Annotated in this window: 30 protein-coding genes; 3 read left to right on the forward strand and 27 right to left on the reverse strand. The window is 42.0% G+C overall.

Annotated features, from left to right (window positions below):
• Positions 1-288 precede the first annotated feature (288 nt).
• Positions 289-789, forward strand: a complete 501-nt coding sequence (locus ACTNB8_RS12570; RefSeq protein WP_441055203.1) for a QueT transporter family protein — start codon at positions 289-291, stop codon at positions 787-789.
• Positions 790-843: 54 nt separating this feature from the next.
• Here ACTNB8_RS12570 and ACTNB8_RS12575 read toward each other — a convergent pair whose 3' ends face one another.
• From ACTNB8_RS12575 to ACTNB8_RS12645, 15 genes are all read right to left on the reverse strand, one after another.
• Positions 844-1560 carry a SigB/SigF/SigG family RNA polymerase sigma factor gene (locus ACTNB8_RS12575; protein WP_441055205.1) on the reverse strand — a complete coding sequence of 239 codons (717 nt, stop codon included), beginning with the start codon at positions 1558-1560 and terminating at the stop codon, positions 844-846.
• A gap of 10 nt (positions 1561-1570) precedes the next feature.
• The gene (gene spoIIAB, locus ACTNB8_RS12580) at positions 1571-1996 is read right to left on the reverse strand and encodes an anti-sigma F factor (protein WP_441055207.1); all 426 of its coding nucleotides are present in this window, start codon (positions 1994-1996) and stop codon (positions 1571-1573) included.
• Positions 1993-2316 (reverse strand): anti-sigma factor antagonist, encoded by a 324-nt coding sequence (locus tag ACTNB8_RS12585; RefSeq protein WP_441055255.1) that lies wholly within the window; start codon positions 2314-2316, stop codon positions 1993-1995. Before ACTNB8_RS12585 ends, spoIIAB begins: the two co-directional genes overlap by 4 nt.
• A 144-nt stretch (positions 2317-2460) precedes the next feature.
• On the reverse strand, positions 2461-3714 hold the full coding sequence (locus ACTNB8_RS12590; RefSeq protein WP_441055209.1) for a tetratricopeptide repeat protein: 1254 nt from the start codon (positions 3712-3714) through the stop codon (positions 2461-2463).
• Between the two features lie 10 nt (positions 3715-3724).
• Positions 3725-3877 carry a hypothetical protein gene (locus tag ACTNB8_RS12595; RefSeq protein ID WP_005424949.1) on the reverse strand — a complete coding sequence of 51 codons (153 nt, stop codon included), beginning with the start codon at positions 3875-3877 and terminating at the stop codon, positions 3725-3727.
• Positions 3874-5175: a bifunctional folylpolyglutamate synthase/dihydrofolate synthase gene (locus ACTNB8_RS12600; protein ID WP_441055212.1), complete on the reverse strand. Its 1302-nt coding sequence runs from the start codon at positions 5173-5175 to the stop codon at positions 3874-3876. Before ACTNB8_RS12600 ends, ACTNB8_RS12595 begins: the two co-directional genes overlap by 4 nt.
• A gap of 164 nt (positions 5176-5339) precedes the next feature.
• A complete protein-coding gene (locus tag ACTNB8_RS12605) occupies positions 5340-7358 on the reverse strand; it encodes an LTA synthase family protein (RefSeq protein WP_441055214.1) in 2019 nt (672 codons plus the stop codon).
• A 12-nt stretch (positions 7359-7370) separates the two neighbouring features.
• Positions 7371-10025 carry a valine--tRNA ligase gene (locus ACTNB8_RS12610; RefSeq protein WP_441055216.1) on the reverse strand — a complete coding sequence of 885 codons (2655 nt, stop codon included), beginning with the start codon at positions 10023-10025 and terminating at the stop codon, positions 7371-7373.
• A gap of 383 nt (positions 10026-10408) precedes the next feature.
• Positions 10409-14248 carry an FtsX-like permease family protein gene (locus ACTNB8_RS12615; RefSeq protein ID WP_441055218.1) on the reverse strand — a complete coding sequence of 1280 codons (3840 nt, stop codon included), beginning with the start codon at positions 14246-14248 and terminating at the stop codon, positions 10409-10411.
• Complete coding sequence (locus ACTNB8_RS12620; RefSeq protein WP_441055220.1) at positions 14242-14946, reverse strand: ABC transporter ATP-binding protein; 705 nt, start codon at positions 14944-14946, stop codon at positions 14242-14244. The genes ACTNB8_RS12615 and ACTNB8_RS12620 overlap by 7 nt, the downstream gene beginning before the upstream one ends.
• Positions 14947-15140: 194 nt before the next feature.
• A complete protein-coding gene (locus ACTNB8_RS12625; RefSeq protein ID WP_441055222.1) occupies positions 15141-15329 on the reverse strand; it encodes a small, acid-soluble spore protein, alpha/beta type in 189 nt (62 codons plus the stop codon).
• A gap of 86 nt (positions 15330-15415) precedes the next feature.
• Positions 15416-15601, reverse strand: a complete 186-nt coding sequence (locus tag ACTNB8_RS12630) for a PspC domain-containing protein (RefSeq protein WP_296157601.1) — start codon at positions 15599-15601, stop codon at positions 15416-15418.
• Between the two features lie 40 nt (positions 15602-15641).
• Complete coding sequence (locus ACTNB8_RS12635; protein ID WP_441055225.1) at positions 15642-16511, reverse strand: DUF4097 family beta strand repeat-containing protein; 870 nt, start codon at positions 16509-16511, stop codon at positions 15642-15644.
• Positions 16508-17194, reverse strand: a complete 687-nt coding sequence (locus ACTNB8_RS12640; protein ID WP_441055227.1) for a DUF1700 domain-containing protein — start codon at positions 17192-17194, stop codon at positions 16508-16510. Before ACTNB8_RS12640 ends, ACTNB8_RS12635 begins: the two co-directional genes overlap by 4 nt.
• Positions 17191-17514 (reverse strand): PadR family transcriptional regulator, encoded by a 324-nt coding sequence (locus ACTNB8_RS12645; protein WP_296157607.1) that lies wholly within the window; start codon positions 17512-17514, stop codon positions 17191-17193. The genes ACTNB8_RS12640 and ACTNB8_RS12645 overlap by 4 nt, the downstream gene beginning before the upstream one ends.
• Positions 17515-17752: 238 nt before the next feature.
• Between ACTNB8_RS12645 and ACTNB8_RS12650 the strand changes: the two genes are divergently transcribed.
• Positions 17753-19162: an RsmF rRNA methyltransferase first C-terminal domain-containing protein gene (locus ACTNB8_RS12650; protein WP_441055229.1), complete on the forward strand. Its 1410-nt coding sequence runs from the start codon at positions 17753-17755 to the stop codon at positions 19160-19162.
• Positions 19163-19201: 39 nt separating this feature from the next.
• On the opposite strand, the gene addA is transcribed toward ACTNB8_RS12650, so the two are convergent.
• Positions 19202-22915: a helicase-exonuclease AddAB subunit AddA gene (gene addA / locus ACTNB8_RS12655; RefSeq protein ID WP_441055231.1), complete on the reverse strand. Its 3714-nt coding sequence runs from the start codon at positions 22913-22915 to the stop codon at positions 19202-19204.
• A gap of 2 nt (positions 22916-22917) precedes the next feature.
• Positions 22918-26244, reverse strand: coding sequence for a helicase-exonuclease AddAB subunit AddB (addB, locus tag ACTNB8_RS12660; protein WP_441055233.1), 3327 nt, complete (start codon positions 26242-26244; stop codon positions 22918-22920).
• 135 nt (positions 26245-26379) lie between these two features.
• Here addB and ACTNB8_RS12665 point away from each other — a divergent pair, with 135 nt between their 5' ends.
• Positions 26380-26817: a hypothetical protein gene (locus ACTNB8_RS12665; RefSeq protein ID WP_441055235.1), complete on the forward strand. Its 438-nt coding sequence runs from the start codon at positions 26380-26382 to the stop codon at positions 26815-26817.
• Positions 26818-26843: 26 nt separating this feature from the next.
• On the opposite strand, the gene ACTNB8_RS12670 is transcribed toward ACTNB8_RS12665, so the two are convergent.
• From ACTNB8_RS12670 to clpB, 10 genes are all read right to left on the reverse strand, one after another.
• Positions 26844-28940: an NAD(+) synthase gene (locus tag ACTNB8_RS12670; RefSeq protein WP_441055237.1), complete on the reverse strand. Its 2097-nt coding sequence runs from the start codon at positions 28938-28940 to the stop codon at positions 26844-26846.
• Between the two features lie 33 nt (positions 28941-28973).
• Positions 28974-29852, reverse strand: a complete 879-nt coding sequence (gene hslO / locus ACTNB8_RS12675) for an Hsp33 family molecular chaperone HslO (protein ID WP_441055239.1) — start codon at positions 29850-29852, stop codon at positions 28974-28976.
• A gap of 19 nt (positions 29853-29871) precedes the next feature.
• Positions 29872-30624: a class I SAM-dependent DNA methyltransferase gene (locus tag ACTNB8_RS12680; protein ID WP_441055241.1), complete on the reverse strand. Its 753-nt coding sequence runs from the start codon at positions 30622-30624 to the stop codon at positions 29872-29874.
• 154 nt (positions 30625-30778) lie between these two features.
• A complete protein-coding gene (locus ACTNB8_RS12685; protein WP_441055243.1) occupies positions 30779-31825 on the reverse strand; it encodes a hypothetical protein in 1047 nt (348 codons plus the stop codon).
• Between the two features lie 155 nt (positions 31826-31980).
• Positions 31981-34044, reverse strand: a complete 2064-nt coding sequence (locus ACTNB8_RS12690; protein ID WP_441055257.1) for a HelD family protein — start codon at positions 34042-34044, stop codon at positions 31981-31983.
• Between the two features lie 187 nt (positions 34045-34231).
• A complete protein-coding gene (locus ACTNB8_RS12695) occupies positions 34232-36082 on the reverse strand; it encodes an ABC transporter ATP-binding protein (RefSeq protein WP_441055245.1) in 1851 nt (616 codons plus the stop codon).
• Positions 36079-38241: an ABC transporter ATP-binding protein gene (locus ACTNB8_RS12700; protein WP_441055247.1), complete on the reverse strand. Its 2163-nt coding sequence runs from the start codon at positions 38239-38241 to the stop codon at positions 36079-36081. The genes ACTNB8_RS12695 and ACTNB8_RS12700 overlap by 4 nt, the downstream gene beginning before the upstream one ends.
• Positions 38238-38744 carry a MarR family winged helix-turn-helix transcriptional regulator gene (locus ACTNB8_RS12705; protein ID WP_441055249.1) on the reverse strand — a complete coding sequence of 169 codons (507 nt, stop codon included), beginning with the start codon at positions 38742-38744 and terminating at the stop codon, positions 38238-38240. The genes ACTNB8_RS12700 and ACTNB8_RS12705 overlap by 4 nt, the downstream gene beginning before the upstream one ends.
• Positions 38745-39569: 825 nt before the next feature.
• Positions 39570-39743, reverse strand: a complete 174-nt coding sequence (locus ACTNB8_RS12710) for a DUF4250 domain-containing protein (protein ID WP_441055251.1) — start codon at positions 39741-39743, stop codon at positions 39570-39572.
• 19 nt (positions 39744-39762) lie between these two features.
• Complete coding sequence (gene clpB / locus ACTNB8_RS12715) at positions 39763-42345, reverse strand: ATP-dependent chaperone ClpB (protein ID WP_441055253.1); 2583 nt, start codon at positions 42343-42345, stop codon at positions 39763-39765.
• Positions 42346-42641 lie beyond the last annotated feature (296 nt).

Genomic DNA, 42641 nt, shown 5'->3' on the forward strand with positions numbered 1-42641 from the left:
AAGCCGCACAAACATGAGGTATTGTCAAGTGTTTTTTGAGTTACTGGTAATAAAAAAGGAAACTCCTTTTTTACAAGGAATTTCCTTAAGTAAATGACATTGGTTCACTCCGTTCACAGCAACTCATGAATTCCACTTGCATTTCATTTATTCCTGTGCTATACTCATACGCGTTAAAAAGCCCATAAAAACAAGGTCTTATAAGGGCTTTCCGCCGATTCCCGGCGTAAAATGAATCGAGTGTTCGTGACCTTCCACTCGTAAAACAAAACTAAAGGAGAACTGAATATGAAAAACAAGAGTACTATGTTCCTTGTGCAGGCAGCTGCCATCGGTGCTATTTATGTAGTTCTGACCCTGCTGTTTGCCCCGTTAAGCTATGGTGAAGTCCAGATCCGCTTCTCAGAAGCACTGACCATACTTCCCTACTTCACACCAGCTGCAATTCCCGGATTATTTGTAGGATGCATTCTTTCCAATCTTCTCGGTGGTGCCATTCCTGTAGATATCGTTTTCGGCAGTGTTGCAACACTGATCGGCGCAGTTTTTACTTATAAACTCCGCAGCAACAAATGGCTGGCTCCTGTACCGCCAATCGTTGCCAATACTCTTATTGTACCTTTTGTCCTTTATTACGGATACGGTGTAAATCTTCCAATTCCGCTGATGATGCTGACTGTAGGTGCCGGAGAAGTAATTTCCTGTGGAGTGTTCGGTATGATCATACTGACTGCTCTTTCCAAAACACGTGTTTCCATTTTCGGAAAAACAAATTGCTCTGAATCATGATATTCAGCCCGGAGTTTTATACAGATTCCGGGCTGTTTTTATGTCTTCTGTCTTTTATTTACAGCGCTCTCTCAGCTTGCTGAGAATTCTTTTTTCCATTCTGGACACCTGTACCTGCGATATCCCAAGCTTTTCGGCAATTTCTGTCTGGGTCATTTCCTCCATATACCGCATAAAAATCAGCTGCCTTTCCGGGCCTTCAAGACTTTTAAGAAGTTCCTCCAGAAGAATTCTGTCAAGAAGTTTCTCCTGCCCGTTTTCTTTTTCAGATATTTTGTCCATAAGAAGTATCTCTGTTCCTTCACCTTTATAGACAGTTCTGTACAGAGATTCCACTTCTGCTCCCGATTCCAGCACCATCGTCAGTTCTTCAGGTGCAAGTTCTGCTTTTTCTGCAAGTTCTTTTACAGATGGTTCTCTTCCAAACTCCCGTTCAAGTTCTTCCCTCGCCCTGAACACTCTGTATTGATTTTCTTTCAGAGACCTGCTGACTTTTATTATTCCTGTATCCCGGAGATAACGTCTGATTTCACCGACGATCATTGGTACTGCATACGTTGAAAACCTTACTTCAAAGGCTATGTCAAATTTATCTACTGCTTTCAGAAGTCCAATACTTCCAATCTGACAAAGATCTTCAAATTCTGTTCCTCTTCCCATAAATCTTCTTGCCACACTGTATACAAGCCCGGTATTTTCTTCAAACAATCTGTCTCTTGCTGCTTTATCTCCCTGGTGCGCACGCCCGATCAGAGCAAGAGTATGATCCAAGTCTGCCTTTTTACCTCCTTATTACTTTTTTCATGTGTACTACCGTACCTTTTCCAACCTCTGATTCAACTGAAACTTCATCCATAAAAGCTTCCATGAAAGTAAATCCCATACCGGATCTGTCATTTTCCGGCTTCGTGGTATACATAGGTTCCATTGCCTTTTCTACATCCGGTATTCCGGCTCCATGATCCGTGATATCCACCTGGATTTCTCTTTCTTCCAGTCGTAATCTCATTTCAATCTTATGTATTTTTCCTTCGTATCCATGAATGATACAGTTCGTAACAGCTTCTGAAACTGCAGTTTTCAGATCTGCAACCTCCTCCAGTGTCGGATTCAGCTGTGTGCAGAACGATGCTGCTGTAATTCTTGCAAGCCCTTCATTTACAGGTCTGCTGTCAAAAATAAGTGTAATTTCATTGGTATCTTTCATTTTGTGCTCCCTTCTTCTACAGCTTTTCTGATTTCCATATACCGATGCACCCCGGAAAGGTGCAGAAGTTTATCAATATGTGAATTAACATTTTCGGCTTTCACACATCCCTGCCGCATTCCCAGTGTTCTGTATCTTCCCATGATCAGTCCGATCCCTGAACTGTCCATAAATTCAGTATCTGCAAAATCAAAAATCATTGTTCTGATATATGTCAGATCCATAATTCTGTCTGTTTCCTTTTTTACATGATCAGATACCGGGTGATCTACATCTTCCGGCATTTTTATTCTCAGTGTGGTTCCTGCTATTTCAAACATATTTTCCAATTTAGTTTCCCCCTTATTTTTGTTTTTATACGCCACTTTTCTCTGAAAACAGATAAGGGGATATGCTTTCGCATATCCCCTTATCTGAGGTTTATCTCTTGTATTCAGCCCTTGCAGTACCCGATAATGATATTTCTATTCATAGCTTTCGTCATACTCATCGTAATAATCATCATATCCGGTATCTTCATAATTTTCTTCATCACTGTTACCATCCTGCGTCTGCGGTCCCTCTGAATCTCCGATTCCTGCAACTCCGGTCGCATCACGAATTGTGGTATATATAGATTTCATAGAATCAGTCAGTACATCAACCTGGACTTTCTGAATAGAAAGTGCTGCTTCATCCAGATTCTGCTGCTGATAATACAGATACGCAGTCATAAGCGCCTCATAACTCTGGCTTTTTGCCTGCTCCGTTGTCAGCTGCTGCGTCACTTCTTCTGCTGTATCACCGGATTCTTTCGCTTCCCCCTGCGCCTTCGACAGCTCGGCTCCCTGACTGGCCAGTGATTCGCTGTACTGAACGATCTGCTGATTTGCCTCTGAATAAATATTCTGCCTTATGGCAGGTACTGCAAGCAGCCAGAAAGCCCCTGCTCCGGCAATAATACCTGACATCAGTATCACAAAAAGTGAAATCCTGTTTCTTTCTCTGTAGACAGGTGCCTGTACTACCATCTCGCCGCTATCGGCATCTGTATCCGGTCTTCTGTTTGACGCATTTCGAAACAGACCTTTTTTCTGTTTTTCAAGACGTGTTGTTACTCCGGTCTGTTCATCTACTTCCCGCAGGAAACGTAATGTTGTAGTATTTGTTTTATCAATACGTGCAGCTTTTTTGAGCGTTCTTCTTGCTTTATTCCATTCTCTGTTTTTCATCTGTATCAGCGCAAGCAGATGATATCCCTTAATCAGTTTGGAATTCTGTGCCAGTATTTTGCGAAGCTGAATGGCTGCCATATCTTCATGCCCTTCTCTGCACAGAAGAAGTGCATGATTATATTTCCTTATTGTTTCATTTATGGCACTGAGTTTATTCGGATTTGCCTGTAATTTATTAATGTATTCTGCAGCCAGATTTCTGGTTGGCTGGAGGTTTTTACTGATCACCCACTCGCTGAGTGCGGATACGACCTCACCTGTTTCAAAATACACCAGCCCCAGCAGGTTTCTTGCCTTTATGTTCCTTTTGTCATAAATCAGGCTCTGTTTCAGACAGGCAATCGCCCCTGAAAGATCCCTGATACTAGCCTTTTCCAGACCCTGATTATAGAAACTTTTGGACAGGTAATCTACTTTTTTCTGAATCAGCACATTGTACCCACAGTTCGGGCAATAATCAAGATCACTGTCTGTGAGGAATGCGCCGCAGTTCATACAGTTCATTAAATTCTCCTTATTTTACGCGTCTGTTACTTTTTGCTTCTCTTAAGACCTCCTGAAGTACATCCAGAATATCTGTCAGTTCTCTGTCATATATAGCCCCTTCTGCATCTGTAACGTCCAGACAGGGCTCAAACTTCTTAAGTTCTTCTTCGTAATCTATCATAATGTTTCTCCCTTTGCTATTTCTGCCTTGATCTCACCGACCAGATACAGTGAACCTACGCAGAACAGAAGTCCGTCTTCACCTTTTTCAGCAAGTGCCCTGTGAAATGCTTCCGGAACATTATCACAGCATTCAGCTGCAGGAACACCATGTTCTCTGAAAATTTCTGCAAATTTCTCTGCCGGAACTTTACGATATCCACCAACCTGTGTTACCACAACATGACGGAAATGTATCTTGTCAAGTATTGTACTGATCATTTCTGTATAATCCTTGTCATCTACCGCTGAGAAAAGAAGAGTCAGTGGATATTCCTTCTGAAAATGAGCAGCTGTTTCCACAAATTTTGCCACTCCATCTTCGTTATGTGCTCCATCCACGATCACTCCCGGAAGTACAGTTTCCATACGTCCCTGCCATCTAGTCTCACTTAAGCCCTTTTTCAGAGCATCTTCTGATACAGGAATCTGCTCTTTCAGGATCTGTATGGTCTGAAGCGCAAGGGAACTGTTCATTACCTGATATCCAGCAATAAAAGGAATGGAAAATACCGTATTATCATAATACCCATTCTTAAATAAAAAATCAATGCCGGAACGGGTATTGCGGATAATTTCCGTATCGGATTTTCTGACTTCGTAATACGGGCTTCCGAGTTCAACAGCATGTTCTCTGATCACTTTTGCAGCTTTTGGATTATTTCCGTCATAGATTACCGGCACTCCGGGCACAATAATCCCGGCTTTCTCTCCTGCAATCGCTTCAATGGTATTTCCAAGATACTGCATATGGTCAAAGCTGATCGATGTGATCACGCATGCAACAGGATTTTCAACTGCTGTAGTTGCATCCAGTCTTCCTCCAAGTCCGGTCTCAAGCACGACATAATCCACACCTGCATCTGCAAAAATAACCATTCCCATGAGGAAAAGCATTTCAAAATAGGTGGGATGATAGTTTCCTTCTTTGACCAGCTCATCTGCAAGTACTTTTACCTTATGGAAAGCATTCAGAAATGTATCGTTATCAATATTTTTCTCGTTAATCTGAAACCTCTCATTGATCACAACCAGATGTGGAGATGTAAAAAGCCCACAGGAATACCCGGCTTCTCTCAGTATTGAAGTAAGAAAAGCACAGGTGCTTCCTTTCCCATTAGTTCCTGCCACATGGATCACTTTGAATCTGTTCTGTGGATTTCCCAGGCGTTCCAGACATTCTTTTGTATGTTCCAGTTTATTTTTTGTTGTAAATTTAGGTGTTTCCTCAATATAAGCAACTGCTTCTTCGTAATTCATAAAAAATTCACCACTCATCTATAATGTATTGCAGCGAAGTTAAAACTGTTTTCCTTCTTAAAAATCGCTACGTTATCATTATATATGAGTGGTGAAAGATGTCCAGTCCTAATCGTAATCTTTTATTCGACAGGAATGGTTATTTTTATATTATATGACTTCTGTTACTCATTTTCTGACGGTAATTTCCATTTATTTTCACTGTAGAGCATGTAGCAGGAACGGTCATAGCTCTTACTAAGAGCTTTTCTTGTTGAACTGTTACTTCGCTGTGAAACTGAGATCCGATCAAAATCATCCAGTTCTGTTCCAGAAATCATAAGTGTGGTCTCATTTACATATACCGTATCTACCCACTCTCCATTCACTTTTACCTGACTGGACGGTGTAAAATTCGTTCCCTTCAGACGGTATGTAAAATCAGAATCTGAAACCAGTTCCATGAAATCCAGCGACACATCATACAGACCCATGCGCATCTTGGTTCTCTGGAAAGGACTTTCTCCTCCATAGGAATATTTTTCTCCATAGAGAAGATCATATTGCAGTGTTTCAAGATCCACCTGATAATTTCTGGTATTTCTTCTTGCCTGGTGATAACGGAATACGGTTCCTTCATGAATTCCCACACGATCCATGACTTCTGCAGCCATCTGATATGCAGCAAGATTAACATCTTTTTTCTCCATGCCAAAATTATCCCACATCACATATTCCGTCTGGAACAGATATTTGTTATTCAGATTTTCAACCTTCAGTCCCATTGTCGGAAGATGATCCCCATACATAACAAGTACTACATCTTCAGGATAATCAGCAAGAGCATCTGTAAGTTCTTTGACAAAATTGTCCATTTCATGGATCTGATTCACATAATACTCCCACTGCGTATTTTTCTCCTCTGTTGCAGCACCTGTAACTGTAATCTCCGGATCATCCAGAAGTTCTTCTTCTGGATATGCTCCATGTCCCTGAACTGAAATCGTATAAATATAATCCGAACCTTCTGAAGAATCCAGACATTTAATGATTTCATCCGTAAGGACTTCATCCTTTGTCCAGCCGAGCGGATTTTTATCTTCTTCTTCAGGCATATATTCTGCCGATGTAAAGGTATCAAACCCAAGATTCGGGAAAATACTTCTTCTGCCGTAGAAGTTTGCCTCGTTGTTATGTATTGCATGTGTTGTATATCCCAGGTTTTTCAATACATACGGAGCACTTTCGCAGGTTGTTTCCTTGAGGATACTCTTATATGGATACTCTCCGGGTCCAAAGTAATGAAGACTCATTCCCGTAATTGATTCGAATTCTGTATTTGCAGTTCCTGCGCCTACAGCCGGAACCTTATAATAACCGGAAGTATATTCCTTCATCAGTTTTCGGAAGTTCGGAATAGGATCCTCCGAAAGTTTCAGATAATTAACCAGTTCCGGATCAAAGAAAGATTCCAGCTGTATAAAAATAATGTTCGGATGTTCTCCGGATTTTGTTTCCGGAAGATTCTCCTCTGTGTTCTCAATTCTTTTTATTTCGCTTTCTGAATAATCTCTCGGGCAGCTGATACCTGTATCAAAAATGGTAACTGCCAGACAATAGGGATATCCATAATCCTCATATGCGAAAGCAATATTTCCAAAATAATTGGAAAGCACTCTCTTTTCAAGTGCCAGCTGTGTGATACCGGCAAATGCCAGTATACCCACAACCACAAGAAGAAGATCATATCGATATTTTATCTTTCGTGTATATTTTGGTCCTTTGATCAGAAGACCAAGAAGCAAAAGCACGAAAAATCCAAGAACGATCAGCGCCACAACTACTCCCCAGGAAGGGAGATACTTGTTCAGTATCGCCATTCCATCTGTAAGTAGATGAAGATCCGGCCCTGTAAACGGTGTGACACGGTTAGCCAGAATCACACCGTTGATAATTCCAAGTAAAAGCCAGAAGATTGCTATCAGAAATCTCCAGAAGCATCTCCTGCGAAACAGGTATACAATAAGACTTGTTGTAAAAATCAGTCCTGCATTATATGCAAAAACCAACGGCTTTGCGGTCATAAAATCCCATGCTTCCATAAAGGAATGACGACTGATCGCCTCGATAAGGAAATAACCGGCTGCACTGCACAATGCATGAAGCAACAGCGATATCCTGTTACACACTTTATACAATTTCATCCAAATGCTCCTTTAATTTTCCATCTGTTTAAGCTGCAGATTTACCTTTTCCATCATTTCTTCGTATTTCTGAAGTTTGTCTTTTTCTGCCTGTACTTTTGCTTCCGGCGCTTTGTTTACAAAATTCGGATTGCCAAGCATACCCTGGCAGCGGGCTATTTCTTTTTTGAGACGTTCCTGTTCTTTTTTAAGACGTTCCATCTCTTTTTCTCTGTCTACAAGATCTTCCAGCGGCATATATACAACAGCATCAGAAACTACTACAGAAACTGCATCATCACCGATTCCGTCCTTATTATCCTGTACAAGAATTTCTTTTGCCAATGCAAGGTTTACAAAAGATTTCTTGCATGCTTCATATCTTGCGCATGTCTCTTCATCACGACCTACAATGTGAAGACTCGTCTTGCGGTTTGCAGGCACATTCATCTCTGTACGTGTATTACGGATTCCTCTTACAACTTCCTTGAAGCTTTCCACTGCATTTTCTGCCTCAGGGAATCTCCATGCTTCCTGATATACCGGCCAGTCGGAAATCATGATAGATTCCTCTTCCGGAAGAAGTGTACAGTAAATTTCTTCTGTAATAAACGGCATATACGGATGAAGAAGTTTCAGTCCTTCTGTAAGTGCTGTCCTTAATGTCCAGAGTGCATCATTTGCAGCTTCAGGATTTTCGTCTGCTTTCCAGAGACGAACTTTTGCCATCTCAATGTACCAGTCACAGAGTTCATCCCAGAGGAAATCATAAACTTTCTGAACTGCAATACCCAGCTCATATTTATCCATATTTTCTGTAACTTCACTGATCACTGTATTCAGTTTTGAAAGAATCCATTTATCTTCCAGGCAGAGTGCATTCAGATCAGAAGGCTCTGTAACTGTTTTGCCTTCCAGATTCATCATAATGAAACGTGAGGCATTCCAGATCTTGTTTGCAAAATTACGGCTGGATTCAACACGTTCCCAGTAAAAACGCATATCATTTCCAGGTGCATTACCTGTGATCAGCGTCAGACGGAGCGCATCTGCGCCATATTTGTCGATAACTTCCAGTGGATCAATACCATTTCCGAGAGATTTACTCATCTTACGCCCCTGTGAATCGCGTACAAGACCATGGATCAGTACATGATGGAACGGAACTTCTCCGGTCTGTTCAAGAGCAGAGAATACCATACGGATAACCCAGAAGAAAATAATGTCATATCCTGTTACAAGTACATCTGTAGGATAGAAATATTCCAGTTCCGGTGTTTTATCCGGCCAGCCAAGTGTGGAAAACGGCCACAGAGCAGAGCTGAACCATGTATCCAGTGTATCTTCATCCTGATGGAGATGTGTACAGCCACATTTCGGGCATTTTTCAGGCATTTCTCTTGCAACAACTACTTCACCGCACTCATCGCAGTAATAAGCCGGAATTCTGTGTCCCCACCAGAGCTGACGTGAAATACACCAGTCCCGGATATTCTCAAGCCAGTGAAGATATGTCTTGCCAAAGCTCGGAGGAACAAACTCCAGTTCTCCCGGTTTAAGAGCGTCCATTGCTGCTTTTGCCATTTTGTCCATGCGTACGAACCACTGTGGTTTGATCATAGGTTCTACAGTCGTACCACAACGGTCATGAGTTCCGACACTGTGATTATGAGGAACAACTTTTACAAGAAGTCCCTGAGCATCGAGATCCGCCACCATGGCCTTACGTGCTTCGTAACGATCCATTCCTGCATATTTGCCGCCAATAGAATTAATGGTAGCATCATCATTCAGAATGTTAATTTCTTCAAGATTATGACGTTTGCCTACTTCAAAATCGTTCGGGTCATGTGCCGGAGTGATCTTTACGCAGCCTGTTCCGAACTCCTTGTCTACATATTCATCAGCGATCACAGGGATTTCTCTGTCTGTAAGCGGAAGTTTCAGCATTTTGCCGATGAGATCTTTGTATCTTTCGTCATCCGGATTAACAGCTACTGCTGTATCTCCAAGAAGTGTTTCCGGACGTGTTGTGGCTATTTCCACGTATTTTCCTTCCTCACCTACAATCGGATAATTGATATGCCAGAAGAATCCGTCCTGATCCTCATGTTCTACTTCTGCATCAGAAATAGAAGTCTGGCATACAGGGCACCAGTTGATAATCCTGGAACCTTTGTAAATATAACCTTTTTCATATAAGCGGATAAAAACTTCCTGAACAGCCTTGGAGCATCCCTCGTCCATGGTAAATCGTTCTCTTTCCCAGTCTGCTGATGCACCAAGTTTCTTCAGCTGGTTGATGATTTTTCCGCCGTACTCTTCTTTCCATGCCCATGCATGTTTCAGGAATTCTTCACGGCCGATATCATGTTTGTCAATTCCTTCTTTTTTCAGTTTGTCAATGACCTTTACTTCTGTTGCAATGGCTGCATGGTCTGTTCCCGGCTGCCACAGTGCTTCATAACCCTGCATTCTCTTGAAACGGATCAGGATATCCTGCATGGTCTCATCGAGTGCATGTCCCATATGCAGCTGTCCTGTAACGTTCGGCGGCGGCATAACAATTGTAAAAGGTTTTTTGTCTGGATTAACTTTTGCGTGGAAATAACCGTTGTCCATCCATTTTTTGTAGAGACGGTCTTCCAGGCCTTTTGGATCATAAGTCTTTGCAAGTTCTTTGCTCATACTGTCCTCCTGAAATTTTTTAATAAAGTAAAAGAACCCTTCACACATTTGTGTGAAGGGCAATAATTCTCGCGGTACCACCTTCATTATGCAGAAAAAACATACTGCACATCTCAAGGTCCTTTAACGCAGGTTACGTGGAAGCCTACATGATATCCCGCTGTCTGCATCAGACATTCCGGTGAAAACTTTCTCAGCTGCCCGGCTCAAAAGCTACCTTCGATGATTTCTTCCTTGAAGTTCCTTCCAGCCCGTGAAAACTTCTCTCTGTCAGGGAACATCACCTACTCCTCTTTCTCTCAGCCTTTTATATGAATCTGTACTAGACTCTAATATAATTGCATTTTTTCGCCTTGTCAAGACAGATTGATAAAAATTCACAGTTATTCGACTGATTTCAGAGATTCAACCATATTGATCTTTTTCAGTTTCATATGCATAAATACATTTACCACAGCTGAAAAGATACAGGTCAGTACTGCACAATAGAGAAAACTCCGCGGCCGAAGGTTTCTTCCGAACATAACTGCATCAACTTCCACAGTCACAATGATAAATCTGTGAAGGAAGATCCCGAACAGAGATCCGAACAGAATTCCGGCAATCGTAAGAATAATATTCTCTCTGAGAACATACTGCGAAACTTCCATGTCAAAAAATCCCAGGACTTTTAATGTTGCCAGTTCCCGCTGTCTCTCTGTAATATTTATGTTATTCAGATTATACAGAACAACAAATGCCAGCATTCCGGCAGACACAATAAGAACTACAATAATGATTCCCAGTGTTCCAAGCATACGTTCTACCATTTCCATTGTACTTGCTGTATAACTGATACTTAAAACTGCCGGTGATTCCATGATTGCCTGACCAATTTCTTCTGTCTGGTTCTTATATTGGTCTTTTACAGTAAAGACGATATCTGCATAATCAGGATCTTCACCGAAAGTTTCTCTGTATACTTTTGGAGTCATATAAATATAATGACCTGCATAGTTTTCTGTGATCACAGCAATTTTCGCTTTATATTCTGCGTCATCTTTTTTTATGGTAAGTTCATCTCCCACTTTCAGGTCAAGAAGTTCTGCCGTTTTTTCACTGATCGCAGCCCCATTATCTGTCAGCTGATAGATTTTTCCTGTCACACGATTCTTCAATGTAACATCTTTTTTAAATGTATTCAGATTTTCAGGGACATACACATAAGCACTTAAACTGGATCTGCCCCTCGGTACAGTAATCTTTGAGAGCTGTATATCTGTATAATGATCCAGTTTCTGATTGTCTTTAAGATAATTATCGAGGTCTGTCCGTTCCTGTTCTGTTGCTTCATCATCTGAAATGACAGTTCCATCATAATGCTGAAGTTCTGTATACTGAAGTACCACGATATCCGAAATAGAATCCCTGAGTCCAAAACCGACCAGCATCAGTGCCATACTTCCTGCAATACCGAAGATTGTCATAAAAAGGCGCTTTTTATATCTGAAAAGATTTCTGAGAGATGATTTCCATGTAAAATTAAGGTGTTTCCACAGGAAAGGAATTCTCTCCAAAAGAATCCTCTTGCCTTCTTTTGGTGATGGCGGGCGCATCAGAGATGCCGGTGTTTCCCGCAGTACCTGATAAGATGAAAATACAGTTGCGCCAACTGTACATATAATTGCAGCAACAGATGCTATCAGAGCATATTTCATTTCATAATGGATCTGCAGGCTGTTTCCTACATTAGGATACATCATTCCATACCCTTTTATGATTATATATGGAAGAATTTTTTCTCCGATCAGAACTCCCACTATGCTGCCGCCTGCCGTGGCAAAAAAAGCATACCTGAGATACTTGGATACTATGGAAAACTTACCGTAACCAAGTGCTTTCAACGTGCCAATCTGTGTCCTCTGTTCTTCTACCATACGTGTCATGGTTGTAAGACTGATAAGCGCAGCTACCAGGAAAAAGATTACCGGAAAAACTTCTCCTATATTCCTGATACGGTCTGTATTGTCGCCATAATCAGAATATTCCGGTAAATCGTTCCGGTCTGTAATGATCCATTCAGGTTTTTTAAGTTCCTGCAGATCTTTTTTTGCATCCGTAATCTTGTCTTCCCCTTCTTTAATTTTATCCTGTGCTTCTTTTTCACCGTCTTTATAATCTTTCTTGCCATTTTTGAGCTCTGTTCTTGCATCTTCAAGCTCTTTTTCCGCATCTTTCAGTTTCTGTTCATTATCCTGAATTTCCTTTTCTCCATCTTTCAGCTTCTGCTCATTTGCTGCGATTTCTTTTTCTCCGGAATTCAGTTTCTGTTCATTTACCTCAATCTGCTGCTGTGCAGCATCCAGTTTCGCCTGACCTGCATCCAGTTCTTTCTGGCCTTTTGTCAGCTGTTTCAGACTGGAATCAAGTTTTTTCTTGCTTTTTTTCAACTCTTTTTCACTGGAAGCAATTTTATTCTCCACCGGAATAAGGGCAGCTTCCTGCTTTTCAAGTTCTGCTCTGCCCGAATCAATACTTTTCTGTCCTTCTTTGAGCTGACTGATTGTTACTTCAAGCTGAGTCTTCTGTGTTTTTGCCTGACCAAGCCCTGACTGCGCTGCGGCAAGATTACTTTCCAGAGATTCCTTCTGTGATATCAACTGCTGCACGCTGTTCACTGCTGCCTGTGCTTCACTGACAGCTTCGTTTGCAGCATTCAGCTCGGACTGTGACTGATCCATATTCTGCTTATATACAGTTAACTGTTCTTCTGTAATTTCACCATTCTCTGCCTGGTTCCTGGCCATTTCATACGCCTGTGCTGCCGTCTCATAAGCACTCTGTTTCTGAGATGCTACCTGTCTTGCAGTACTTAGCTGCTGATTTACAGCCTCAAGCTGTGAAACTGCCGGGGCAAGCTGTGCAATTGCAGCTTCCAGCTGAGGAATCTGGCTTTCCAGTTCGCTGATCTTACTTTCAACTGTTTTCTGGCCATTCTGTGCCTGTGTGAGCCCTGCTGTCAGTTCCTGCTGTTTCTGGTTTATTTTCTCTCTTGCTGATGAAATCTGCGCCTTACCCTGATTCAGCTGCTGTTTTGCTTCTTCCAGTTGTGCCTTTCCGTTATCATACTGGGTCTTTCCTTCTTCGTACTGCTTCCAGCCATCTTTGAGTTTTTCACTGGAAGGTTTCAGTTTATTCTGTCCATCCTGAAGTTGTTTTTTGGCATCGGCAAGCTGGCTCTTACCATCTGCAAGCTGTTTTCTGGCATCCGCAAGCTGAATTTTTCCATCTGCAAGCTGTTTTTTCGCATCTTCTAATTTCTTTTTTCCTTCTTCATATTCTTTTTCGCCATCTTTCAGCTGCTTCTCACCGTCTTCGATTTTTTTTCTGGCATCGGCAAGTTCATCATCTGCCTCCTTCCTGCCCTCTTCCAGTTCTTTCTCTGCATCAGCTATTTTGTCTCTGGCTTCCGAAACTACTTCATCATAACGGATCTCGCAACGTTCTTCTTCAATTCCCTCCACACGTTTCTGTAAAGCTTCGATCAGATTATCATAGGCATCTGTATAACTCGTAACTTTTTCCACTTCATGTGCACGCATATATATCTGCGTAAAAACTTCCGACTCAAACTCTTCCGGAACGACATAGGCAAAGCCATTTACCTCACCGGAACCCAACGTTGTATTTCCACGATTAAATGAAATATAAAGAGGACTGGTTCCCATGCCAACAACTGTATATTCGGTTGTTACAAGTAATTCGCTGTCTTCGCCTTCTCTGAAGCGGATCTTACTTCCTACTTCGTATCCCTGATTATGTGCAAAAGTTTTATCAAGGAAACATTCTCCGCTGTTTACCGGCAGCCGTCCTTCAGAAACAGTCAGCTGATTCACTTCCTGATTCAAACTCTCCACATGAAGGACTTTCTGAGTATTGTCTTCTCCGCACAGAACATCCGTTGAGTATGCCCCCTCTGCTTTCTCCACACCTTTGATTTCTTTCAGCGCCTTAATATCTTTCTCCGTCAGTCCCATGGTGCTGACTACTTTGAGATCCATAAGTTTTGACTGGTTATAATAGGCATCTCCTGAATAGCGCATATCCGGCGAGGCAGCCTGTATTCCTGAAAAAAAAGCTACACCAAGCGCTACAATGCAGAAAATCGAAATAAATCTCGCCTTGTTCTTACGGATTTCCATCCAGAAGTCTTTATGTAAGGCTTTTTTTCTCTTTATTACCATTCAATTTCCTCCACAGGTACCGGCTCTTTATTCAGTTCCATCGAAGACACCGTTCCGTTCTTGATATGTATCACCCTGTCTGCCATCGGAGTAAGAGCAGAATTATGTGTAATAACAATAACAGTCATTCCTCTCTGCCTGCACATATCCTGCAACAGTTTCAGAATCGCCTTACCTGTCTGATAATCCAGTGCTCCTGTAGGTTCATCGCAGAGAAGAAGTTTTGGATTCTTTGCCAGTGCTCTTGCAATAGATACTCTCTGCTGCTCTCCACCGGAAAGTTGGGCCGGAAAATTTCCCAGTCTGTCTTTCAGTCCGACTTCTTTAAGAACCGTTTCTGCATCAAGCGGTTCACTGCATATCTGAAGCGCCAGCTCTACATTCTCAAGCGCAGTCAGATTCGGTACAAGGTTATAAAACTGAAATACAAAGCCAATATCCTCTCTTCTGTATGCTGTCAGCTGCCTGTTGTTATATTCTGCAATATCTTTACCGTCTACCCATACATGTCCTGAAGTAGCCGTATCCATTCCGCCAAGTATATTCAGAACTGTAGTCTTTCCGGCACCACTTGGACCTACAATGACTACAAATTCTCCCTTCGTAATCTCAAAGCTGATCTCGTCTGCCGCTTTGATCATCACCTGGCCACTTCCATATATTTTGGAGACTTTATCTAATTTCACATATGTGTCCATATTGTTCTCCTGATGATTGTTGTCCTGATTATATCATGATACTTACGAAGTGCTCCGTTACTCTGTAACTCTCGCACTTCTGCAGACATTCGGAATCCGCATATTTATTATATGAATAGCTACTTCCTGGTATCATTATATCAAAAAAAGCACTGCCGGTCACTGTTCACGGCAATGCTTTTTCTTAAAACTTTCTAAAATTTACGTTTCTTTCTTGTCATCAGTCCACCGATCCGTCCCGTTTCTTTTGCAGAAAGGCTTTTCCAGCCTTTTTCAATAACTCTGTCCAGGACACCCAGTTCTCTGGCAATTTCATACTTCAGCTTTTCTTCTTCTGGAAGTTCTCCTTTTAGAAAAGCCTCCACTTCTTTTTCTCTGTTCAACTTATCCACACTCCTTTTTACTGTTGCGCTTTATCACCACCCGGTTATCAGAAGTATGGACAGTTTCAGGAAAATTTATTCAGGAATTATTCTTTTGGAATAACAATTGCTGCAATAATATAGGCCCATATTCCTGCACCGCCGAAGCAGGTGAATATGATCCACCCAAGACGTACCAGTGTGGGATCAATATCAAAATATTCGGCAATACCGCCGCACACGCCACATAGCATACAGTTCACTGATGATTTGTAAAGTCGTTTGTTGCTCATATAAATTCCTTCTTTCTGTATTAAATATGATCAATATAATTTATTCCGCAAAATCTACTGTTATCGTTCCAACTCCACATTCCAGCTTCATTGTTCCAGCCGCACCTGGATTGCTGATTTTCTTTTCGTTTCCAATTCCTTCATAAGAACTGTCTCCGATTTCAACAGAGCCTGCGCCACAGGATATCTCATAATTATAATCTTTTTCGGTTCTGTTCATGTGGAGTTCTATGTTACCAACTCCGCACTCGCCTTCCAGATTCTGTATTTCCAGATTTTTAAACTCTGCATTTCCGGTCCCAACAGATATATCCAAATCATTGGCAGTCAGACTTCCACTGTTTGTAAATTCACCTGCAGCCATAGAAATCTCCATGTCGTCTGCTGCAAAATCATTACATATTTGCATAGTCCCCGCTGCAACATTTGCAGAAATATCTTCAAACACATATCCCTTCGGATACTTAACCGTGATATTCCTGTCTTTCACACGTCCAATCCCTTCTATGACAAGCTCATCACCTTCCTGGCCAACACGAACCTTGTCTTTTTTGTTTCCGGTAACCTCTATACATATTTCTTTACCATCATATTCACTGAAAGCCAGCTGATCTGTACTGAGAAGTATATTCAGTGAAGAAGCTGTATCTGTCTGATAAATAATGGAATCATCCGTAGATTTTGATGGCTGCAGTTTCTGAAGCTCGTCCCAGTCTTCTTCCCATGCGCCATCATCTCTGAATGTTACATGCTGCGTCACCACGCTGTGAAGCATTTGACCCCAGTTTCCTTTCCAGAAATTCAGGCCTGCAACAGTTGCTCCCATCGCAGTCCCTCCAATTGTCAGTCCCAGTCCAACTGCACCAGCAACTCCGGCAATTATCAGGGTTATTTTTGAAAATTTTCTCATTGCTTCTCACTCCCCTTTCTGCCCCGATTCAGCATTCCTCCAAGAAAATCCGTAAACTTTCTCAAAATTGCAGGCAGCACACGGCTTGCCGCCCATACAAGAAAAACAAGTGCAACAAGCGCAATTGCCATAAGGATCAGTCCTATGCCAATTCCCAGAGTACCAAAAGCCACACTGCTGAAAACAGCACCAATTCCCACACCAATCACAGCAATTGCAGCTACAAATAAGGCAACTACTACAGCTCCTATTCCAAAAACGATCAGAAACGGAAGAGTGATCAGCGCTACTATAAATCCAAGCACACCGCCGACTGCACCTTTTATCAGCGGTGAAATAAATACCAGAAGTATCAGCGCCAGAATCACGCCTGCCTTATTCCGGCTCTTGTCTGCATGATATCCATCACGTCTTGCAGGTGTCTGCTGCGGTTCTTCCACTTCTTTGTCACGGTATCCCCGTTCCGTATATTCTCCTGTGTTTTCTCTTGTTTCATCAAGATCTGTCTTAATGATCGCAGCAACCTTACCCGGACTTCCCAGTTCCCTGATTACTTCTGCCTCATGTTCGCTTCCTGCGTCATCAAAATAATTCTCATAAAACTCGAGTGCCTCCCTTCTCTCCTCTTCAGAGATATCAGAAAGCAGTTTCTCAAGCTGTTCCATAAACTGCGCCCTGTTCATAGTTTAATTCCTCCCTCAAATAATGTGGAAATTTTTGATGAATAAATTTTCCATTCTTCCCTGTACAGATTCAGCTGAGCTGTTCCTTTATCTGTAATCTTATAATATCTGCGGTTTCTTCCTGCATATGCCATATCATAGGTTTCCAGGCACTCATCTTTCTGAAGGCGTCTTAAGACAGGATAAAGTGTTGATTCCGAAACCTCCAGCACAGTTCGTACATCCTGTGTGATCTTATATCCATAAGTTCCCTCTTTTTCTTTGGAAACAACAGCAAGTACGATCGCATCCAGAAGCGCTGCTCCTGTGTTAAATACCATAACCTCACTTCCTTTATTTAATTTAGACTATCTTTTATACATTCATATGGATTAAGGCTTCTCAATCCTTGGTGATGTATAATATTATTTCGTTAGTAATACTATATATTATATAATATAGTTTTGTCAATAGTATTCACGAATCTCTTTTCATGAATTATACTGATGTTGCTCTCTCCGTTCACATGCTGTTTACGGCAACCGGTCTGAGAAACATTATTTAAGGAGGTTTCCCCTTATGTCTGATGAAAACAGAACCGTATCTCTTCATCCGGAATTTCTGAAACGTATGCAGAAAATGCTCGGTGACGAATATGAATCTTTCATAAAAAGTTATGAACTCCCCCGCACCTATGGTCTGCGGGTCAATACATCAAAAATATCTGTCGAAGAATTCCGGGAAATGGCACCATTTCCCATAACTCCGATTCCATGGATCGAAAATGGCTTTTTTTATCCTGAAGATGTACGCCCTTCCAGATGTGCCGCCTATCAGGCAGGACTTTATTACCTGCAGGAACCAAGTGCAATGACGCCAGCCTCCTGTCTTCCTGTAGAAGAAGGTGAATATGTTCTGGATCTCTGTGCTGCTCCCGGCGGTAAAGCCACAGCTCTCGGTGATGCACTTCACGGAACCGGACTTTTAGTCGCCAATGATATCAGTGCCTCCCGGGCAAAAGCGCTTCTTCGCAATCTGGAGCTTTTTGGTATCTCCAATGCCTTTGTTACAAGCGAAACACCAGACAGACTTGCAGACACTTTTCCGGAATTTTTCCACAAAATCCTTCTGGATGCACCATGTTCCGGTGAAGGAATGTTCCGTAAAGAAGAATCTCTCGCAAAAGACTGGACGCCTGAGAAATCTCACGAACTTTCTCTTTTGCAGCGGGAGCTGATCCTTCAGGCTACAGATATGCTCCGCCCTGGCGGCATGCTTCTGTATTCCACCTGCACCTTTGCACCCGAAGAAGATGAAGGCACTGTCTCTTATCTACTTGATAACAGACCTAATATGGAACTAATTGAGATTCCACATAAAGACGGTTTTTCCAGCGGAGTTCCGGAATGGGGAAATAACGATCCTGAACTCAGCAGATGTATCCGTCTTTTTCCCCATAAACTGAACGGCGAAGGACATTTCATGGCTCTTTTCCGCAAATCCGGTGCCTGCAGCACCCGACAGCCTGCCACATCTGTAAAAGAAAACAAAGAAACCAGAAAATGGCTGGAACTGTTTTTCCATGAAATTGGCCTTTGCACCCTTGGCGGCCAGCCTTTCTGCTGGGACAGAATAGAAACCCGCAAGGATAAAGTTTACTATCTGCCTCCTGTAAACAGTAATTTCAGGGGACTGAATTTCCTGAGAAATGGTCTCTATCTGGGTGATCTGAAAAAAAACCGTTTTGAGCCTTCTCAGCCTCTGGCTCTTGCCCTTCACAAAGATGATGTTGAGGCGGTTATCTCACTTCCCTTTGATGATGAACGGCTGACCAGATATCTGAAGGGTGAAACGCTCATGATCGAACCTGATGAAGCCGCGCATAAAAAAGGATGGCATCTTCTCTGTGCAGAAGGTTATCCCCTTGGCTTTGGAAAGCTTGTTAATCAGACACTGAAAAACAAATATCCCGCAGGATGGAGAGTTTAAAACTCCATCTGCGGGATTATTTTTGTCTTTTGTTATTTATTATGGAAGAAGAATTGCTTTTCCAAGTGTAAAAGAATAAATATATTTTTCTTTTACTTTTTTCTTCAGCATCCGCTCCAGAGCATCTGCGTAATCCTCCAACTGTGTGTGATAAAGTTCCACCAGATGTTCTTCCTGTCCCATTCGTACCTTATCTGTCTTATAATCTACAAGAACCAGTTCACCGTCTTCTTCAAAATATGCATCAATGATTCCCTGAATCAGTACGGTTTCCCCACCCTTCCAGTCAGGCTGTAATTTCTGCATATCTCCGGCAATCACAAAAGGCTGTTCTCTATACAGTTTATTGGACAGATATGCCTTTTTCATTCTCCTGCCAAGCAATGACTGCACAAATCTCATAATATCTCCGGAAAAAACACAATCAGCCTCTTCAACAGACATTTTTTTCTGTTCTGTAAGATGTTTCAGCTGTTTTCGTATATCCTCTCCGGAATCTGTATTTTCATAATCCAGACACTCCATAATGCGATGATATGCAGTTCCTCTTGCCGCTCCTCTAAACTCTTCTGTTTTCCCTGCAATAAATGCCGGTATCAGAGGCACAACATCAGGTTCAAAAAACAACGCTTCTTCTTTGTCCTGTTCTTCTGCATAATTTCGTTTTTTCAGTTCAGATACACTTACCTTAACCGGAAGATTTCTGAGGTATCCATATGGATAAATAAATTCAAATCTTTCCTGCAGAACCTTATGTACCTCTTCATCATAAATTCTGAAAGCATCCCAGTTTCTCATGATTTCTTCCTGTACAGCTTCATCCGTCTGATTCAATATCTCACCCTGGATAAGATCTGCTGCCGTAATCCTGCGTATTACAAATTCCGCATGTTCTTCCATACAGACCGGATACCAGTCTTCCACGATTCCATATTCATGACACAGTTTCTGCATTTCTTCCGTTCTGTAAAGTGCCGGCAGTATATAAGACCAGTAATTTTTGCCTTTCAGCCTTATTCCCAACGGCAGAAGTGGTACTGTCTGATCTCCATACACCCGACATTCTCTCAGAGTCTCACAGATTTTTCCAAGAGTTCCTGTAATGATCAGTTTTTCCTTTGCTCTTGTAAGTGCCACATAAAGAACTCTCAGTTCTTCTCCAAGACTTTCTCTTTTCAGCTGGCGGCGTATCAGCTGTTTATATATAGATGAGATAATCAGACGTTTTTCCGGAAGGATTGCATCTACGCCAAACCCCAGTTCCGGATGAATGAGAAAACGGGCATTCATATCCTGAAAATTAAACTGTTTTCCCATACCGGCTGCAAATACGACCGGAAATTCCAGTCCTTTGCTTTTATGCACTGTCATGATCTGTACAGCGCCACTTCCGTCATCTGCCAGATTTATCTCTCCGAAATCGACTTCATATTTCTGGAGTTTTTCGATATAACGTACAAAATTGAACAGACCTCTGTAACTTGTTTTTTCATAATCCATGGCCTTTTCCACAAGCATATGGAGATTTGCACTTCTCTGTGCACCTCCTGGAATGGCTTTTACATAATCACCATATCCAGTCTCCCTGAGGCAGGCAAAAATCAGCTCATGAATTGGTGTGTATGGTGCCATATTACGGATCTTATTAAGAATATCCAGGAAATTTCTTATTTTTTCTTTCAGAATCTCTTTTTCATCATCTTCCGGAAAAAGCACCAGCTGTCCCTCACCGGCATATTCACAGAGGCTTTCATAAACAAAACCTTCCGGATATTCACTTCTGATCATTGCCAGTTCCTGCGCTGTGCAGCCCACCATCGGAGAATAAAGAACTCCCGTCATAGGAATATCCTGCAGCGGATTATCACAGATTCTGAGGAAATTCAGCAGAGTAACTACTTCCTGTGCGGAAAAATATCCGGTTCTTGATGCCGTATAAACAGGAATCCCTTTAGAAGTAAGTACCTCGTTAAAAGTTTCTGTCCAGCCTGCTGCCGTACGAAGAAGAATAACAATATCTCCGTAACCGATCCTACGATATTCACCGGTTTCTTTATCAACTATTTCATCTCTGCCAACCATTTCCCGGATCCTCTGAGCAATAGCCAGTGCTTCCAGTTCCCTTGCCGTCTTTTTTCCCTGTTCCTCTTCAAGTTCCGGTCCATCTTTTTCTATAATAAGAACTTCTGTTTTCAGGAATTCCGGATCTTCTCCCTCCGGAAAACTCCCTCCTGCATAAAGGGCATTGTCATCATCATACGTGATTCCACCCATATCTTCTCCCATGATCTGGCGGAAAATAAAATTAACCGCACTTAAAACCTGAGGTCTGCTCCTGAAATTCTTATGAAGATCCACTCTCTGTTCTTCACTGTCCTCCAGAGAATAGCTGTGGTACTTTTCCATAAACAGCTCCGGCATTGCAAGTCGGAAACGGTATATACTCTGCTTTACATCGCCGACCATAAATATATTTTTGCGATGATCCACCCAGCCGGAAACAAGTGTGGTAATCAGTTCCTGTACCTCATTACTGTCCTGATATTCATCCACCATAACTTCATCATATCTGGCCGAAAGTTCTCTGGCCGCCTGCGTGGGAGTCAGCTTACCATCTTCTTTTTTTACAAGAATTTTCAGTGCAAAATGTTCCATATCTGTAAAGTCCAGAACATTTTTCTCTCTCTTATATTCAGAAAAAGCCTTCATAAACTTAAGCGTAAGCTCTGTAAGACCTTCCATGGGTTTTCTGCAGCAGCGAATCACCTCCAGAATTTCTTTCGTTTTATGTCCAAGATAATATTCAGAAAGTTCTTTCCACAGATCCTTTTCTTTATCTCTGATAAATTTGACAAGTTCTTTACTGTCCGGTTCCACGGAATCATCTTTTTTTGTAGAAAGTTTCGCATAAGAATGTTCATCCAGAACTTTCTTCAGTTCATCAAACTCTTTTGCGGCCTCACATTTTTTTACTGCTTCAAGAAGAAGGCTGTCACTTTGCAGTGCACTTTCATAATAATACGGACCGCCTGGGCTCTGGCAGATCTCAGTTGCATATTCCAGAAGGTTTTCCACCTGCTCTGTTTTTTCACGGACTTCCTCCCACAAACATTCCATCCATTTTCCACTGCTAAGCTCATCTGCACTTTCGATTCTGTATGCTTCCAGGCATTCTTCAAGCCACTCTTCCGGAAAAGGATGGCTCATGGCTGCTTCATAAAGTTTGAACACCATATCTGTGATACTCTCATCAGTCTTGTCCTGGGAATAGCATTCTACCAGACTTATAAATTTCTCGTCTGCTTCCTGATATGCTTCCTCCATAAGCTCTTTCATTACATCTTCCCGCAAAAGTTTCAATTCCCCTTCTTCCGCAGTTCTATATCCGGGATCAAGGCCTACCATATGAAAATAATTTCGTATAATATACGAACAGAAACCGTCAATGGTTGTAATCTGTGCATTATGGATCAGTGTCATCTGTTTCTGCAGGTGTTCACTATCCGTATTATCGTACAATGCCTGTTCAACTGCTGCAGAAATTCTCTCTTTCATTTCTCCTGCTGCTGCTCTTGTAAATGTCATGATCAGAAGCCTGTCAATATCTACAGGGCGCTCTGTATCCATGATCTTGCTGAGAATACGCTGTACAAGGACTGCTGTTTTGCCGGAGCCTGCTGCTGCGCTTACCAGAATATTTCTGTCACGCAGAGTAATTACTTTTTTCTGTTCTTCTGTCCATGTTACTCCCATCCTCAGTCCTCCTCTCCTGTGAGCATTTTCCAGATTTCATTATCCGTAAACTGTTTTATCCGCCTGAATTCATAGCCGGGGATTTTTTTATCAAACCCGCAGACTCCCTGATACGGGCAGTAAGTACAGGCATTTCTGTCCTTTAATTCGTACGGTGAAGCTTCTACATTTCCGTTATAGATTGCCTCTTTTACATTTTCAATTTTCTGCTTTACAAATTTTCCCAGTGCCGCAAACTCTTCTTCTGTTGCAACAGATGCACCCTTTCTCAGAGTACCGCTTTTATTATAGCTCAGCGGAAGTGAAACTGTAGTTTTGTCCATTTTAGCGATGATGTCTTTGTCAGAAAGAACCAGACCATTCATTTTGAGTTTTTTCAGAAGCTCCGGATTGATAAGTTCCAGATCACTTTCCATTTCTTTCTGTATCATCGGATCTTTTATGTTGTAATAAAAAATACCTGCCGGTTTTATTTCACAGTCCGGATATTTTCTCTGTTCTGCCTGTATCGCAGCTTCCATATAGACCACCAGCTGAAGCTGCAGTCCATGATAAATACTCACCAGATCAAACGATGTATTTCCGGTCTTATAATCAATGATCTTTACGTATACTTTATTATCTTCCTTCAGAACATCAAGACGGTCAATACGGCCTCCGCCTATTGATACCTCAAATCCTTCCGGATGAAAACGGCCGTTTTTCAGCTGTTCCTGCAGTGCCCATACTGTTCTTTTCAGTATTCTGCGTGTTCTCTGTATCATATAATGATTTCTTGCGCTGCTCTGAAGAATTGTATTCCCATAATCAGCCGCAACCCTGTCAAGACATTCATCTGCAATGGCATTCCTCTCTTCATCTTTCAGCTCACTCCACTCCAGATTTTTTCTCTTTAATTCTGCGGCAAAATCCTCAAGCGACTGATGCATGACATTTCCCATATCCATTGCCCGGAATTCGTATTCAGCACGTTCTGTAACTGCCAGCCCATATTTCAGAAAATGTGCAAATGCACATGCTGAAAAACGCTCCAGCCTGGTTGCACCAAAAGAAGATATATCTCCATACAGAGCCCTGGCAACACTTTTACTTATCTGGTCCTGCGGTTTTCGGATAAATGCAGCATCTGTAAGTTTCTTAATCAATGTCCTGTATTCCGGACTTTTAAGATACCAGCTGTACAACTCCTGAAAATATGGATTATCTTTGCGGTTTTCTTCTTCATTCAGTCCTCTGACCACATAATCCAGTGATGTCTCCGGTGTTTCCAGAAGATCCATTTCCTGTTCCGGCATCTCTGCTCTGACAGTAGAAAGCCCCGGAAAAAGATGTTCTATTGTGTGGATAAGGTATGCCGGTGAAGATGCCTCACCTTTTCCTGAAGAAAGACTGTAGGAAAGACAGAGATATTCGGATGGCTTTGTAAGATTCAGATACAGATAGAATCGCTGCATATTCATAAGTTCTTTTGGACCGGGTGCAAGTTCTATCCCCTGATCTTCCAGAAAATCCCTGTCAGTCTCTGTCAGTATTCCACCTGAATCTGTGTTCTTCGGTATATTTCCCTCATTGACGCCCACAAAAAACAGTGCCCGGATATCTTTCAGACGTGTTCTTTCCATATCTCCAACAAGAACCTGATCCATTGAAGGTGGAATCAGTGCCACTTTTGCCTGCGCCATACCTGTTTCCAGTATCTGACGGAATTCCTCTGCGCTCACCATCTCATTTCCAAGAATTTCAGCCATTTTATCCAGAAGGTCCATAACGATTCCATAGATCTGCGCATATTCCTTCTCCATTGCTTTATCACCGTTTCTCTGAAACATTCTTTCCTGTTGTTTCAGCTTTTTCTGGATTTTACTTCCAGTGATAAATTCATAAAGACTTCTGCAATATTCATTCACAGACCGCTTTTTGCCTGAAAAACATATTCCAAGATTTTCTGTTTCTTCTATAAATTTCTCTCTGATTCCGTTAATCTCAAGAATTTTCTCCGGTTTCATTCCACGGTAGGTGCGCACCCATGTTTCCTTCCACTTTTTCAGCCCGCGAATACCGAGTGCGATCACGTAATTTTCCAGAATATCCGTTTCCTTGCGCGTAATATCTGACATTCCACATCTCAGATATCGGAATACGCTTTCATAGGAAAATCCCTGTACAGCCATCTCAATTGCCGCACGGAGATACTCCACAAACGGATTCATAAGTATGGAATGCTTTTCATCAATAAAAAACGGAATTCCTGCTGCCTGAAAAACCTGTCTGGCAATACTTCCATATTCCTCCAGATTACCTGTTATCACTGCAATCTGTCCGTAATGATAATCTTGTTCCCTTATAAGCCTTCTTATTCTCCTGGCAGTTTCTTCCATTTCTTTTTCCGGATTACCTGCCGCAAAAAGTCTGATCTCATTCTGTTCCGCTTTATAAACTTTTTTTCTGTAACGGAAGAGATTCTGTTCCAGAAATGCAAGTGCAGGTGCCTCCGCAAAACGTGATTTATCCCCTGCCTGGATCCAAATCGGTTCTTCCATATCCCTGGTAAGTCCGGCAAGACTGGTCAGCATTTTGTGGCTCATAAAAAAAAGCTGATGAGGTTTTCCTTTCGCTAGAAGCTCTTCTCTGGTATCCATGGTCACAGTCACCGACACCTTCGCACAAATATTAAGCAATTCCTGTATTACTCTGTGCTGCATCGGTGTGAAACCTGTATAGCCATCCAGAAGTACTACACTCCCCTTCAGCTTCTGTGAAAATGGAATTTCTTTCACAAGAACTTCCAGAACTTCCTCTGCGGTCATATAATGTTCGGAAAGATATTCCCGAAATGCCTGATAAAGTACAGAAACATCTTTCAGCTTCATATGCAAAAGCGGCCTGTCCTCTGCATCTTTCAGCATTTTGTCCATTTCTTCTTCTCTGACTTCATACTGCATAAATTCAGAAATCAGTGATTTGACTTCATCAAGATATCCGGCCTTTTTCATCTGACTTCCCAGATAATCCAGATCTTTTTCCTTTGTCTGGATCAGCTTCTGCAAAACCATGTTCTTGCCGGTCTCTTCCAGCATTTTTCTGGTATCTCCGCCTACTTCCTCAAATACACGGTATGCCAGACGTTCAAAACTCAGGATATCAATATTCAGAATTCCTTTGTCCGGATGCATTTCAACCAGTGTTTTCTGTGTCTGCATGGTGAACTGTTCCGGCACGATCACATAATAACGGATCTCCGGATGCTTTCCGGATTCACTTATAATATTCTGATACGAGGTCCAGGATTTGCCGGCACCGGAATTTCCTATAATAAACTGCAGTGACATAAAAACCTCCCAAAAACAAATGTAATTTTTCGCTGTACTAACATAAATCCAGATTCTGAACAATAAGATATATTAAAACGGTATCCCTCTGAAATTTTACCGGAAAACACAATCACCAAACAGGAGGCGCAGACAATGAGTTCCAAAACAAAAATCATCGTGCTACATATGAAAGAGGTAATCTACACTATCATCTTTCTGGTTCTCCTTATAATCTTTGGAGTGCTGATGTTCTTTATGTTCGGATCAGAAAAATCAGCTGCTGTATCCAATACTTCCACCTCCAGATATACACCTGGAATTTACCGTACTTCTATTCAGCTGAACAGCAATACCTTCGATGTGGAAGTAACTGTTGATCAGGAGCATATCCGTTCAATACAGCTGCGTAATCTGAGTGAAAGCACTTCTGCCATGTTTCCTCTGGTAGAACCTGTGCTGAACTCACTTTCCAGCCAGATCTACACAGACCAGTCTCTTGACAATCTTGAATATCCAAGTGACCAGAAGTATACATCTGTAATGCTTATCAATGCAATCCGCAAAGCTGTTGAAAAGGCGGAGGTCCACTGAAGGCCTCCGCCACTGTCATTGTTTATTTACAGTCTGATCTTATCAAGTTCTCTCATCCAGAGTTTCATAGATGCATCACTTGGCATTCTTAAATCTCCTCTTGGAGAAACTGCCACACTTCCGACCTTCGGGCCATCTGGAAGACAGGAGCGCTTGAATTGCTGTGTAAAAAACCTTCTGTAAAAAATTTTCAGCCATTTAAGTATTACTTCTTCATCATATTCACCCGCAAAGGCAATCTTCGCCATACGGAAGATCTTTGCCGGAGGAAATGTCCAGCGGAGCATATAATACAGGAAGAAGTCGTGAAGCTCATAAGGTCCCACCAGATCTTCTGTTTTCTGGGAGATCACCCCATCCTTAGGTGGAAGAAGTTCCGGACTTACTGGTGTATCTAGAATATCCAGAAGAATCTCGTTAAGCTTGCTGTCATCACAGGTATCCGCATAATATCTGACAAGATGGCGTACCAAAGTCTTCGGCACAGACGCATTTACTGCATACATGGACATATGGTCTCCGTTATAAGTTGCCCAGCCAAGTGCAAGTTCCGAGAGATCACCTGTTCCAATAACAATACCGCCTGACTGATTTGCAATATCCATGAGAATCTGGGTTCTTTCTCTTGCCTGTCCGTTCTCATATGTTACATCATGCACTTCCGGATCATGACCGATATCACGGAAATGAAGATTTACTGCATCTTTTATGTTAACTTCTTTTAACTCTGTTCCCAGACATTTACTGAGTTGGCAGGCATTATTATATGTCCGGTCTGTTGTACCGAAACACGGCATTGTAACTGCTGTAATTTTTTTCCTGTCCATTCCCAGCATATCAAATGCCCTTACTGTTACAAGAAGCGCCAGTGTGGAATCAAGTCCTCCGGAAAGTCCGATCACTGCATTCTGGCAGTGAATGTGTGCCAGTCTCTTTTTAAGTCCCATTGCCTGGATATTGAGGATTTCGTCACAGCGTCGTTCCCTTTCTTCTCTTATACCCGGCACAAACGGTCTTGAATCAAACTTACGTATAAGTTCTGTTTCTTCGACATCAAGCGAAAAGAATTCTTCATTATAATACATATCCTGCCCCTCGGGTACTACATCCGGTGCAAACTGGCAGGTTGTCATTCTGCGTCTCTCATTATTCAGTCTGTTGATATCAATATCTGCATAGATCACTCCATTAATAAATCGTCTGCTCTCAGCCAGGATCGTGCCGTTCTCGGCAATCAGGTCATGTCCTCCATAGACAACGTCCTGTGTGGATTCTCCCTCTCCTGCACTGGCATAAATATATCCGCAGAGAAGACGTGCTGACTGTGCGCTGACAAGGTTTCTTCTGTAAGAATCCTTCCCAACGACTTCATCGCTTGCAGAAAGATTGACGATCAGATTTGCGCCATGGTATGCATGCTGTACACTCGGCGGATTTGGAACCCAGAGGTCTTCGCAGATTTCCGCTGCAACCTGCAATTTGGGAATTTCATTGCAGGTGAAGATCATATTCGGGCAAATGGATACTTCATATTCATCCATATCCTCTTCCTCAAAATCCTCATCTTCATCCTCATACTCGTCTTCATCCTCATACTCGTCAGTGTCATCATCAAAACCAAATTCGATCACTTTTCCGTTTACAAGAATTCCTGCAAATTTATCTGAATCAAACTCTGTCTCGGGAGTTTCTTTTCGAATGGACACAGTTCCGTCAACTTTTTCTCCTGAGGTGAAATATCTTGCCTCATAAAATTCATTATAGTTCGGAATATGGATTTTGGGCACAAATCCAAGGATTTCTCCATGACTCAGGCCTGCTGCAACATTATAAAGTTTGCTGTTATATTCCAGCGGCAGCCCTACAAAGATCAGTGCATCTATATCCTCTGTCGCTTCCGCAATTCTGATAAGCTGGGCTTTTGCTTCTTCCAGGAGTGTCTCCTGCCAAAAAAGATCTCCGCAGGTATATCCTGTGATGCAGAGTTCCGGGAAAACCATAACCTTTGCGCCCTGCTCTTCCATTTCTTTTGCCATTTCAATGATTTTGTCTGCATTAAATTCGCAGTCTGCCACCTGAACTTCCGGAGTTCCCGCAGCTACTTTAATAAATCCGTCTTTCACTTTATTCCTCCCTGCCGCCTGAAGCCAATATCGTTATTTACATTTTCTGAGAATTTCTTTAAGTTCTTCCACGTTAAATACGTAGTTAGTGTTACAGAAATGACAGTTCAGTTCCACATCTTTGCCCTCCTGTATCAGTTCATTTAATTCCTTACGACCAATGCTGATCAGGGCTTTTTCCACTCTGCTCTTACTGCAGTTACAGTAAAATTCTGTCGGCATTGTATCATTAATTTCAATATCAAAACCATCCAGTACCTGTTCAAGAAGACTCTCCGGCGTATGGCCCTGTTCAAGAAGAGTTGTTACTGACTGTATTTTCTGTACATTCTGTTCCAGTTTTGCAATTGTAGCTTCTTCTGCAAATGGCATTACCTGTACAATAAAGCCACCTGCCTGACGTACAGTATTATCTTTGTTCATAAGAACACCAAGGCCTACTGCAGACGGTACCTGTTCGCTTACCGCAAAGTAATAAGTAAGATCCTCAGCAATCTCACCTGTCTGCAGAGCAACCTGACCGGAATATGGTTCTTTCATTCCCATATCTTTGATCACATTCAGGATACCATGCCCTACAGCACCTGCCACATCCAGCTTGCCAATGGAGTTGGCCGGAATAATGACATCCGGATTACCTACATAACCTTTTACACGGCCTTTGGAATCTGCAGTTACAGTGATTCCTTCAATCGGTCCGTCCGCCTTTATCTGAAGGGTAAGAATGTCCTTTTCACCTTTCATCATCACGCCCATCATGGCGCCACCTGTAAGCAGACGTCCCAGTGCTGCAGTAGCAACCGGACTTGTATTATGGTGCTTACGTGCAGTCTCCACCATTTCTGTTGTCACAGCTGCAAAGGCTCTGATCTGAGTATCTGCAGCAACTGCTCTTACTATATAATCATTCATATTGTTTCCTCTCTTTTATTTATTTTCCTGATTCCCGTGCCATGAAAAACAGTCTCTCACTGTCCTCCGTGGCAGGATTCATTGTATAGGCATCATACACTGCCATAAGTTTAAGTCCTGCTTCTTTCAGCAGTTCCTCGATTTCTTCCCTTGTATAGGCTTTCTGGCAGTGAAGCTCTTCACATTTTTCATAAAGGCCGTCTTCTCTCGGAAGAAAAACAGCCAGTTCATAAATATTCAGATTTTTTTCAGGGTCAAACGTATTATCCCAGATAAAACTTCCTTCATCCCTGTTTTCCGCAATAGTCGTATCTCCCAGAATATCTCTGTACTTATGAAGAGTGTTCATATCAAAAAGAAATACTCCGCCCGGATCCAGATAATTATTTACCAGACGAAAAACCTCCAGAAGTTCTTCTTTTTCTGTAATATAATTCAGACTGTCACAGACGCTTACCACAGCACGTACTGTTCCATAAAGTTCAAATTCCTGCATATCCTGCAAAAGATAAAGTATATCAAGTCCTGACTCAACTTTCTTCTCCATTGCCTCAGCAAGCATTTCTTCTGAATTGTCCACTCCAATCATATCATATCCTTTTTGAGCAAGCAATCCTGTCATAGTTCCTGTTCCACAGCCAAGTTCCAGTACAAGCCCGTCTGATATTCCCTGTTCTTTCAGATGTTCTGTAATATAATCTGCCCAGCTTTCATAATCAATGTTATCCATGAACATATCATAAACCTGCGCAAATTTCCCATATGCTTCCATATTTTCCTCCATTCGCACTGTCATTTGGTTACTGTTCACTCCGTTCACAGCAATCTGGTCATCACAGTAACAAAAGGCAGATGATTTCTCACCTGCCTTTTCTTATTACTTTTTCAGATAACTGCCTGCCGGCAGTCACCGTTCTGTCTGAGATTTACTCAACAGGCATATAATATACGTCTGCACCTTCTCCATGCCAGTAATAGCTGTTTCCATCTGCATCATATGCATCCTGGTCTGTTGCGAAAGTATAGGTATTACCGTCAAAGTCTACCCAGTTTCCGTTTCCATCCGGAGTAATTACAAATGGATGTCCGTCTGAGTTACGATAAAGTGTTCTTGTTTCATCAGTGTTGCTCAGCTGTTCATCTGTGAAGCCGCCGGAGTTGGAAGTTGTTCCTGTGCTGTCAGAAGAAGCTGCTCCATCTGTACTTCCATCTGTTGCTGCCGCATCTCCTGTGCTTCCATCAGCTGCCGCTGCATCAGTGCTGCTGCCGTCTGCTGCCGCACTGCTGTCTCCTGCCGGAGCTGCTGTTGCAGGTGCTGCATCTTTCAGTGAGGAATCTCCAAGGATCTGGAAAGAATCTACAGCTGCCTTGATCGGTGCAAGTGCATCTTCTGTCTTAACAGAACCTGTAAGACTGTAGTACTCGGAATCATTTGAAAATACTTTATGCACTACATACAGATTTCCGTCACTTTTATCTGTGTTCAGCATCTTTGTAACGTAGGTATAAACGCCTGTTCCATTTACATCATTTGCAGAATAATCCTGAATTTCAAAATCTGTTCCGTCAGTCTTATCACCGTCTGCCTGTTCCAGAGATACTGCCATATCCTGAGAACTTGGAATTACAGCGGAAGCCATGGTGTCTTCACCCTGTCCATGAAGGATAAGGATGCTGCCTTCGTCCGGAGACTCAAAGCTCAGCATATCTGTCTCATCTGTCTTATTGGACCATGTTGCGTCCGGCAGATTGATAGCTACAGACTTATCCGCGGAAGTATAAGTTGTATTCTGTACATCCGGTGCGATCGTCGGTTCCGGTGTAGGTGTCTCGGTAGCTACCGGTGTAGGTGTTACAGTCACTGCAACAGATTCTTCTTCCGGTTCATCTCCACCAAAGAAACTACAGCCTGCCATCAGTACAGATGCTGATATGGAAATTGCTAAAATCGCAAGTATTCTTTTGTTCTTCATAACATCCTCCTTATTTCAGTTATGATTTTTATATTTACTGTCCAGCTCTGAACAGTATTTATAACCTTGTGCTATATTTTACAATTTTATTACATACATGTCAATGAATTTTCATTTCAGTAATGTGAAAATCCTATGAAGAAAATATAAAGTTGTTACCTGTGACCGGTAACCTCATACATACACAGCTCATGCAATGCCCTGGTTGCTGTAATATACTTTGCCTGTGTTGTAAGGCCTCTATTCTTTTTTTCTTCAAAAAGCCCAAAGACCTGATCAAACTCAAGCCCTTTTGCAAGATAAAATGTAGTCACCGTAAGACCCTTGCAGAATGTCTGGCTGTTTCTGTCCATATAGGTCACAGGATATTTTTCTGTATTTCCGCTCTGTTCCGTTTTTTCTCTGAGATACTGATATGCTTCCCTTGCTTCTTCCTCAGTCAGAAGCAGCAGTGCTTCCGTTTCGTAATCCTCAGAGCGGTTCTGCCACTGTACGAATATCTCATCAAGAGCTTCTCTTCTCGAAACGCCCCGCCTTTCAAATACCGGACAGCCATGACGCTGGAATAGATCCATATCTTTGATCCCCGCCAGCTGATTCGCATATTCTGCAATCTCCATAGTATTTCTGTAACTTCTGTTCATGATGATCTTCCGGATATCTTTTCCAAATATGACCGGAAGAAATTCCAGTACATCCTGCTGTCTGTCTTCCATTGTCTGTGCTCTGTCTCCTAGGATCGTCATCCTGCACGGAAAAAGCTTCTTCAGAAGAAGATACTGCATCCAGGAATAATCCTGCATTTCATCAACCACGAGATGCTTGATCCCACTGTTATTCCTGCTTCTGAAAAGAGAATTTTTAAGGTAGAGAACCGGATAAACATCTTCATATTTCAGCTTCCTCTTCTCTACAGCCACACGTGGCAGTGCCTTGTATCCTTCCTGTTTCAGGAATCTGCTGTAAAGGACATAACAGTCTCTGGTCTCATACATCTTCATGAATTTTTCATTTATTTCTTCTCTCTCTTCATCAGAAAGATCTCTTCCTCTCAGAGTCTCCACTTCATCAATAAAATATTCTGCAACCGCTTCCATTCGTGAAAGAAGAGGAATATCCATAAACTTGAAGTAAAAAAGATCAATGATCCTGGATTCTTTTAGCTCGCACCCCTTATATTCCACATCTCTGAAATCCATCAGTTCATCTTCCAGTCCCATCATAAAGCCATCCAGCTTCGAGGTAAATTCTCTTGACTGTTTCAGGCGGCAGATATTCCCCCTGTCAGGTCTTCTGACTTCCCTTTCAATCTGGTCATATTTTTCTTCGCAGTCAGCCACAATGTCCTTCAGTTCTCTGTAGGCAAACAGGTCGAAACTCATTTCCCGGATATTTTCCTCACCCAGTTCAGGAAGAATATGTGAAATATAATCGGAAAAAACACTGTTCGGTGACAAAACAAGGATATTGGAAGATTTCAGATGCTCCCTGTCATGATAAAGAAGATATGCGATCCTGTGAAGTGCCACAGAAGTTTTGCCGCTTCCTGCAGACCCCTGGATCACCATAATTCTGTCCTTGGTATTACGGATAATCGCATTCTGTTCTTTCTGTATGGTACGGATAATGTTTTTAAGCTGTACTTCACCGCTGTTCCCAAGTTCAGCCTTTAGAATCTCATCATCTATCTTGACATCGCTTTCAAATTCGTAAACCATTCTGCCGCCACGTATCTTGTACTGCCACTTTGAAGTGATCTCGCCTTCAAAAGTTCCTGATGGTGCCTCATAGGAGGCCGGGCCTTTATCATAATCATAAAACAGCCCGCTTACCGGCGCTCTCCAGTCATACACCAGCGGACGGCTTCCCGCTCTCTCCGAAAGATTGGCAATTCCAATATAAAAAGATTCCGCCTCATCATCCCCATCATAAAGGAAATCTACTCTCCCGAAAAAGGGAGAATCCAGCATTTTGCGGAAGCGTTTGCGCAGAAGGAACTGTTCTTCATTGGCATTTACCTGGCTCTGCAGCGCCTGCCGGTTATCAAAATCCTCATAACCGTACTGATCCATCTCTGTATAGTTTTCCCAGTAGTATTCATGCATGTTTTCGATTTCTCTGGTTCCTTCAAGAATCGCAGTATCTGTCTCTTCAAGCCTTCTTTTCAGACATTCTGTTACATATTGCAGATACGCTCTGCCATTGTTCACATCCAGCATAATCTTAACACATTCTCCTCCTTCTGCTGTAATCATTACTGTTCACTCCGTTCACAGTAACTTGGTCAAAGTCGTATAATTTTTTTATTATACTCAAAAAGACAGCCTCTGGCAAGAGTTGTTCCTGCGTCATGAGGCTGTCTTTTATTTATATGGCTTATATTCTGGTTTTATTTACTTATTATGATCAGGAACACATTTCCTCTGAAGACCCTTTATCAAACTGGCTGTTATAAAGATCCGCATAGAATCCATTCTTTGCAAGAAGCTCTTCATGATTTCCCTGCTCAATGATATCGCCATCTTTCATTACAAGGATAAGGTCTGCATCCTTGATCGTTGAAAGCCTGTGTGCAATAACAAAACTTGTACGGCCCTTCATCAGGTTATCCATAGCTTTCTGGATCTGCATTTCTGTTCTCGTATCAACAGATGAAGTTGCCTCATCAAGGATCAGGATCTTGTTGTCTGCAAGAATTGCTCTCGCAATGGTAAGGAGCTGTTTCTGTCCCTGCGAAATATTACTGGTTTCCTCATCAAGTACCATCTGGTATCCGCCAGGCTGCTGCATGATAAAATTATGAATATGTGCGGCTTTTGCAGCTGCTATAACCTCTTCATCTGTAGCATCCAGACGTCCATAACGAATGTTTTCCATGATTGTTCCCGAAAACAGCCATGTATCCTGAAGTACCATTCCAAACATTTCGTGAAGTTCACTCCTGCTGAAATTCTTTACATCATGTCCGTCAACTTTAATAGCACCCTTGTTTACATCATAGAAACGCATGAGAAGTTTGACCATGGTAGTTTTTCCTGCTCCTGTCGGTCCTACGATGGCAATTTTCTGACCGTCACGCACATCTGCTGAAAAATCATGAATAATGATCTTATCCGGATTGTACCCGAATTCTACGTGTTCAAACTGAACATTTCCGTTCAGTCCCTCAATGGAATCCGGATGCGCCGGCTGCTGTTCTTCCTCATCTTCCTCCAGAAATTCAAATACACGCTCAGAAGCTGCAGCTGAAGACTGGAGAAGGTTTGTTACCTGGGCAATCTGCTGGATCGGCTGGGTAAAGTTACGGATATACTGGAAGAAAGACTGAATATCTCCGACTTCGATCGTTCCCTTGATTGCAAAGACACCACCAAGAAATGCTACCATAACATAACCAAGATTTCCGACAAACTGCATGATCGGCATCATCATTCCGGACAAGAACTGTGATTTCCATGCTGACTCGTAAAGCTTCTTATTATCTTTTTCAAATTCGTCAAGTACATCTTTTTCTTTGTTAAAGACTCTGACAACATCATGTCCGCCAAAGTTTTCCTCAATCTGTCCATTTACCGCGCCAAGATAATTCTGCTGTGCCTGGAAATACTTCTGAGAATGTTTCATCACTGTCTGAATAATAAACATGGACACCGGAAGGATCAGAAGTGCAGCAACTGTCATCCACACATTGATAGAAAGCATCATGATAACTACACCAATCAGTGTAGTTACTGATGTAATCAGCTGTGTAAGACTCTGATTCAGACTCATCTGAAGAGTATCCACATCATTGGTAACTCTGGAAAGAATTTCACCATTCGTCCTGCTTTCGAAATAATTGAGCGGCAAATGATTGATCTTCTTTGAAATGTCTTTTCTCAGATTATATGTGACATCATTGGAAATCCCTGTCATGATCCAGCCCTGGATAAAGGAAAAACACGCACTGAAAAGATACAGACCCAATGTCCAGAGAAGAATTGTTCCAATCTTTGTAAAATCAATTCCCCCTGTGCCATTTACCTTGGCCACGAGTCCTGTATAAAGTTCCGTTGTTGCTTTACCAAGGATCTTCGGTCCTGCGATATTAAATATAGTTCCTGCAATTGCAAAAATAAATACCATTACAAAACGGATTTTGTATCGTCCCATATAACGGAACAGTTTTGCCATGGAGCCTCTGAAGTCCTTCGCCTTCTCTCCCGGCTGCATTCCATGGCCGCCCATAGGCCCACGTCTTCTTCTCTGCTCACTCATGCCAATTCCTCCTCTGAAAGCTGACTCATGGCAATCTGACGGTAAACTTCGCAATTCTTCATCAGTTCTTTATGGGAACCGATTCCTGCCATATGTCCATCGTCCAGTACAATGATCTTATCTGCATTCAGGATTGTACTGATACGCTGCGCCACGATAATTGTTGTTGCTTCTTTTGTATGTTTTTTCAACGCCCTGCGGAGAGTGCTGTCGGTCTTGAAATCAAGTGCTGAAAAACTGTCATCAAAAATAAAGATCTCAGGTTTTTTGGCAATAGCTCTTGCAATGGAAAGCCTCTGTTTCTGACCTCCTGAAACATTAGTTCCACCCTGGGCAATCGGAGATTCATATTTCTGCGGTTTTGTTTCAATAAACTCTGTTGCCTGTGCAACTTCTGCTGCTTCTTTTACTTCATCAGCAGAAATGTCTGTCTTTCCGTAACGGATATTGGAATCAATTGTTCCTGAGAAAAGAATTCCCTTCTGTGGAACATATCCAAGTCGTGCCCTTACATCTTTTTGTGTCATATCACGCACATCAATTCCGTCTACTTTGACAGAACCTTCTGTCACATCATAAAATCTCGGAATCAGATTTACCAGTGTGCTCTTGCCACTTCCTGTACTTCCGATAACTGCAACCGTCTCACCTTTTTCCGCCTTAAACGAGATATCTGTCAGAACATTTTCGCCAGCTTCCGGATATGCGAAACTTACATGATCAAATTCTACAGTTCCTTTTACATTTTCGGCTGGCTGCACCGGATTTTCCGGATCATTAACGCTGACTTCTGTTGTCAGGACATCGTTAATACGAAGTGCTGCAACATTTGCACGTGGAAGCATGATAGACATTGCAGTTATCATAAGGAATGACATGATGATCTGCATTGCATACTGAATAAATGCCATAACGTTACCAACCTGCATGGTTCCGTTATCTACTGCATAGGCTCCGCTGTAAATGATAAGTACTGACACGCCGTTCATGATCAGCATCATAGTCGGCATCATAAATGTCATACATCTGTTTACAAAAAGGTTTGTCTTTGTAAGTCTTCTGTTTGCTTCTTCAAAACGTTCTTCTTCATGTTTCTCACGGCTGAATGCACGGATAACAGGAATACCTGTAAGAATTTCTCTTGTTACCAGATTCAGTTTGTCTACCAGGGTCTGGAGAATCGTGAATTTCGGCATTGCTACCTGGAACAGTACAAAGATCACGATCAGAATCAGTAATACAGCCACACCAAGGATCCATGTCATGGAAGCATCTGTATTTAATACCCTGATCACACCTCCAAGTCCGAGGATTGGTGCATAGAGCACGATTCTGAAAAGCATCGCCATAACCTGCTGCACCTGCTGTATATCATTGGTACATCGTGTAATAAGAGACGCTGTGGAAAATTTATGATATTCTCTGCTTGAGAAAGTGATAACCTTGCGATAAACTGCATTTCTCAAATCATGTCCAAGAGCAGCAGCTACTCTGGAAGAAAGAAATACCACGCTGATTGCACAGAGCATTGTAATAAGTGCCATGCCAAGCATTCTCACTCCGGAAATCTTTATATAATGCATCTGTATTGCATCTACGTCTTCTCCCATTGCTTCATATTCACTCTTCACGTAGGAAATGCCTGCCTGTGTGACAATAGATTCAGGCATATCCTTGAGTTTTTCATCAAATCTCTCAGCAATTTGCTGCCTCGCTTCTTCCGGCATCTGTGGCAGTACCTCTACGGGATCTGTGCCCTCCGGAATACCCATCTTTATAAATGCAGCCTTCATTTCATCACTGTCAGAAGAGAAACCTGACAGTATCATCATCGGTTTTGCAAGGATACTGCCGATTTCGTCTCTGTCTTCAGATGAAATCTTGTCTTTCAGTACAAAATTTTCTCCATCTTCTTCATAAAATGAATCAACTGTTTTCTGATCATCTTCACCTATAAACAATTTCAGGCTGTCCATAGATGTTTTTCTGATTTTATCAGGAACATTGTCTTCAATTCCGCTCTGCTGGATTCCCACATTTATGATCTTTGATGTATAATCCGGCAGGGACAGATCACAGTATGCCTGAAGAAACAGCAACGCTATGATCAGAACCACATAGCCAGCCGATTTCTTCAGATATTTCATTAGTTTGATCACTTGTTCTTACCTTCCTTTTCTTCATTATTCTTTCTGGAATTATCCGGAATTTTATCAATATTTTCAATTATCTGTTCCAGAAATCTTCTCAAAAGACACAATTCTGTTTCGCTGAATCCCTCCAGGAGTATTTTTTCATTTTCTTTTACTTTGTTTATACCTTTCTCTTTGGCTTGATGTCCTTTTTCAGTTAAATATATCCTGGATATACGCTGATCTTTTTCATCTGCTTTTCTATACAGAAATCCGGCTTTTTCCAGTCGCTGTACTGTTACATTGACCGTAGGTGGTTTGATCCTCAGTTTCTCGGCAATTTCTTTCTGACTCAGGCCATCTTTATGTGCCAACAATCCTAATACCGGGATCTGTCCGGGATATATTCCGCATTCCTGCATCTGTCCAAAGCATTTGCTCATGAAGCGGCGGTCGATCCGCATAAACATTCCAAGATAGGATGATTTGTTTGCCTCAGGCCCAAACTCTGGTTCTCCTTCTGTAAACAATGTTTCACCTCCGTTAAAGCTAATTAGTTAGTCGGCTATTGATTAGTCGGCTAATTATATATTATATGCATTTGCATAAAATAAGCAACTGTTTTTTGTGAATTTCACAGATTTTTAAGATTTATATTGGAAGTATGAGTGTGAAATTAGTTTGTGTGGCTAAATAATAATAAAATATATTACGCTTACAAAAAAAAATACAGAGAACAGATCGAACGAATATTGCTTGATTCCTAATTCGATGCATGCGCTTATTTGATGCCATTCGCCTGCAACTCGCCTTACGGCTCAAACAGCGGCTCGGTGACATCAGCTTGCCTGCATCTCATTAACGGAATCTACACAGACATTCGTTCAATTCTGTCTCTCTGTATTTTCCTGTAAGCTGTGTATTACCAATTTTTTGTATTTTTCTCCGCCAGTCCTGACTTTCCCCCTTCATCCTTCCAGGCCTGGCCGGCGGCGAACCGCGGCGTATGCGCCGTGAGCCATGTAAAGTACGGTACAGACTGGAAAAATAAAAAAACTCCTGCAGGGATTCCGTGAAAACCTGATGAAACATGACACAGGAAAATATAGATTTCCGGACGGTAAGTGAGGAGGCGTCGTAAAATCTGTGTCTGTTACTGCCACCGAGGGTCATGTCTGAGCCGTAAGGCGAGTTCGACCCGAATGGCAGTTAATAAGCGGTACGCAGATTGCACAGCAACCGTAACGTGTCCTGAAATCTATTTTTCTGAGTGTCATATCCAACGGATTTTCTGCGGAAATCCCCTCTGGAGTTTTATTTTTTTCCGGTCTGCACCGGGAATTCTTTATAATATTTTATATGAACTGGTTTGTTGACGGATCGTACTCGTAATCGATTAATGCCATCTTCTCAACCAGTTCCTCTCTGTCAAGGTCTTTATCCTCGCAGAGCGCATCCAGGGATTTATAAAAATCCCTGAGCTGCGTATTTACATAGCTTAACAGCATAACCGGATCTTTTGGAATCATCTGGTACCTCCTGAACAGATTATTTGGTATTGATCACAAAATCTCCATCTTTTACATCCAGTACAAGAGTATCCCCGGCATGCACATCACCGGAAAGGATCTTCTTGGCTGCCAGTGTTTCCACATAATTCTGCAGATAACGTTTCAGTGGACGTGCACCATAAATCGGATCATATCCATTTTCAATTACCTGTGTTCTGGCTGCATCTGTCAGTTCCAGAGAAAGCTCCTGATCAGCAAGACGGTGATCAAGTTCTTTTACCATAAGATCTACTATGCCGCCAATATTCTCTTTTGTCAATGGTTTGAACATAATGATCTCATCCAGACGGTTCAGGAATTCCGGGCGGAAATGTCCACGCAGGTCATTCATAACCTGCTCCTGAGCTTCCGGTTTGATCTCACCTTTTTCATCAATACCATCAAGAAGGTATGGTGAACCAATGTTAGATGTCATGATCAGAATTGTATTCTTGAAATCTACAGTTCTGCCCTGAGAATCTGTGATACGTCCATCATCAAGCACCTGAAGAAGTACATTGAACACATCCGGATGTGCTTTTTCAATTTCATCAAAAAGTACAACACTGTATGGTTTACGACGAACAGCTTCTGTCAGCTGACCGCCCTCTTCATATCCTACATATCCCGGAGGCGCTCCGATCAGACGAGATACAGAATATTTCTCCATGTACTCACTCATGTCAATTCGTACCATATTCTGCTCATCATCAAAAAGTGTAGCTGCCAGAGTCTTGGCAAGTTCTGTCTTACCAACACCTGTAGGACCAAGAAACAGGAATGAACCAATAGGTTTCGTCGGGTCTTTGATACCTGCTTTTGATCTGAGGATAGCATCTGTTACCAGACGTACACCCTCATCCTGTCCAATAACACGTTTATGAAGTTCATCTTCCAGACCCAGGAGTTTCGTTCTTTCTCCTTCTGTCAGTTTTGTTACAGGAATACCTGTCCAACGGGAGATGATTCTTGCGATCTCATCATCTGTTACAGCTTCATGTACCAGACTTCTGTCGCTTTCCTTAACCTGTTTTTCTTCGATTTCCAACTGCTGCTGAAGTTTAGGCAGTTCACCATACTGCAGTTCTGCTGCCTTTTCCAGATCATAATTCTGTTTTGCTTTCTGGATCTGTTTGTTGATATCTTCGATCTGTTCACGAAGTTTCTGAAGCTTCTCAACAGAATGTTTTTCATTATCCCACTGTGCTTTCTGTGTGTTGAATGTGTCACGCAGTTCAGCCAGTTCTTTCTGAAGATCTGACAGACGTTCTTTACTCAGATTGTCTGTTTCTTTTTTGAGTGCAGACTCTTCAATCTCCAGCTGCATGATCTTACGTCTCTGCTCATCCAGCTCTGTAGGCATGGAATCCAGTTCTGTTTTGATCAGTGCACAGGCTTCATCTACCAGATCGATTGCTTTGTCTGGCAGGAATCTGTCTGTGATATACCTATGAGAAAGTGTGGCTGCTGCAACCAGTGCGCTGTCAGTAATCTTAACACCATGAAAGACTTCATATCTTTCTTTCAGACCACGAAGAATTGAAATTGTATCTTCAACCGTGGGTTCATCTACCATGACTGGCTGAAAACGACGGGCAAGTGCAGCATCTTTTTCGATGTACTGACGATATTCATCCAGAGTAGTTGCACCAATACAATGAAGCTCACCTCTGGCAAGCATAGGCTTCAGCATATTACCTGCATCCATAGCTCCATCTGTCTTACCTGCACCAACAATCAGATGAAGTTCATCGATAAAGAGAATAATCTCGCCTTCGCTCTTTCTGACTTCTTCCAGAACAGCTTTCAGACGTTCTTCAAATTCACCACGATATTTGGCACCGGCAACAAGTGCTCCCATATCCAGTGCAAAAATTTTCTTGTTTTTCAGCCCTTCCGGTACATCTCCTGCTACAATTCGCTGTGCAAGGCCTTCGATTGCTGCTGTTTTACCAACACCGGGTTCACCGATCAGTACCGGGTTATTCTTGGTCTTACGGGAAAGGATCCGAATGATATTTCTGATTTCTGCATCACGTCCGATGACAGGATCCAGTTTCTGATTTCTGGCTTTTTCTACAAGATCTTCTCCATACTTATTCAGTGTATCATAGGTAGCTTCAGGGTTATCACTTACAACTCGCTGATTGCCTCTAACAGTTGACAGTGCCTGAAGGAATCTTTCTTTAGTAATACCAAATTCATTAAAAATCTTTTTCATGCTCGGACTTGAATCGTTCAGCATGGAAAGAAACAGATGTTCAACGGATACGTACTCATCTCCCATGGACTTGGCAACGTCCTCTGCATTAACCAGGGATTTATTAAGATACTGACCAAATCTCAGATCTCCACCAGATACTTTTACTTTTGCTTCCAGTGCTTTCTTCACTACATTAATAAAGTATTCTTTGTTGATCTCCATTTTTTCGATCAGCTTAAGGATCAGGCTGTCCTCCTGAGTCAGCAACGCATAAAGAAGATGCTCCTGCTCGACTTCCTGATTGCCGTATTCGTAGGCAACTTTCTCAAGGTCCTGAACAGCCTGCATGGATTTCTGTGTAAATTTACTGATATTCATAGGCTTTTCCTCCTTTATATCATAGGAAAAGGATACAGGAATCACTTCCGTATCCTCTTTGTTATCTTTGTTATACTGGTAATATAACACTTGTTGTTAGCACCGTCAAGAGGTGAGTGCTAATTTTTTGTGAAGATTTTGTGAACGCTACGAGCCATGCAAAATGGTGAAAAAAGACGCCCTGCTATGATATGTACCCAGAATTCTGGACACATATTTATAAGTTAGGCGGACATTATGGATGCTTCTCTGTATTTTACAGGAGGCATCCATTTTGTTTTTGCCTGGATTCGTTT

Origin of the sequence: Blautia sp. HCP28S3_G10 (genome assembly GCF_052065235.1) — a bacterium.
Lineage (GTDB): Bacteria > Bacillota > Clostridia > Lachnospirales > Lachnospiraceae > Blautia_A.

Coding starts and splice junctions, on each gene's coding strand:
- ACTNB8_RS12645 (WP_296157607.1), bottom strand. CDS start 17,514: ATGGTATTTAACACAGGAGCAGCGCTTCTGGATGCGATCGTACTTGCT.
- ACTNB8_RS12665 (WP_441055235.1), top strand. CDS start 26,380: ATGAGTTCCAAAACAAAAATCATCGTGCTACATATGAAAGAGGTAATC.
- ACTNB8_RS12710 (WP_441055251.1), bottom strand. CDS start 39,743: ATGATTCCAAAAGATCCGGTTATGCTGTTAAGCTATGTAAATACGCAG.
- ACTNB8_RS12650 (WP_441055229.1), top strand. CDS start 17,753: ATGTCTGATGAAAACAGAACCGTATCTCTTCATCCGGAATTTCTGAAA.
- ACTNB8_RS12640 (WP_441055227.1), bottom strand. CDS start 17,194: ATGAACAGGGCGCAGTTTATGGAACAGCTTGAGAAACTGCTTTCTGAT.
- ACTNB8_RS12620 (WP_441055220.1), bottom strand. CDS start 14,946: ATGGACACATATGTGAAATTAGATAAAGTCTCCAAAATATATGGAAGT.
- ACTNB8_RS12690 (WP_441055257.1), bottom strand. CDS start 34,044: ATGCTGGATGTGAACAATGGCAGAGCGTATCTGCAATATGTAACAGAA.
- ACTNB8_RS12635 (WP_441055225.1), bottom strand. CDS start 16,511: ATGAGAAAATTTTCAAAAATAACCCTGATAATTGCCGGAGTTGCTGGT.
- hslO (WP_441055239.1), bottom strand. CDS start 29,852: ATGAATGATTATATAGTAAGAGCAGTTGCTGCAGATACTCAGATCAGA.
- spoIIAB (WP_441055207.1), bottom strand. CDS start 1,996: ATGAAAGATACCAATGAAATTACACTTATTTTTGACAGCAGACCTGTA.
- ACTNB8_RS12610 (WP_441055216.1), bottom strand. CDS start 10,025: ATGAGCAAAGAACTTGCAAAGACTTATGATCCAAAAGGCCTGGAAGAC.
- ACTNB8_RS12570 (WP_441055203.1), top strand. CDS start 289: ATGAAAAACAAGAGTACTATGTTCCTTGTGCAGGCAGCTGCCATCGGT.
- ACTNB8_RS12615 (WP_441055218.1), bottom strand. CDS start 14,248: ATGGTAATAAAGAGAAAAAAAGCCTTACATAAAGACTTCTGGATGGAA.
- addA (WP_441055231.1), bottom strand. CDS start 22,915: ATGGGAGTAACATGGACAGAAGAACAGAAAAAAGTAATTACTCTGCGT.
- ACTNB8_RS12600 (WP_441055212.1), bottom strand. CDS start 5,175: ATGAATTACGAAGAAGCAGTTGCTTATATTGAGGAAACACCTAAATTT.
- ACTNB8_RS12695 (WP_441055245.1), bottom strand. CDS start 36,082: ATGAGTGAGCAGAGAAGAAGACGTGGGCCTATGGGCGGCCATGGAATG.
- ACTNB8_RS12680 (WP_441055241.1), bottom strand. CDS start 30,624: ATGGAAGCATATGGGAAATTTGCGCAGGTTTATGATATGTTCATGGAT.
- ACTNB8_RS12605 (WP_441055214.1), bottom strand. CDS start 7,358: ATGAAATTGTATAAAGTGTGTAACAGGATATCGCTGTTGCTTCATGCA.
- ACTNB8_RS12595 (WP_005424949.1), bottom strand. CDS start 3,877: ATGATAGATTACGAAGAAGAACTTAAGAAGTTTGAGCCCTGTCTGGAC.
- ACTNB8_RS12590 (WP_441055209.1), bottom strand. CDS start 3,714: ATGAACTGTATGAACTGCGGCGCATTCCTCACAGACAGTGATCTTGAT.
- ACTNB8_RS12685 (WP_441055243.1), bottom strand. CDS start 31,825: ATGAAGAACAAAAGAATACTTGCGATTTTAGCAATTTCCATATCAGCA.
- ACTNB8_RS12585 (WP_441055255.1), bottom strand. CDS start 2,316: ATGTTTGAAATAGCAGGAACCACACTGAGAATAAAAATGCCGGAAGAT.
- ACTNB8_RS12630 (WP_296157601.1), bottom strand. CDS start 15,601: ATGAGCAACAAACGACTTTACAAATCATCAGTGAACTGTATGCTATGT.
- addB (WP_441055233.1), bottom strand. CDS start 26,244: ATGTCACTGCAGTTTATTATAGGAAATTCCGGTGCCGGCAAATCCTGG.
- clpB (WP_441055253.1), bottom strand. CDS start 42,345: ATGAATATCAGTAAATTTACACAGAAATCCATGCAGGCTGTTCAGGAC.